Annotated in this window: 49 protein-coding genes, 1 tRNA gene and 1 riboswitch (1 of these 51 cut by a window edge); of the genes, 15 read left to right on the top strand and 35 right to left on the bottom strand. The window is 70.5% G+C overall.

Annotated elements, in window-relative coordinates; genetic code table 11:
- Positions 1-96, bottom strand: partial view of a hypothetical protein gene (locus tag ACFRFH_RS13900; RefSeq protein ID WP_382463593.1) — the beginning only. It extends 1,236 nt beyond the left edge of the window; 96 of the gene's 1,332 nt are visible here — the first part of the coding sequence; the start codon lies at positions 94-96; its stop codon lies beyond the left edge, outside the window.
- 152 nt (positions 97-248) lie between these two features.
- On the opposite strand from ACFRFH_RS13900, the gene ACFRFH_RS13895 reads away from it, so the two are divergent.
- Positions 249-1,493, top strand: coding sequence for a YihY/virulence factor BrkB family protein (locus tag ACFRFH_RS13895; RefSeq protein ID WP_382463592.1), 1,245 nt, complete (start codon positions 249-251; stop codon positions 1,491-1,493).
- Positions 1,494-1,530: 37 nt separating this feature from the next.
- Here ACFRFH_RS13895 and ACFRFH_RS13890 read toward each other — a convergent pair whose 3' ends face one another.
- Positions 1,531-3,138: an RCC1 domain-containing protein gene (locus ACFRFH_RS13890; RefSeq protein ID WP_382463591.1), complete on the bottom strand. Its 1,608-nt coding sequence runs from the start codon at positions 3,136-3,138 to the stop codon at positions 1,531-1,533.
- A gap of 138 nt (positions 3,139-3,276) precedes the next feature.
- Between ACFRFH_RS13890 and ACFRFH_RS13885 the strand changes: the two genes are divergently transcribed.
- Genes ACFRFH_RS13885 through ACFRFH_RS13870 form a run of 4 tightly spaced genes read left to right on the top strand, consistent with a single transcriptional unit; the run spans position 3,277 to position 6,499 of the window.
- Positions 3,277-4,116 carry an exodeoxyribonuclease III gene (locus ACFRFH_RS13885; RefSeq protein WP_382463590.1) on the top strand — a complete coding sequence of 280 codons (840 nt, stop codon included), beginning with the start codon at positions 3,277-3,279 and terminating at the stop codon, positions 4,114-4,116.
- Positions 4,117-4,149: 33 nt separating this feature from the next.
- A complete protein-coding gene (gene trpS / locus ACFRFH_RS13880) occupies positions 4,150-5,160 on the top strand; it encodes a tryptophan--tRNA ligase (RefSeq protein WP_382463589.1) in 1,011 nt (336 codons plus the stop codon).
- Positions 5,160-5,759, top strand: coding sequence for a GNAT family N-acetyltransferase (locus ACFRFH_RS13875; protein ID WP_382463588.1), 600 nt, complete (start codon positions 5,160-5,162; stop codon positions 5,757-5,759). Before trpS ends, ACFRFH_RS13875 begins: the two co-directional genes overlap by 1 nt.
- Complete coding sequence (locus tag ACFRFH_RS13870) at positions 5,756-6,499, top strand: HAD family hydrolase (protein WP_382463587.1); 744 nt, start codon at positions 5,756-5,758, stop codon at positions 6,497-6,499. Before ACFRFH_RS13875 ends, ACFRFH_RS13870 begins: the two co-directional genes overlap by 4 nt.
- A gap of 55 nt (positions 6,500-6,554) precedes the next feature.
- On the opposite strand, the gene ACFRFH_RS13865 is transcribed toward ACFRFH_RS13870, so the two are convergent.
- From ACFRFH_RS13865 to ACFRFH_RS13850, 4 genes are all read right to left on the bottom strand, one after another.
- Positions 6,555-7,766: an LCP family protein gene (locus tag ACFRFH_RS13865; RefSeq protein ID WP_382463586.1), complete on the bottom strand. Its 1,212-nt coding sequence runs from the start codon at positions 7,764-7,766 to the stop codon at positions 6,555-6,557.
- Positions 7,767-7,974: 208 nt separating this feature from the next.
- Complete coding sequence (glpK, locus tag ACFRFH_RS13860; RefSeq protein WP_382463585.1) at positions 7,975-9,489, bottom strand: glycerol kinase GlpK; 1,515 nt, start codon at positions 9,487-9,489, stop codon at positions 7,975-7,977.
- 74 nt (positions 9,490-9,563) lie between these two features.
- Positions 9,564-10,343, bottom strand: a complete 780-nt coding sequence (locus ACFRFH_RS13855; RefSeq protein ID WP_370056493.1) for an MIP/aquaporin family protein — start codon at positions 10,341-10,343, stop codon at positions 9,564-9,566.
- A 128-nt stretch (positions 10,344-10,471) separates the two neighbouring features.
- Positions 10,472-12,211, bottom strand: a complete 1,740-nt coding sequence (locus ACFRFH_RS13850; RefSeq protein WP_382463584.1) for a glycerol-3-phosphate dehydrogenase/oxidase — start codon at positions 12,209-12,211, stop codon at positions 10,472-10,474.
- A 138-nt stretch (positions 12,212-12,349) separates the two neighbouring features.
- Here ACFRFH_RS13850 and ACFRFH_RS13845 point away from each other — a divergent pair, with 138 nt between their 5' ends.
- The 5 genes from ACFRFH_RS13845 to ribH all read left to right on the top strand — a co-directional run bounded on the left by ACFRFH_RS13845 (position 12,350) and on the right by ribH (position 17,226).
- Positions 12,350-13,360, top strand: coding sequence for a sugar-binding transcriptional regulator (locus ACFRFH_RS13845; RefSeq protein WP_382463583.1), 1,011 nt, complete (start codon positions 12,350-12,352; stop codon positions 13,358-13,360).
- 139 nt (positions 13,361-13,499) lie between these two features.
- Positions 13,500-13,652: riboswitch (FMN riboswitch) on the top strand.
- 124 nt (positions 13,653-13,776) lie between these two features.
- A complete protein-coding gene (ribD, locus tag ACFRFH_RS13840; protein ID WP_382463582.1) occupies positions 13,777-14,784 on the top strand; it encodes a bifunctional diaminohydroxyphosphoribosylaminopyrimidine deaminase/5-amino-6-(5-phosphoribosylamino)uracil reductase RibD in 1,008 nt (335 codons plus the stop codon).
- Between the two features lie 2 nt (positions 14,785-14,786).
- Positions 14,787-15,461: a riboflavin synthase gene (locus ACFRFH_RS13835; RefSeq protein WP_382463581.1), complete on the top strand. Its 675-nt coding sequence runs from the start codon at positions 14,787-14,789 to the stop codon at positions 15,459-15,461.
- Positions 15,458-16,753 carry a GTP cyclohydrolase II gene (gene ribA, locus ACFRFH_RS13830; protein WP_382463580.1) on the top strand — a complete coding sequence of 432 codons (1,296 nt, stop codon included), beginning with the start codon at positions 15,458-15,460 and terminating at the stop codon, positions 16,751-16,753. The genes ACFRFH_RS13835 and ribA overlap by 4 nt, the downstream gene beginning before the upstream one ends.
- The gene (gene ribH / locus ACFRFH_RS13825) at positions 16,750-17,226 is read left to right on the top strand and encodes a 6,7-dimethyl-8-ribityllumazine synthase (protein WP_382463579.1); all 477 of its coding nucleotides are present in this window, start codon (positions 16,750-16,752) and stop codon (positions 17,224-17,226) included. Before ribA ends, ribH begins: the two co-directional genes overlap by 4 nt.
- Positions 17,227-17,241: 15 nt before the next feature.
- On the opposite strand, the gene ACFRFH_RS13820 is transcribed toward ribH, so the two are convergent.
- On the bottom strand, positions 17,242-17,685 hold the full coding sequence (locus ACFRFH_RS13820) for a DUF2269 family protein (protein ID WP_382463578.1): 444 nt from the start codon (positions 17,683-17,685) through the stop codon (positions 17,242-17,244).
- Between the two features lie 169 nt (positions 17,686-17,854).
- Between ACFRFH_RS13820 and ACFRFH_RS13815 the strand changes: the two genes are divergently transcribed.
- On the top strand, positions 17,855-19,249 hold the full coding sequence (locus tag ACFRFH_RS13815; protein ID WP_382463577.1) for an MFS transporter: 1,395 nt from the start codon (positions 17,855-17,857) through the stop codon (positions 19,247-19,249).
- 5 nt (positions 19,250-19,254) lie between these two features.
- Here ACFRFH_RS13815 and ACFRFH_RS13810 read toward each other — a convergent pair whose 3' ends face one another.
- The 5 genes from ACFRFH_RS13810 to ACFRFH_RS13790 all read right to left on the bottom strand — a co-directional run bounded on the left by ACFRFH_RS13810 (position 19,255) and on the right by ACFRFH_RS13790 (position 23,472).
- Positions 19,255-20,493 (bottom strand): type II toxin-antitoxin system HipA family toxin, encoded by a 1,239-nt coding sequence (locus ACFRFH_RS13810; RefSeq protein WP_382463576.1) that lies wholly within the window; start codon positions 20,491-20,493, stop codon positions 19,255-19,257.
- A gap of 14 nt (positions 20,494-20,507) precedes the next feature.
- Positions 20,508-20,747 carry a helix-turn-helix domain-containing protein gene (locus tag ACFRFH_RS13805; RefSeq protein WP_382463575.1) on the bottom strand — a complete coding sequence of 80 codons (240 nt, stop codon included), beginning with the start codon at positions 20,745-20,747 and terminating at the stop codon, positions 20,508-20,510.
- Positions 20,748-20,876: 129 nt separating this feature from the next.
- Complete coding sequence (locus tag ACFRFH_RS13800) at positions 20,877-21,707, bottom strand: ABC transporter permease (protein ID WP_382463574.1); 831 nt, start codon at positions 21,705-21,707, stop codon at positions 20,877-20,879.
- Complete coding sequence (locus ACFRFH_RS13795) at positions 21,704-22,549, bottom strand: ABC transporter permease (protein WP_382463573.1); 846 nt, start codon at positions 22,547-22,549, stop codon at positions 21,704-21,706. The genes ACFRFH_RS13800 and ACFRFH_RS13795 overlap by 4 nt, the downstream gene beginning before the upstream one ends.
- Positions 22,546-23,472 carry an ABC transporter ATP-binding protein gene (locus tag ACFRFH_RS13790; protein ID WP_382463572.1) on the bottom strand — a complete coding sequence of 309 codons (927 nt, stop codon included), beginning with the start codon at positions 23,470-23,472 and terminating at the stop codon, positions 22,546-22,548. Before ACFRFH_RS13790 ends, ACFRFH_RS13795 begins: the two co-directional genes overlap by 4 nt.
- 110 nt (positions 23,473-23,582) lie before the next feature.
- On the opposite strand from ACFRFH_RS13790, the gene ACFRFH_RS13785 reads away from it, so the two are divergent.
- Positions 23,583-25,544: an ABC transporter transmembrane domain-containing protein gene (locus tag ACFRFH_RS13785; protein ID WP_382463571.1), complete on the top strand. Its 1,962-nt coding sequence runs from the start codon at positions 23,583-23,585 to the stop codon at positions 25,542-25,544.
- 75 nt (positions 25,545-25,619) lie between these two features.
- On the opposite strand, the gene ACFRFH_RS13780 is transcribed toward ACFRFH_RS13785, so the two are convergent.
- Positions 25,620-27,548, bottom strand: a complete 1,929-nt coding sequence (locus ACFRFH_RS13780) for a phosphoenolpyruvate carboxykinase (GTP) (protein ID WP_382463570.1) — start codon at positions 27,546-27,548, stop codon at positions 25,620-25,622.
- Between the two features lie 116 nt (positions 27,549-27,664).
- Between ACFRFH_RS13780 and ACFRFH_RS13775 the strand changes: the two genes are divergently transcribed.
- The gene (locus tag ACFRFH_RS13775; protein WP_382463569.1) at positions 27,665-29,122 is read left to right on the top strand and encodes a helix-turn-helix domain-containing protein; all 1,458 of its coding nucleotides are present in this window, start codon (positions 27,665-27,667) and stop codon (positions 29,120-29,122) included.
- Between the two features lie 142 nt (positions 29,123-29,264).
- On the opposite strand, the gene ACFRFH_RS13770 is transcribed toward ACFRFH_RS13775, so the two are convergent.
- The 17 genes from ACFRFH_RS13770 to topA all read right to left on the bottom strand — a co-directional run bounded on the left by ACFRFH_RS13770 (position 29,265) and on the right by topA (position 50,498).
- Positions 29,265-30,044, bottom strand: a complete 780-nt coding sequence (locus ACFRFH_RS13770; protein ID WP_382463568.1) for a 3-hydroxyacyl-CoA dehydrogenase — start codon at positions 30,042-30,044, stop codon at positions 29,265-29,267.
- 23 nt (positions 30,045-30,067) lie between these two features.
- Positions 30,068-31,252, bottom strand: coding sequence for a thiolase family protein (locus tag ACFRFH_RS13765; protein ID WP_382463567.1), 1,185 nt, complete (start codon positions 31,250-31,252; stop codon positions 30,068-30,070).
- A 65-nt stretch (positions 31,253-31,317) separates the two neighbouring features.
- Entirely contained in the window at positions 31,318-32,781 is a 1,464-nt protein-coding gene (locus ACFRFH_RS13760; protein WP_382463566.1) for an NAD-dependent succinate-semialdehyde dehydrogenase, read from the bottom strand.
- Positions 32,782-32,830: 49 nt separating this feature from the next.
- On the bottom strand, positions 32,831-33,292 hold the full coding sequence (locus ACFRFH_RS13755) for an Lrp/AsnC family transcriptional regulator (RefSeq protein WP_382463565.1): 462 nt from the start codon (positions 33,290-33,292) through the stop codon (positions 32,831-32,833).
- Positions 33,293-33,343: 51 nt separating this feature from the next.
- Positions 33,344-34,069, bottom strand: a complete 726-nt coding sequence (locus tag ACFRFH_RS13750) for an alpha/beta fold hydrolase (protein ID WP_382463564.1) — start codon at positions 34,067-34,069, stop codon at positions 33,344-33,346.
- Positions 34,070-34,098: 29 nt separating this feature from the next.
- Positions 34,099-34,887 (bottom strand): thiamine pyrophosphate-dependent enzyme, encoded by a 789-nt coding sequence (locus tag ACFRFH_RS13745; protein WP_382463563.1) that lies wholly within the window; start codon positions 34,885-34,887, stop codon positions 34,099-34,101.
- 93 nt (positions 34,888-34,980) lie between these two features.
- Positions 34,981-37,164 (bottom strand): MMPL family transporter, encoded by a 2,184-nt coding sequence (locus ACFRFH_RS13740; protein ID WP_382463562.1) that lies wholly within the window; start codon positions 37,162-37,164, stop codon positions 34,981-34,983.
- A 64-nt stretch (positions 37,165-37,228) separates the two neighbouring features.
- Positions 37,229-38,155 carry a hypothetical protein gene (locus tag ACFRFH_RS13735; RefSeq protein WP_382463561.1) on the bottom strand — a complete coding sequence of 309 codons (927 nt, stop codon included), beginning with the start codon at positions 38,153-38,155 and terminating at the stop codon, positions 37,229-37,231.
- Between the two features lie 94 nt (positions 38,156-38,249).
- Positions 38,250-38,831 carry an isochorismatase family protein gene (locus tag ACFRFH_RS13730; RefSeq protein ID WP_382463842.1) on the bottom strand — a complete coding sequence of 194 codons (582 nt, stop codon included), beginning with the start codon at positions 38,829-38,831 and terminating at the stop codon, positions 38,250-38,252.
- A 31-nt stretch (positions 38,832-38,862) separates the two neighbouring features.
- The gene (locus ACFRFH_RS13725) at positions 38,863-40,323 is read right to left on the bottom strand and encodes a D-alanyl-D-alanine carboxypeptidase/D-alanyl-D-alanine-endopeptidase (protein ID WP_382463560.1); all 1,461 of its coding nucleotides are present in this window, start codon (positions 40,321-40,323) and stop codon (positions 38,863-38,865) included.
- A gap of 288 nt (positions 40,324-40,611) precedes the next feature.
- Positions 40,612-43,128 carry a PKD domain-containing protein gene (locus ACFRFH_RS13720; protein ID WP_382463559.1) on the bottom strand — a complete coding sequence of 839 codons (2,517 nt, stop codon included), beginning with the start codon at positions 43,126-43,128 and terminating at the stop codon, positions 40,612-40,614.
- A gap of 174 nt (positions 43,129-43,302) precedes the next feature.
- Positions 43,303-43,375: transfer RNA gene (locus ACFRFH_RS13715), tRNA-Thr, on the bottom strand.
- Positions 43,376-43,463: 88 nt separating this feature from the next.
- Positions 43,464-44,159, bottom strand: a complete 696-nt coding sequence (locus tag ACFRFH_RS13710; protein ID WP_382463558.1) for a TetR family transcriptional regulator — start codon at positions 44,157-44,159, stop codon at positions 43,464-43,466.
- 51 nt (positions 44,160-44,210) lie between these two features.
- A complete protein-coding gene (locus tag ACFRFH_RS13705) occupies positions 44,211-45,767 on the bottom strand; it encodes an alpha/beta hydrolase (protein WP_382463557.1) in 1,557 nt (518 codons plus the stop codon).
- Positions 45,764-46,954 (bottom strand): DNA polymerase III subunit delta', encoded by a 1,191-nt coding sequence (locus ACFRFH_RS13700; RefSeq protein WP_382463556.1) that lies wholly within the window; start codon positions 46,952-46,954, stop codon positions 45,764-45,766. The genes ACFRFH_RS13705 and ACFRFH_RS13700 overlap by 4 nt, the downstream gene beginning before the upstream one ends.
- Positions 46,955-47,028: 74 nt before the next feature.
- Positions 47,029-47,658, bottom strand: a complete 630-nt coding sequence (gene tmk, locus ACFRFH_RS13695) for a dTMP kinase (protein WP_382463555.1) — start codon at positions 47,656-47,658, stop codon at positions 47,029-47,031.
- Complete coding sequence (topA, locus tag ACFRFH_RS13690; RefSeq protein ID WP_382463554.1) at positions 47,655-50,498, bottom strand: type I DNA topoisomerase; 2,844 nt, start codon at positions 50,496-50,498, stop codon at positions 47,655-47,657. The genes tmk and topA overlap by 4 nt, the downstream gene beginning before the upstream one ends.
- A gap of 229 nt (positions 50,499-50,727) precedes the next feature.
- On the opposite strand from topA, the gene ACFRFH_RS13685 reads away from it, so the two are divergent.
- The gene (locus ACFRFH_RS13685; RefSeq protein ID WP_382457344.1) at positions 50,728-50,979 is read left to right on the top strand and encodes a hypothetical protein; all 252 of its coding nucleotides are present in this window, start codon (positions 50,728-50,730) and stop codon (positions 50,977-50,979) included.
- 42 nt (positions 50,980-51,021) lie between these two features.
- Here ACFRFH_RS13685 and ACFRFH_RS13680 read toward each other — a convergent pair whose 3' ends face one another.
- The 5 genes from ACFRFH_RS13680 to ACFRFH_RS13660 all read right to left on the bottom strand — a co-directional run bounded on the left by ACFRFH_RS13680 (position 51,022) and on the right by ACFRFH_RS13660 (position 54,163).
- On the bottom strand, positions 51,022-51,408 hold the full coding sequence (locus tag ACFRFH_RS13680) for an Rv3654c family TadE-like protein (protein ID WP_382463553.1): 387 nt from the start codon (positions 51,406-51,408) through the stop codon (positions 51,022-51,024).
- A complete protein-coding gene (locus tag ACFRFH_RS13675) occupies positions 51,405-51,707 on the bottom strand; it encodes a hypothetical protein (protein ID WP_382463552.1) in 303 nt (100 codons plus the stop codon). The genes ACFRFH_RS13680 and ACFRFH_RS13675 overlap by 4 nt, the downstream gene beginning before the upstream one ends.
- A 109-nt stretch (positions 51,708-51,816) precedes the next feature.
- Positions 51,817-51,996 (bottom strand): DUF4244 domain-containing protein, encoded by a 180-nt coding sequence (locus ACFRFH_RS13670; protein WP_382463551.1) that lies wholly within the window; start codon positions 51,994-51,996, stop codon positions 51,817-51,819.
- Between the two features lie 117 nt (positions 51,997-52,113).
- A complete protein-coding gene (locus ACFRFH_RS13665) occupies positions 52,114-53,133 on the bottom strand; it encodes a type II secretion system F family protein (RefSeq protein WP_382463550.1) in 1,020 nt (339 codons plus the stop codon).
- Positions 53,126-54,163 (bottom strand): TadA family conjugal transfer-associated ATPase, encoded by a 1,038-nt coding sequence (locus ACFRFH_RS13660; protein ID WP_382463549.1) that lies wholly within the window; start codon positions 54,161-54,163, stop codon positions 53,126-53,128. Before ACFRFH_RS13660 ends, ACFRFH_RS13665 begins: the two co-directional genes overlap by 8 nt.
- 359 nt (positions 54,164-54,522) lie before the next feature.
- Here ACFRFH_RS13660 and acs point away from each other — a divergent pair, with 359 nt between their 5' ends.
- Positions 54,523-56,472 carry an acetate--CoA ligase gene (gene acs / locus ACFRFH_RS13655; protein ID WP_382463548.1) on the top strand — a complete coding sequence of 650 codons (1,950 nt, stop codon included), beginning with the start codon at positions 54,523-54,525 and terminating at the stop codon, positions 56,470-56,472.
- The last annotated feature ends 70 nt before the right edge of the window (positions 56,473-56,542 follow it).

The raw sequence follows: 56,542 nt of genomic DNA, 5'->3' as shown, positions 1-56,542 counted from the left end.
GGCGGCCGAGAGGGCGATCGCGGGAGCAGCCCAGGCGGCCGTCTTTGCGACCGTCCGTCGGCTGACGGTCTTGGAGTTGGGTTTGGAGTCGAGCATTTCATTCATAGAAGAAGGGGCCTTTTCATGGAACAAGGTAAGATGTTTCACGCCAATCTTAGCTGATCGTTCCGCCAACGTCCAAACGGCGGCGTCAGGCCCCGCGGGACGGAGGGTCCCGGCGGTGCGGGCCGAGTCGATATCCTTGCCGCGTGGCCAGGAAGTCGCGAAGCGGGGAGGGCACGGTGACGGCGCAGCCCGATCCGGCGCTGCAGCGCGCCGAGGGCACCGTCGAACCGGAGGAGACGCTGAAGGAGCGCATCCTCGACGCGACCGAACCGCTCAAGGAGCGGCTCGAGAAACCCGTCGCCCGGGTCTCCCGCTGGGCCAAGTGGGTGCAGGCCCTGCGTCCGTACCGGGTCTACATCAACTTCTCGCACTCCGACGGCAACCTCCGCGCCGCCGGGATGGGCTTCCAGTCCCTCTTCGCCGTGTTCGCGGCCGTCTGGCTCGGCTTCTCGGCGGCGGGCGTCTGGCTCAGCGGCAACAACGACATCTACGAGTCACTGGTCGAGATCATCAACCGGGCGATCCCCGGGCTCATCTCGACCGCCACCACGCCGGGAGTCATCAACTCCGAGCAGCTCGAGTCGGCGACGGCCTTCGGCTGGTCGGGCATCGTCGCGGCGGTGAGCCTGCTCTGGACGGCGATCGGCTGGCTCTACTACACCCGCCAGGCGGTGCGCGCGGTCTTCGGGCTCAGTCGCGACACGACCAACTACGTGCTGCAGAAGATCCGCGACCTCTTCCTGGCCCTCGGGTTCGGGCTGGTGCTCGTGTTCTCGGCGCTGATCTCGATCGTCAGCACGCAGGCGCTGACGTTCTTCTTCCAACTCATCGGGCTCAGTTCCGACACATTCTGGACGGATGCGCTCACCCGCTTCTCCGGGCTGCTCATCTCGGTGATCCTCAACATCTTCACCCTCGGCGCGATGTTCCGCGTGATGGCGCGGGTCTCCATCCCCTGGCGGAACCTCTTCTTCGGCGTGCTGCTCGGCTCGTGCGTGCTCGCGGGGCTGAGCGCGCTCGGCGGCCTCCTGCTGACGGGCGCCTCGAAGAACCCGCTGCTGGCCACCTTCGCGGTGTTCGTCGGTCTGCTGATCTGGTTCAACCTGGTCTCGCGCGTCATCCTGCTGTCGGCCTCCTGGATCGCGGTCGGGATGTTCGACAGCGGGATCTCACCGCGGATGATCACGCCGGAGCAGGCCGCCGCGGAGCGCGCGGCCGCCGAATACGAGGCGCGGGTGCTGGTCGCGAAGGCCGAGCTCGAGACCGCGAGGGACGAGCTGGCGCACGCGCGGTTCCTCGCCCGGCTGGGCGCCCAGCGCCGGGTCGAGCGGGCCGAGCACCGGCTCAACGACCTCCTCGACGACAGCGGCGTCGGCGCACGGCAGTAGCGCGCCGACGCCGCTGTCGAGGAAGAGTCCTCGACAGCTACGCGGGCAGGAAGTACGTCGAGTACTGCGACTGGGCGATCTGCTTCACCGGACCGATACCGGGGACACGCAGCGGGGTCTTGATGGCCCCCCGCACGCCCGTACCGGTCTCGTAGTTGCCGTTGTAGCCCCAGCCGTACACGCTGCCATCGGTGAGGCGCGCGTGGCCGGTCTGGAGCCCCCAGGAGAGTTCGGTCACATCCGTCAGACCGGGATCGACGGGGACTTTGGGATTCGTGGTCGACCCGTTGCCGAGGTTGTAGTAGGCCGCGTAGCCCCAGAGCCGGCAGGTGGCGTCGGTGAGGACGACGCCGACGTTCCAGTAGTTGGAGTAGACCGCCGTCGCGCCGCTGAGCGAGGTGACCCGGGTCGGGACGTAGCGGTGCGAGGTCGTTCCGTCGCCGATCTGGGCCTCTCCGTTGCGGCCCCACGACCACACGGTGCCGTCGTCGAGGACGGCCGACGCGCCGTCGTTCCGGCCCGCGACATCGACCACGAGGCGATCGGCCGGGAATCCCGTCACCCGCGTCGGGGTGGTGGCGCGGTGGACGGTGGTGATGCCGTCCGCGAGGCTGCCATACCGGCCGTACCCCCAGTTCCAGAGCGTCCCGTCTTCGAGGAGGGCGTGCATGTTGTAATGGCCGCCTGCCAGCTTCTTCACCGGGCCGAGATTCGGAATGCGGACCGGAGCCTCCCGGAACGTGCCGTTGGTCGTCCCATCGGCGAACTGGCCCTCCAGGTTGTAGCCCCAGCCCCAGACCTCACCGCTCCTCGTCAGCGCGAACATCGCATAGTACGTGCCTTCGAGTTGGACGATGTCCTTCGGCATGCTCGCGAACGGCACCGGGATCGGCTGGGTCTTGCGCACCGCCTGGGTGCGGTAGTAGTCGGAGCCCCAGCTCCACACGGTCCCGGACGCGTCGAGAGCGAAGCCCGCACGGTACAGTCCGGCGCCGAGCAGGGTGACGTCGCTCGCAGACGACGGCATCGCGACAGCGGCCGGAACCGGATTGTTGGTCTTGCTGCCCGAGCCCAACGCGGACGTGCCGCGGTAACCGGCGGAGAAGGGCACCGTCGTGGTCATGAAGGCGAAGATCCGGATGTAGGTCTCCGCCGTCGCGGTCTCGACGGCGCCGTCGCGCGTGACCACGGCGGTCGCGGTGACACGGAGGACTCCGACACCCTCGCCCGCGTGGATGACCGCAGGGGTGGCCTGTCCCTCGGCCGACGACATGACGGTGTTCGCCGGCGGGCCGTCGAGACGGCCGAAAGCGGCGACGACATCCACGCCGTCGGACGTGTCGTCACCCTCGGTCTCCGACCCCTCGGTGTCTTCGATCGGCGCGATCTCGAAGGTGACGGCGGCGTTCGCCACGGGCCCGCTCGCGTCCCAGACCTTCGCAGCGACGACGGGGGAGCTGAACTGGCCGCCTGGCGTCGTGGTGTAGAACGGCTGGGTGAACTCGACCGTCAGGACGGTCACGGGGGTGGAGACGGCGAAGGCGGGAGAGGCGACCGTCAGCGCGATGGCGGGCGCCGCCCACGCGGCGCCCTTGACGATCGTGCGACGGGAGGGGGCCGCCGGGGGCTTCAAGGGTTCATTCATTCGTGTCACTCCTTTGTTTCGCTGAACGTTGTGCTGCTGCTTTCGCTCCGTTAATGTATCAATCTCAGATGTCACTGGCATCCCTCTGGAGTCTGATTCCCCGAAATCGCCGGGCGGTGCGCCCGGTAGGCTGGAGGCATGCCCTCGAAACCCCTGCGCATCGCGACGGTGAACGTCAACGGCATCCGTGCCGCCTTCCGCAAGGGCATGGGGGCGTGGCTCGACAGCCGGGAGGTCGACATCCTCGCGCTGCAGGAGGTGCGCGCGTCCTCCGAAGACCTCCAGGGGCTCCTCGGCGACGAGTGGGACATCGTGCACGACCCCGCCACCGCCAAGGGGCGCGCGGGCGTCGCGATCGCCAGCCGGCATCCGCGGGCGGAGATCCACCGGGTCGAGCTCGGCTCCCCCGACTTCGACAGCGCGGGCCGCTGGCTGGAGGCCGACTACGAAGTCGGTTCGACGGTGATCACTGTCGTGAGCGCCTACGTGCACTCGGGCGAGGCCGGCACCGAGAAGCAGGAGGCCAAGTACGCCTTCCTCGACGCGATGGAGGCCCGCCTCCCGAAGCTCGTGAAGCACAGCGAGCACGCCGTCGTGATGGGCGACCTCAACGTGGGCCACCGGAAACTCGACATCCGCAACTGGAAGGGCAACGTCAAGAAGGCGGGGTTCCTCCCCGAGGAGCGCGCGTACTTCGACCGCATCCTGGGCGCGGAGGACGACGCACGCTACAACGACGGCGCCGGGCTCGGCTGGGTCGACGTGGGCCGCAAGGCGGCGGGCGAGGTCGACGGCCCGTACACCTGGTGGTCGTGGCGCGGGCAGGCCTTCGACAACGACACCGGCTGGCGCATCGACTACCAGCTCGCCTCCCCCGCGCTGGCGGCGACGGTGGAGAACTACGCGGTGGACCGTGCGGCCGCCTACGACGAGCGATGGTCGGACCACACCCCCGTGGTCGTCGACTACGCCGTCTAGCATCCGCACCCCTCTCGACCCGAAAGCAGTGACATGAGCACACTCCCCCGCCTGTACTCCGGCATGCAGCCGTCGGCGGACTCCCTCCACCTCGGCAACTTCGTCGGCGCCCTCCTGCAGTGGAAGGAGCTGCAGAGCAACCACGACGCGTTCTTCTCGGTCGTCGACCTGCACGCGATCACCGTCGCGCAGGACCCGGTCGAGCTGCGCGAGAAGACCCGCCGCACGGCCGCGCAGTACATCGCCGCGGGCATCGACCCGTCGGCCTCCACCCTGTACGTGCAGTCGCACGTCCCCGCCCACGCGCAGCTCGCCTGGCTGCTGAACACGATCACCGGGTTCGGCGAGGCCTCCCGGATGACCCAGTTCAAGGACAAGTCGGCCAAGCAGGGCGCGGACGCGACCTCGGTCGGGCTGTTCGCGTACCCGGTGCTGATGGCCGCCGACATCCTGCTGTTCGACGCCGAGGTGGTGCCGGTCGGCGACGACCAGCGCCAGCACGTCGAGCTGACCCGCGACCTCGCCGAGCGCTTCAACAGCCGGTTCGGCGAGACGTTCGTCGTGCCGCAGGCGATGATCCTCAAGGACGGCGCGCGCATCTACGACCTCCAGAACCCGGAGTCGAAGATGTCGAAGTCCGCCGAGTCGGGCGCCGGCATCGTCTGGATGCTCGACGAGCCGGACGTGACACGCAAGAAGATCATGCGCGCGGTCACCGACACCGACGGCGTCGTGTCCTTCGACCGCGCGGGCAAGCCGGGCATCTCCAACCTGCTGAGCATCTACTCCGCCTTCACCGGCCGCGCTGTGGCCGACATCGAGCTGGAGTACGACGGCAAGGGCTACGGCGACTTCAAGAAGGGCCTCGTGGAGGTCGTTGTGGAGACGTTCGGCCCGATCCGGGAGCGCGCGCTCGACCTGCTCTCCGACCCGGCCGAGCTCGACCGCATCCTCGCGGGCAACGCCGAGCGCGCGAGCGAGGTGGCCGAGCGGACCCTGGCGAAGGCCTACAACGCGATCGGCCTGCTGCGACGGGCGCACTGATGCCTCCGGCCCCGGTGGAGCTGGCGGGCGGCCCTGTCGTCCTGTCGGCGCCGGTGGAGGCCGACGTCGACCGGATCGCGGAGTTCTGCTGCGATCCGGAGGTCGCCGCCTGGACCACCGTCCCCTCCCCGTACGACCGCGCCGACGCGGAGCGGTTCGTGACTGGGATCGTCCCGGACGGCTGGGCGAGCGGGCGGGAGTGCACCTGGGCGCTGCGCGACGCGGAGACGCGCCTCCTGCACGGGATGATCGGGCTGCACCACCTCGACGACGGCGAGGGCGAGATCGGCTACTGGCTGTCCGCGGGCGCGCGCGGGCACGGCTGGATGGCCGCCGCACTCGACCTGGTGCTCGACTACGCGTTCGACGCGTCGGCGGGGCTGGGACTCCAGCGCGTCGTCTGGCACGCGTTCGCGGGCAATGTCGCGAGCGCGGCTGTCGCCCAGCGGGCCGGCTTCCAGTGGGAGGGCGTCGCCCGGCTCGGCGTGACGCACCGGGGCGTCCGGCGCGACGACTGGCAGGCCGCGCTCCTGCCCGCCGACCCGCGGCGGCCGGCGGACGGATGGCCGGCGTTCACGTCCGTGCTGGCAGTGCGATGACCGGCCCGCGGGTCGTTCTCTTCGACCTCGACGACACCCTGTTCGCCCATCGCGCCGCGGTGTCGGCGGGCATCCAGCGCTATGCGGGCCTGCTCGGCGAGCCGTACGGCACGATGGAGGCCGCCGAGCTGACCACGCTCTGGCACGACCTGGAGGAGGAGCACTACCACTCCTACCTCGCGGGCCGGCTCGACTTCGAGGGTCAGCGGCGGGCGCGCGCCCGCGACTTCGCCGCCCGGCACGGCGTCGAGCTGAGCGACGCCGAGGCGAGCGCCTGGTTCGCGGACTACTTCGAGCACTACGTCGCGGCCTGGTCGCTGCACGACGACGCCCTCCCCTGCCTGGACGCGCTGGAGGCCGCGCTCCCGGGCGTGCGGTTCGGGCTCATCACCAACGGCGACCTCGCCTTCCAGCGCCGCAAGGTGGAGGCTGTCGGCCTCGACACCCGCATGGAGCACCTGATCGCATCCGGCGAGGTCGGCGTCGCGAAGCCGGCCCCGCGCATCTTCGAGCACGCCTGCTCCGTGTTCGGCGTCCGGCCGGCCGACGCGGCCTACGTCGGCGACCGCCTCCGCACCGACGCGATCGGCGCCGCCGCCGCCGGCCTGACCGGCGTATGGCTCAACCGCCGAGGCGACGTCCCCACGCCCGACGACGCGGCCGAGGCCGCCCGCGTCCACGTCATCGAGCTCCGCTCGCTGACAGCCGTCCCGAACGCGCTCACCGCCGGAACGAACTGACAGGACACGCCGCCTGGCGCGTGCGCCAGGCGGCGTGTCCTGTCAGTTAGATCGTCTAGTTGCCCTTGGTGCAGGTCTGCTGCGCGGCGGTCTGGCCGGTGACGTTCGACGGGAGGGCGACGGACGAGGAGGTCGGGGCCGGGGTGCTGCCGCTCGAGGTGCTCGGCGCGGCCGTCGCGCTCGGCGCGGGCGTCGCGGCCGTGCTCGGCGCGCTCGACGGCGACGCCGACGGGGTCGGGGTGGCCGACTCCGTCCCGTTGCCCGTCGTTCCGGTGAGCTGGACCGGGGTGTCGTTCGCGAGCGCCTGCTTGAGGGCGTCCACGCCCGTCGGCTCGGGGACGACGCGGTTGACGTTCGCGGGGTCCGTCATCGCCGGGTACTGGAGGAACACGAAGTCGCTCAGCGACACGCTCTTCAGCGCGAGACCGATGGAGACCAGCGTCGTCGGCGACGAGAGCGTGTCCGAGAGGGTGAGGTTGGAGGTCGCGGCCTTCGCCAGCGTGAAGAGCGTGAGCGGATTGCTCAGCACGCCCGCGCTCGTCACCGTGCGCAGCAGCGACGAGAGGAACAACTGCTGGTTGCTGATCCGGCCGAGGTCGCTGCCGTCGCCGACGCCGTGACGGCTGCGGACGAAGGCGAGGGCCTGGGAGCCGACCAGGGTCTGCTGGCCGGCCGGCAGGTTGAGGCCGACATACGGGTCCTTCAGCGGCGTCGCGAGGCAGACGGGGACGCCGCCGACGGCGTTGGACATCGCCGAGACGCCGTCGAAGCTGATCTCGGCCGCGTACGGGATGCTGAGGCCGGTGAGCGCCTCCGCCGTGAGGACGACGCAGGAGAGGCCTCCCGTCGACAGCGTGGTGTTGAACTGCGCGCTGTCCTGCGGCGACGTGGAGCCGCCACCCGAGGTCGGGCAGGAGGGGATCGGCACCATCAGGTCGCGCGGGATGCTGATGACCGTGGCGTGCTGGTGGTCCGCCGAGAGGTGCAGGATCATCGTGACGTCGTTGTTTCCTGCGCCCGAGCTGCCGGCGAGCTCCTGCGAGCTGGAGAACTGGCCGCCCTGGCCGGTGCGGGTGTCCGTGCCCGCGAGGAGGATGTTGACCGCGCCGGACTCCGCGCCGACACTGGGCACGGTGACGGCCTTGCCTGCCGCGGAGACGAGATGGATGGACGGCTTCAGCGACCGGACGGTGTCCTGCACCGCGTAGGCGCCGACGGCGCCGGCGGAGATGACGAACACAGCCACGGCGGCGGCCAGCAGGCGCATGACGGGTCCGCGCGCTCGGCGCCTCGGCAGACGGCCGTGGCGCACGGGAAGTGGCCTTTCGACCGAAGAATGCCTCATCCTTCCACGGTAGGGGTGCAGTCTGCGCGAAACCTTTCCCGCAGGTGAGGAATCTGCAAGGATCCACACGCACGACGCACGAGCGCCGCCCGGCGGGAGCCGGACGGCGCTCGGTGGCACTGCGCAGGGACTACTGCACGTCGTCGTCGACCCAGTCGAAGGTCTTCGTGACGGCCTTCTTCCAGAGGCGGAGCTGGCGGTCGCGCTCGGCGGCCTCCATCTTCGGCTCCCAGCGGCTGTCCTCCTGCCAGTTCTTGCGCAGGTCGTCCAGGTCGCTCCAGAAGCCGACCGCGAGGCCGGCGGCGTAGGCCGCGCCGAGGGCGGTGGTCTCCGCGACGACCGGGCGGACGACCGGCACGCCGAGGATGTCGGCCTGGAACTGCATGAGGGTGTTGTTGGCGATCATGCCGCCGTCCACCTTCAGCTCCGACAGCTCGACACCGGAGTCGGCGTTGACCGCGTCCAGCACCTCGCGGGTCTGGAAGGCCGTGGCCTCCAGGACGGCGCGGGCGATGTGACCCTTGTTGACGTAGCGCGTGAGGCCCACGAGGGCGCCGCGCGCGTCCGCCCGCCAGTACGGCGCGAACAGGCCGGAGAACGCCGGCACGAAGTACGCGCCGCCGTTGTCCTCCACGGTCTTCGCCAGGTCCTCGATCTCGGGGGCGCTGGAGATGATGCCGAGGTTGTCGCGCAGCCACTGCACCAGCGAACCGGTGACGGCGATCGAGCCCTCCAGGGCGTAGTGCGGCTTGTCGTCGCCCAGCTTGTAGCCGAGCGTCGTCAGGAGGCCGTTCTTGGAGTGGACGATCTCCTCACCCGTGTTGAAGATGAGGAAGTTGCCGGTGCCGTAGGTGTTCTTGGACTCGCCCGGATCGAACGCGGCCTGGCCGAACGTGGCCGCCTGCTGGTCGCCGAGGATGCCCGCGACGGGGACCTCGCGCAGCAGGCTGGACGCCTCCACGGTGCCGTAGACCTCGGAGGAGGCCTTGATCTCCGGGAGCATCGACTTCGGCACGCCGAACGCCGCGAGGATGTCGTCGCGCCAGGTGAGGGTCTCCAGGTCCATGAACATGGTGCGGGAGGCGTTGGTGACGTCGGTGGCGTGCACGCCGCCGTCGGGTCCGCCGGTCAGGTTCCAGAGCACCCAGGCGTCGGTGTTGCCGAACAGCAGGTCGCCCCGCTCGGCGCGCTCGCGCGCGCCCTCGACGTTCTCGAGGATCCAGGTGATCTTGGTGCCGGAGAAGTAGGTCGCCAGCGGGAGGCCGACATCCTGCTTGAAGCGCTCGACCCCGCCGTCCGCGGCGAGGCGGTCGACGATCGGCTGCGTGCGGGTGTCCTGCCAGACGATGGCGTTGTAGACGGGCTCGCCGGTGTTCTTGTCCCAGACCACCGCGGTCTCGCGCTGGTTGGTGATGCCCACCGCCGCGATGTCGTGACGGGTGAGGTCTGCCTTGGACAGCGCCTGGCCGATGACCTCGCGCGTGTTGTTCCAGATCTCGACCGGGTTGTGCTCGACCCATCCCGCCTTCGGGAAGATCTGCTCGTGCTCCAGCTGTCCGCTCGACACGATCGACCCGGACTTGTCGAAGATGATCGCTCGGGTGCTCGTGGTGCCCTGGTCGATAGCGACGACGTAGTCGGCCATACGTAACTCCTTTGTTTTTGGGGGGTGGGACTGAAGAGGGCCGGTCGGGGTCTCCCCCGGCCGGCCCCCGGGTGTTACTTGGTGAGGATGGGGAGCAGCAGCAGTGCGAGCCAGCCGGCCAGCAGACCGCCGACGATCGGCCCGACGACCGGGATCCAGGAGTAGGACCAGTCGCTCGGGCCCTTGTCCTTGATGGGCAGGACCGCGTGAGCGATGCGCGGGCCGAGGTCACGCGCCGGGTTGATGGCGTACCCCGTCGGACCACCGAGGCTGGCGCCGATGCCGGTCACCAGGAGGGCCACGGGCAAGGCGCCGAGGGCGGCGAGGCCCGCTGCGGTGCCGGGCTGGTGGCCGAAGGCGATCACGACGAACACCAGCACGAACGTGCCGACGACCTCGGTGACGAGGTTCCAGCCGTAGCTGCGGATCGCCGGGCCGGTGGAGAACACGCCGAGCTTGTTGCCCGGGTCCGGCTCCTCGTCGAAGTGCTTCTTGTACGCCAGGAACGTGATACACGCACCGATGAACGCTCCGATGAGCTGAGCGACGATGTACAGCAGCACTGTCACGAAGTTGACCGGCACCAGAGTGTGCGCGGCGGCGCTTCCGAACGCCTTGGCTCCGTTGGCGACCAGACCGAGCGTCACTGCGGGGTTCAGGTGCGCGCCCGAGTTGTAGGCGATGTTGACACCAGCGAAGACCGCAATGCCCCAGCCGAAGTTCACCATCAGGAACCCGCCGTTGAAGCCCTTGTTCCTGATCAGGGCGACGTTCGCGACGACACCGGTACCGAGAAGCACCAGCATTGCCGTTCCGCACAACTCTGACAGGAAATCAATACCGATATTGTCCACGTTGACCTTCCAGTTGTTCAGTTGACCCGCACCCTGTCGTGCGATGAGGTGGCTCTCGCCAGGGGGCGTTCGAACGCTATTGCGGTCGGGTCCGCCTGGGCAAGGACCGTTCTATGCACGTTCGTGCATTATCGGAGCGCTGCGGCTTCGCTCCCGTCCCCCGACGTCAGGTTCACCCGGTGGGCGGCTGCCAGTTCCGCTTGGAACGCATCTTCCTCCTCCGAACGCCGATTTGGCGACCATGCGAGCGCGTTTGCGACGATTTCGCCGATCTCGCGGACCAGCGGGATCGAGACCGATCCCGTGAACGCGAGGCTCGTGCGACGGAGGAACAGGTCGGAGAGGTGCGCGACCCGCTCGGTGCGCACGAGGTGGTCGAGCTCGGCGCGCGAATACTCCGGCGCTGCGGCGAGCGGCGCGTCCTCCCCCTCCCAGCCGGCGATCGCGTCGATGACGAAAGCGGCCTTGGTGCCGTAGCGGTGCAGCAGCGCGCTCGCGCGGGCGGCGCCCACGTCGGCGCCGTAGCGGGCCACCCAGTCGCGCTCGGCCTGCGGGGTGGTCGGGAAGCCGGCGCCGCCGCCGATCGGGAGGCCGAGGGTGGCGACCGTGCGGGACATGCCCAGGGCCGCCAGCGTCTCGTTCGCGAGGTGCTCGCTGAGCGCGCGGAACGTCGTCCACTTGCCTCCGACGAGACTGAGCACGGTGGTGTCTCCGAGGCCGGCGATCGTGCCGGGCACGATCCGGTAGTCGCGGGAGACGAAACCGGGCGCGGTGTCGTCGTGGCGCGGCAGCGGGCGCACCCCGGAGAAGCTGTAGACGATCTGCTCGCGGGTGACCGGGATCGTTGGGAAAACGTGCGAGACCAGCTCGATGAAGTAGTCGATCTCCTCCTCGGTGCACACCGCGGGGACCGCCAGGTCGGCCTCGAGGTCGGTAGTGCCGACCATGACCTTGCCCTTCAGCGGGTAGATGAGGACGATGCGGCCGTCGTTGTTCTCGAAGAAGATCTCGCGGCCGGTGCAGGCCTCCAGCAGCTCCAGGTTGTCGAGCACGATGTGCGAGCCCTTGGTGCCGCCCATGAACTGCGTCGGCCGGCCCAGGGCCGCGTTGGTGAGGTCGGTCCAGGGGCCGGAGGCGTTGACGACCACGTCGGCCGTGATGGTGAACTCGTCGCCGGTCTCCCGGTCGCGCACCAGCACGCCGCCGTCCTGCGCCCCGACGGCCTCCAGGTAGTTGGCCGCACGGGCGTGCGGGCCTGCGGCCAGTCCGTCGGCGAGGACGTCGAGCGCGAGCCGCTCGGGGTCGTGCACCGAGGCGTCGAAGTAGGTGGCGGTGTACTTCAGGCCCGGATTGAGCTTCGGGAGGGTCGCGAGCGACTTCCGGCGGCCGTGGAAGCTGTGCCGCGGCACACTGCCGCCCTCGCGCGAGAACGTGTCGTAGATCGTCAGGCCGGTCTTGATCAGGAACGCGCCGCGCTCCTTCGGCTTTCCTTGCTTGTGGGTGAGGAAGCGCAGCGGCGCGGCGAGGATGCCCGAGAAGGTGGAGTAGATCGGGATGGTCGTCTGCAGCGGCTTGACGTAGTGCGGCGCGATCCTCAGCAGGCCGTTGCGCTCGGTCACCGACTCCTTGACCAGCCGGAACTCGCCGTTCTCCAGGTAGCGGATGCCGCCGTGGATCATGTGGCTGGAGGCCGCGGAGGCGCCGGACACGAAGTCGTTGCGCTCCACGAGCACCACGTCGACGCCCTGCAGGGCGAGGTCGCGGAACGTGCCGAGCCCGTTGATGCCGCCGCCCACGACGACGACCTGCGCGCTCGGGCGCTCGCGCAGCTGCTGGATCTCGGGGCGGACATTCGACTTCGTCGTCACGGTGACTCCTGGAACTTCTACTGAACGGCGGTGGGTTTCGCTATAGTCTTCGATGCCGGCACAACTTCGATCAAGCCGGATGCACATACGTGCAGCGCCACCTCCAGCACTCACCCGAACCCGGAAGGCGGTCCCCGAATGTCCGCGCCCGACACCCAGAACCTCCCCGAGAAGGTCCGCGACGCCCTCAAGGCGGGCCACCTCTACTACATGCAGGACCTGACGATGGAGGCCATCGCCCACGAGATGCACACCTCGCGGTCCAGCGTCTCCCGGCTCCTCTCCTATGCGCGCGCGTCCGGGCTGGTCACCATCCAGATCGCCCAGCCGCACGAGGGCGCCACGCGCGTGCAGCAGGACCTGCACGCCCGCTACGGCATCGGAGCGCACATCGTCCCGATGCCGAGCGCGATCAGCGACGTCGACCGGCTGGAGCGCGTCGCCATCTCGGCTGCACGGATTCTCGACCGCTTCATCGACTCCAACACCACCGTCGGGGTCGCCTGGGGCTCGACGATGAGCGCGCTGAGCAGGCACCTGATCCCGAAGGATCTGCACAACGTGGAGTTTGTGCAGCTCAACGGGGCGGGCAACACGTACACGACGGGTGTGCTCTACGCGTCGGAGATCCTGCGCCGGTTCGGCGACACCTACTCCGGGACGATCCAGGAGTTCCCGGTGCCCGCCCTGTTCGACGACCCGCAGACGAAGCAGGCGATGTGGCGCGAGCGCAGCACCCGGCGCATCCTCGACATCCAGGAGCGGATGGACGTGGCGCTGTTCGGCCTGGGCTCGCCGTTCTCCGAGGTGCGCTCGCACGTCTACGCGGGCGGCTACCTCGACGCGGACGACTACGCGTCGCTGGACACGTCCCGGGTCGTCGGCGACGTGGCCACGGTGTTCTTCCGCGAGGACGGCAGCCACCACGGCATCCCGCTGAACGAGCGGGCCAGCGGGCCGGACATCGACCTCATCAAGCGCGTGCCGCGCCGGGTGTGCATCGTGTCGGGGCCGTCGAAGGTGCACAGCCTGCGCGGCGCCCTGGCCGCCGGGCTGATCACGGACCTCATCGTGGACGAGGGAACCGCCCGCGCGCTGGCTGACGTCGCCGAGCCCCCGGCCCCCGCCCCCGTCGAGCACGCAGCCTGACGTCGAGGGGCACGTTAACGCCCCAAAAACACGGTTTTAGGGGCGTTAACGTGCCCTTCGACGGTGGGGAGAGGTGTGTCGCAGTGCGACGGGGAATAGTTCGCGCGATGCGGCGTTGATCTAGACTCGACAACAGAAGAACGTGCTCCGGGGTCGGTGAGAGTCCGAACCGGCGGTGACAGTCCGCGAGCGGGAGGCGAGAGCCCCCTGCTGAACCGGTGGAATTCCGGTACCGACGGTAATGCGTGCAGGCGAGAGCCTGGGCGCTCAGTCCGGATGGGAGGCGCACGTCGGCGGTCGGTGACGACCGTCGCGAACGCGGGCTTTCCGCTTCAGTGACCCCGGCACCACGTCTCGACGGCAACGAGAGACAGGACGACGCCCGGATGACCCGGACTGGAGAATGGGAAGCCGCGATGCGCACCGCGCTGCGGCTCGCCGAGGGCGGCCCGGCCACCGGCGTGAACCCGCGCGTGGGCTGCGTGATCCTCGACGCCGAGGGCCGCACGATCGCGGAGGGCTTCCACCGGGGCGCAGGCACCGCGCACGCCGAGGTCGACGCGCTCAGCAGCCTCCCCGAAGGCGGCGCGAACGGAGCCACCGCCGTCGTCACGCTGGAGCCGTGCAACCACTGGGGCCTCACCGGGCCCTGCTCGGAGGCGCTGATCGCCGCCGGGGTCGCCCGCGTCGTGTACGCGGTCGCCGACCCGGGCCGCCACTCCAGCGGAGGCGCCGAGCGACTCAGGGAGGCCGGGGTCGAGGTGGTCGGCGGCGTTCTCGCCGACGAGGCGGAGCGCTTCCTGGGCGACTGGCTGACGGCCGCGCGCCTCGGCCGGCCGCATATCACGGTCAAGTGGGCCAGCACCCTCGACGGCCGCACCGCCGCCGCGGACGGCACCAGCCGGTGGATCACCGGCGCGGCGGCCCGGCAGCGCGTGCACGAGCAGCGGGAGGCCTCCGACGCGATCGTCGTCGGCACCGGCACCGTGCTCGCCGACGACCCCAGCCTGACCGCGCGCGGCGACGCCGGCGAGCTGCTCGCCACGCAGCCGACGCCCGTCGTCGTCGGGACGCGCGCCGTGCCGAAGGACGCCGCGGTGTTCCGGCACCCGCACCCCGTGATCTTCGAGGGCACCCACGACCTGCACGAGGTCGTCGCGGACCTCCACCAGCGCGGCTTCCGCCGGGTCTACGTGGAGGGCGGCCCCACCCTCGCGAGCGCGTTCGTCGCCGCGGGACTGGTGGACGAGTACGCCATCTACCTCGCGCCGTCGCTGCTCGGCGGCCCGAAGCTCGCGCTCGGCGACATCGGCGCGGAGACCATCGGCGACCAGCGCAAGCTGCGCATCCTCGACGTCGAACGGCTCGGCGTCGACCTGTACCTGCGGGCCGTGCCCGTCCCGACCACCCACCAGGAGGCGTGAGCGTGTTCACCGGAATCATCGAAGAGCTGGGCGAGGTCGTCGCCGTCGAGCGCGACGCCGACGCGATGCGGATCACCGTGCGCGGCCCGCTCGCCGTCAGCGACGCAGGGCACGGCGACTCCATCTCGGTCAGCGGCGTCTGCCTCACCGTGATCGGCCAGGACGCCGAGACGTTCACGGCCGACGTGATGGCCATGACGCTCGCGATGAGCACGCTCGACGACGTCGCGCCCGGCCGACGGGTGAACCTGGAGCGCGCCGCGCAGGTCGGCGACCGGCTCGGCGGCCACATCGTCCAGGGCCACATCGACGGCACCGCGACCGTGCTCTCCATCGAGGACGGCAGCGCCTGGCGGGTGGTCCGGCTCAGCCTCGACCCCGCTCACGCGCCGCTCGTCGCGCGCAAGGGCTCCATCGCCATCGACGGCGTCTCGCTCACGGTGAGCGACGTCGGCGGCGGCCGGGAGGACGGCTGGTTCGAGGTCTCGCTCATCCCGGAGACCCTCACGGCCACGACGCTCGGCGACCGCGTCGCAGGCGACCGCGTGAACATCGAGACCGACATCCTCGCCCGGCACGTCGAGCGGATGCTCGCGCTCGAGCCCGACTTCGCCGCCCGCTTCTCCCCCGACACCGAAGCAGCCACCCAGACGCTGACAGAACGGAGTGCGTCATGACGCTCGCCACCATCCCCGAGGCCCTCACCGAGCTGCGCGCCGGCCGGCCCGTCATCGTGGTCGACAACGAGAGCCGCGAGAACGAGGGCGACGTCGTCATCGCCGCCGAGCTCGCCAGCCAGGAGTGGATCGCCTGGACCGTGCGCAACTCCTCCGGCTTCATCTGCGCCCCGATGACGAACGAGATCGCCGACCGCCTCGAACTGCCGGTGATGGTCTTGAACAACGAGGACGCCCGCGGCACGAACTACACGGTGAGCGTCGACGCCGCCAACCGGCTGTCCACCGGCATCAGCGCCGCCGACCGCGCGCACACCCTGCGCGTGCTCGCCGACGCCGAGTCGACGCCCGCCAGCCTCCACCGCCCCGGCCACATCATGCCGCTGCGCGCGGTGGACGGCGGCGTGCGGGAGCGCGACGGCCACACCGAGGCCGCGGTCGACCTGCTGAAGCTCGCCGGCCTGAACCCGGTCGGCGCCATCTCCGAGATCGTCGCGGACGACGGCGAGATGATGCGCCTCCCCGGCCTCCTGGAGCTCGGCGAGCGCGAGGGCGTCCTGGTGATCACCATCGAGGCGCTGATCGCGTACCTGCAGGAGTTCCACTGCGACCAGCAGCTCGCCTCCCCCGCTCCCATCCCGGAGTCGTCGCGGGTGATCTTCGAGGTCGAGACGACCGTCCCCACCACGAACGGCACATTCCGGATGCGCGCCTACCGCGACCGGATGACCGGCGCCGACCACGTCGCCATCGTCTCGGGCACGTCCGCGGCCGAGGGCACGCTCGTGCGGGTGCACTCGGAGTGCCTGACCGGCGAGGCGTTCGGCTCGCTCAAGTGCGAGTGCGGTCCGCAGCTCGACGCGGCGCTCGGCACCATCCAGCGGGAGGGCGGCGTCGTCGTCTACCTGCGCGGGCACGAGGGCCGCGGCATCGGCCTGATCAACAAGCTGCGCGCCTACAAGCTCCAGGAGGACGGCCTCGACACGCTCGACGCCAACCTGGCGCTGGGCCTGCCGATCGACGCGCGCGACTACGGCGCGGCGACGGCCATCCTGCAGGACCTGGGCATCGAGTCGGTGCGACTGCTGACCAACAACCCCGAGAAGGTGCGCCAGCTCGAGGAGCACGGCATCACGGTCGAGGAGCGCGTGCCGCTCGTCGTCGGCGTCGGCGTGTTCAACGAGGGCTACCTGGAGACCAAGCGCGACCGCATGGGCCATGTGATCGCCGAGATCGACCCGGACGACGAGCCGGACGCAGCCGCCGTGGCGGCGGAGAGGACAGCACGATGAGCGGAGCAGGAGCGCCCCAGGCGACCGAGGCCGTCGACGGGAGCGGCCTGCGGGTCGTCATCGTCGCCGGCACCTGGCACGAGCAGATCACCGACGGCCTGATCGCGGGCGCGACCCGGACGCTGGAGGCCGCGGGAGCGGACTACACGCTCGTCCGCGTCCCCGGCAGCTTCGAGCTCCCCGTCGTCAGCAAGGCGGCGCTGGAGTCCGGCGCCGACGCGGTGGTCGCGCTCGGCGTGATCATCCGCGGCGGCACCCCGCACTTCGAGTACGTCTCGGCGGCGGCGACCGACGGTCTCACCCGGGTGGCGCTCGACACGGGCAAGCCGGTCGGCTTCGGCGTGCTCACGCTGGACGACGAGGCGCAGGGCATCGACCGCGCCGGCCTGCCCGGCTCCAAGGAGGACAAGGGCGAGGAGGCCGCGCACGCGGCGCTCGCCACGGCGATCGCGCTGCGGGAGCTGCGCGCGTAGGGGTCGGGCCGGAGGCTACGGCTTCCAGACCATGAGCACGACGACGGCGACCAGCAGCAGGCTGGCGACGCCGGAGCCGGCCGCGATGGCCGGGTACCTCGAGGACTCGCCCTGCGCGGTGTCGGCGGTCTGGAGGGACTCGGCAGCGCGGCGCATGGTCGGGACGACGAGGAACAGCGTCAGCCCGAGGGCGACCACGTAGAGGACGATCGACCACAGGATCCACGGCGTGACGATGCTGAGGTCGTACTTCTTGTCGGCCAGCCCCATGACGCCGAAGCCGAAGAAGACCACGAGCAGCGACAGCAGCGCGATCAGGTTGGTCGACTTGGCGAGCACCGCCACCTGGCCCCCGTTGCCCGCGCGCACGGCGCGCATCGCCGTCATCGGCAGGATGGCCATCGGCCCCACGATGAACACAGCGGACACGACGTGCAGGACGGCGAAGAGGGTTTCCATCCCTCCAGCCTATCGAGCGGTGCGGGCGCCCCGATTCGGCCGGGCCACGCGGGCGGCATAGGGTGAAAGGGACGCCACAAGCGTCCCATTCCTCAGCTCCGCCCGCGCGACGCCCGACCGACGAACACGCTCTGCGGCTCCCCGTCACGTCACCGGAAGTTCTTCACGCATGTCCACGACGGCCTCCGTCACCCCTCCCGTCCCCGCCAACACCCGCGGCCGCGTCATCCTCGCGAGCCTCATCGGCACCTCCATCGAGTTCTACGACTTCTACGTCTACGCCACCGCCGCGGTGCTCGTCTTCCCGTCGCTGTTCTTCACCAGCGAGGACCCGACGGCCGCGCTGCTGTCGTCGTTCGCCGTGTTCGGCGTCGCGTTCATCGCGCGCCCGGTCGGCTCCATCCTGTTCGGCCACTTCGGCGACCGGATCGGCCGCAAGGGCACGCTCGTCGGCTCGCTGCTGACGATGGGCATCGCGACCGTCCTGATCGGCTGCCTCCCGACCGCGCAGACGCCGGGCTGGGAATTCTGGGCGCCGTTCCTGCTCGTGGTGATGCGGTTCTGCCAGGGCCTCGGGCTCGGCGGCGAGTGGAGCGGCGCCGCGCTGCTCGCCACCGAGAACGCACCGGCGGGCAAGCGGGCGATCTACGGGACGTTCCCGCAGCTCGGCGCGCCGATCGGCTTCATCGTCGCCAACCTGCTGTTCCTGGCGCTCAGCCTCTCCATCGACGCCGAGCAGTTCGCCGCTTGGGGATGGCGCATCCCGTTCCTGCTGAGCGCCGTGCTCGTCATCGTCGGGCTGTACGTGCGGCTGAAGCTCGTGGAGACGCCCGCCTTCCAGAAGGTCGTCGACACCGGCGAGGTGGCGAAGCTCCCGCTGGCGCGGGTGTTCCGGACGAGCTGGCGGCAGATCGTGCTCGGCACGTTCATCATGCTGGCGACTTACGTGCTGTTCTACCTGATGACGGCGTTCACGCTGACGTACGGAACGACGGCGGCGACCCCGGAGGCCGCACAGGCCGCCGCGGAGAAGGCCGGCAAGACGTTCTCGGCCGCCGGGTTCGTGCCGGGACTCGGCTACGCGCGCAACGACTTCCTGGTCATGCTCATCATCGGTGTGGTGTTCTTCGGTGTCTTCACCCTCGTCGCGGGCCCGCTCGCCGAGCGCTTCGGCCGCCGGAAGACGCTGATCTGGGTGACGCTCGGGATCATCCTGTTCGGCCTGCTGTTCGTGCCGCTGTTCGCCGGCGGCACGGTCGGGACGATGGCCCTGCTCATCGTCGGCTTCACGCTCATGGGGCTCACCTTCGGGCCGATGGGCGCTGAGTTGCCGGAGCTGTTCCCGACGAACGTCCGGTACACGGGCTCCGCCATCGCGTACAACCTGGCCAGCGTGCTCGGCGCGGCCGTCGCGCCGACCGTCGCGGTCTGGCTGTGGACGGTCGGCGGCGGCAGCACGGTGTGGGTGGGCGTGTACCTCTCCGGTGCGGGCGTGCTGACGCTCATCGCGCTGCTGCTGTCCAAGGAGACGCGCGACATCGACTTCACCGACAACGTGAGCTGAGCTGCTCAGCGAGGCCGAGCGCCGGGCCGCCCGACTGGTTTGCCGAGTCGCAGGTTCCTCGTGAAGCGGATGACGTCGTCAGCGACCGTGGGGTGTGCCCGCGCATCGGGCTGCTGGTCGGAGGCCGCACCTTGGACCTCCTCCAGCGTCGAGTCGACGAGTGCGGCCGCATTCGCGAGCCCCCACGATTCGACCTCCGCGACAAGATCGGCCATCGTCAGCTCAGAGTGCAGGTAGCGGTCGTTGATCGCAAGCGCCACCTCACCGTCGTTACTCAGGTGCGCCTGCGGCACGACATCGTAGGCAGGAGCCAATGACACCCGACCGTCGGGGCGATGGATCATGCTGATGTTCTTGGCGTGAAGGTCGAGGTTCCCGGTCGCTACCGACAGGGTGACGAGCCGCGCGAGGCGGGTGAGTGAGTCGGCATCGCGTCGGGAGGCGAAGAGTCGCGCGATCCGATTGAGTGTGACTTTGCCGCCGAACCGCTGGTATTTCTCGTTGCCCTGAGCGCCCAGGGCCTGACTCATGTCCTCCTGGTGAAGTCGCCCATCGGGCGGCGAAGGACTCCGATCGTACCGCTCGATCACGAGCGCGCTCTCGCCGTGGAATTCGTGGAGGGCCACGTCGTACTCCAGAAGGCCGAGCGCGCGAGCCAACCGTGAGCCGAACTCCTCGTCGAAGATGGTCGTCGGGTGGCCGTCCGGCACGGGCTTGAGGATGTGGGTCGACGGGTACCCGTCCTCCACGCCGTTCCACCTTCCCTCCACGTACGCCAAGACAACCTTCGGCTGGACCCCTACGAGGCTCGACTTTCCCGCGCCCGGGATGTTACCCAGGGGAACGCGTCGTCGCTCGCGCAAGACCTCCGCGACACCGGCCGCATCGAGCGGCCTCAGGCGGGGCGTCCGCGGCTCTCCCGGATCGCCCAGGTCCCAGATCTGCGCAGCCCCCGCGACATCGCGGCCGAACCTGGCCAGTAATGACAGGTGCTCCCACGTCCGCAGACCCGCCTCCGCCGCGAGCCACTCGAGGATGTCACCCTCAGGGAGGAGCCCGACGAAGTAGTTCATGCGGCGTTGCCAACCGGTGGGTCGCGTCACAGCATTCAGTGGGACGGACTCGGACAGCACTGTGCTCCCGAGCCCGAACTTCTCGACGGCTCCGAGCTCGGGTTCGAAATCGAAGCGCCGATCGTCACCGACGAGCGTTCCGAGCCGCTCACCGTAGAGCTCGACCGCCAATCTCCGGGCACCGTTCATCGACTGTCGCCGCGTCCGTCGACTTCGGCGATGAGGGTGATGCCGAGAAGGTCGGCGGCTCGGAGGAGGCGCTCGATGGCGACAGTCGACTTGCCGTTCTCGAGCCCCCACACGTATTTCTGGTCGGTATCGAGACGCTGAGCAAGGTCGCGCTGCGAAAGACCGTGGAGCAGCCGGGCCTGTGCGATGACCCGCCCCAGCGATTCCGGTGAGTCGATCCGCGCAGTGAGCGCCATGGTTCTCCTCCTTGAAGGCGATATTCCCGTCAGAATAGCCGAAGGGAAAATCCCCGTCAAGATGAATGATGGGAATTTCACCGTCATGCGACTCGACGGGATTATTGCCGTCACACGCAACCGTCGGTGTCAGTCGAGGAAGAGGGTGCGCAGGCGGCGGGTCGTGAGGATGAGGCCGAGGGCGATCATCACGGCGAAGTACAGGACGTGCCACAGCATCCCCGGGCCGACCGCGCCGGTCGTGAGCCCGCGGACCAGCTCCACGCCGTGCCAGAGCGGGAGGGCCATGATGATCGACTGGATCCAGGCCGGGTAGACGGTGATCGGGTAGAAGGTCGCCGACAGCAGGAACATCGGCAGCAGGATGAAGTTGATCCAGTCCATCTGCTGGAACGTCTTCATGTAGCTGGTGATGCCCATCCCGAAGCTGGCGAAGCCGAACGCGATCAGCAGCACCGCCGGGAGGGCGAGCAGCGCCCACCAGGACAGGTTGAGTCCGAGCACCTGCATCACGATCTGGAAGCCGACCGCGTACAGCGCGCCGCGCAGCAGCGCGAGCAGGATCTCGCCGAGCGCCACATCCAGCGGGCCGAGGGAGGTCGACAGCATCCCCTCGTACAGCTTGGCGAACTGCATCTTGAAGAACACGTTCCAGGTGGAGTCGTAGACCGCGCCGTTCATCGCCGCCGTTGCCAGCAGGGCCGGCGCGATGAAGGCGGCGTACGGCACCTGCTGCCCGCCCGCTGTCGTGACCTCCCCGACCAGCTTGCCGAAGCCGATGCCGAGCGAGAGCAGGTAGAAGATCGGCTCGAAGAAGCCGGAGACGATGACCAGCCAGTTCGTGCTGCGCGTCGCGGACCAGCCGCGCTGCATCACCGAGCGGGCGTTGCCGGCGTAGAGCGCGCGCAGCGGACGCGACCGGGGGACGGTCTCGACGAGCGGGTCGCGGGTGGTGGTCACTTGTTCAGCCTCCGTCGCGCGATCCGGCGCGCCCACCGCCAGAACACGACGAACAGCGCCGCGAGGTAGAGGACGTGCACGACCGTGAGCCAGAGCGGCTCGGCGTAGCCGTAGGCGAAGACGCGGGCGAGCTCGGTGGAGTGCCAGAGCGGCGAGATCCAGCCGATCCACTGCAGGTAGACCGGCATGGCGGCCAGCGGGAAGAACGTGCCGGAGAACAGGGTCATCGGCAGCAGCACGAACCGCATCAGCATCGCGATCTGGCCGGTGTCCTGCTCGAGCGTCGAGACGTACGCCATCACCGGGGCGCCGAAGGCCAGGCCGCCGAGGGTCGCGACCAGGATGGCGAGCCAGCCCCACGGGCTCGGCACCGCCCCGAAGAGCAGCATGAAGAGGTAGTAGACGACGCTCGTGCCGAGCAGGCGCGCCACCACCGAGATGACGACGCCGTCGATGATCTGCCCCGGAGCGATCGGGGAGGCGCTGATACCGGTGAACGTCGGATTCCACTTGAACCCGAGGAAGATCGGGTACGTGAACTCCTCGCTCGCCACGGTGACCGCGGCGGTGCAGAGCAGTGCGGGGGCGACGAAGGCGAGGTAGCTCACGCCGTTCACCGCGGTCGGCCCCATGTGGGCGCTCACCAGGCTCCCGAGCCCGACGCCCATCGCGAAGAGGTAGAGGAACGGGTTGCCGAAGCCGGTGACGAGCAGCGTCTGGAGGTACGAGCGCATCACCCGGAAGCGGTGCTCGGCGACGTACCAGGCGCCGAACCGGCGCGGCCGACCGGAGGCGGCGAGCGCGGCCCGCGTGCCCTCGTCTGCGGACGTCGCTGTGCTCATTCGATCAGGCTCCGCCCGGTGAGCCGCAGGAAGACGTCCTCCAGGCTCGACCGGCGCACCAGGCTGGTGAGCGGGTGGAGGCCGCGCTCGGTCAGCCGGGCGAGCTCGGCCTCCCCGTCGTCGCTGTAGACCAGGATGCGGTCGGGCAGCACCTCGACGCGGTCGCCGATGCCGTCCAGCCGCGGCGCGACCTCGGCGTTGCGGTCGGAGCCGAAGCGGACCTCCAGCACCTCGCGCGTCGAGTACTTCCTGATGAGGGACGCCGGGGTGCCCTCGGCCATGATCGCGCCCTTGTCGACCACGACGAGGCGGTCGCAGAGCTGCTCGGCCTCGTCCATGTAGTGCGTGGTAAGCACCAAGGTCGTGCCCTGCTCCTTGAGCCGGAACAGCCGATCCCAGAGGATGTGCCTGGCCTGCGGGTCGAGGCCGGTGGTCGGCTCGTCCAGCAGCAGGATGCGCGGGTCGTTGATGAGCGCCCGGGCGATCGTGAGCCGGCGCTTCATGCCGCCGGAGAGGTCGTCCACCTTCGCCTTGGCCTTGTCCTCCAGCTGCGCGAACGCCAGCAGCTCGTCGGCGCGCTGCCGGACGCGTGCGGACGGGAGGCCGAAGTAGCGCCCGTAGACGATGAGGTTGTCGCGTACCCGCAGCTCGGTGTCGAGGTTGTCGGACTGCGGCACCACGCCGAGCTGCGACCGGATCTCCGGCCCGTACTTGTCGGGGTCGAGTCCGAGGATGCTCAGCTCGCCAGCCGTGCGGGTGGAGACCGCGCCGATCATCCGCATGGTGGTCGACTTGCCTGCGCCGTTCGGGCCGAGGAGACCGAACGACTCCCCCGCCTCGACCTCGAAGCTGATGCCGTCGACCGCGGGGAAGTCCTTGTACTTCTTGACCAGGTCGGCGGCGGTGATGACAGACGTCGGCATAGTTCAGCACTGTAGCCCGCACCACGGACATTCCCGCAGTGTCAGCAAACCGGCAGCCCGCAGGAAGTACGGTCGAAGCAGCATCCCGAACTCCTGTCGAAGGAACCCCCATGAGCACCGACATCACCGCCCCTCCGCGCCGCCGTTCCCCCTTCGCGCGGCGGGAGGCGGACAGCGGACCGCGCGCACGGTTCAGCCAGCTCCTCCCCTACCTGCTCGAGCACCGCGGCGTGCTCTCGTTCGTCGTCGTGCTGAGCGTGCTCGGCGCCGCCGCGAGCCTCGCCCAGCCGTTGCTGGTCAGCCAGGTGATCACGATCGTCGGCAAGGGCGAGCCGCTGGGCGGTATCGTTTGGGGGCTCGTTGCGCTCGTCGTCGTCTCCGCGCTCATCTCCGGCTACCAGCACTACCTCCTGCAGCGCACCGGCGAGGGCGTCGTGCTGTCGTCGCGCCGCAAGCTGGTGGCGCGGATGCTGCGCCTGCCGATCAGCGAGTTCGACACCCGCCGCACCGGCGATCTGGTGTCGCGCGTCGGCTCGGACACCACGCTGCTGCGGGCCGTGCTCACCCAGGGGCTCGTGGAGGCCATCGGCGGCGCGCTGACGTTCATCGGCGCGCTCATCGCGATGCTCATCATCGACCCGGTGCTGCTCGGGCTGACGGTGCTCGTGGTCGCCGTCTCCATCGTCGTGGTCACGCTGCTGTCCGGCCGCATCCGCGTCGCCAGCCAGAAGGCGCAGACCAAGGTCGGCGACCTCGCCGCGGCGGTGGAGCGCGCGATCAGCTCGGTGCGGACCATCCGCGCGGCGAACGCGACCGACCGGGAGATCGCGGCGGTCGACGCCGACGCGACGGGAGCCTGGAAGATGGGCATCCAGGTCGCCAAGATCTCCGCGCTCGTGGTGCCCGTCGCGGGCATCGCCATGCAGGTGTCGTTCCTGGTGGTGCTCGGCGTCGGCGGCTTCCGGGTCGCCAGCGGCGCGATCACGGTCGCGAACCTGGTGGCGTTCATCCTCTTCCTGTTCATGATGATCCTGCCGCTCGGTCAGGCGTTCGGCGCGATCACCGCCGTCAACTCGGCGCTCGGCGCGCTCGGCCGCATCCAGGAGATCCTCGACCTCCCCACCGAGGACCAGCATGACCGCGACATCGCGCCGCTCGGGATGACCGTCGGCGTCGCGAACGAGGGCCTCGCGCCGCACGCGCCGGCGATCGAGTTCGTGGACGTGGAGTTCGCCTACCCGTCCTCGCCGGAGCGCGACGAGCCGTCCGTCGTCGCTGCCGCGCCCGCCGACGCCGAGCGCGTCGCGCTTGCGGCGTTCGGCGGCGTCGACGTGGTCGCCGAGGCGGAGGCGGCGGCCGGACTCGGCGCCGACACCGCAGCCGCGACGCACGGCGGGGTGCTGCACGGCGTCAGCTTCGCGGTGCCGCGCGGCAAGCGCACGGCGCTGGTCGGGCCGTCCGGCGCGGGCAAGTCGACCATCCTCGCGCTGATCGAGCGGTTCTACGACCCGGAGGCCGGGCAGGTGCGCTTCGGCGGGATGGACATCCGCACGCTCGACCGCGTCGCCCTGCGCTCCAACATCGGCTACGTCGAGCAGGACGCCCCGGTGCTCGCCGGCTCGCTGGCCGACAACCTCAGGCTCGCGACTCCGGACGCGACGGACGAGCAGTGCATCGACGTCCTCCACGCCGTCAACCTCACCGAGGTGCTGGAGCGCAGCGACCTCGGCCTGGACGCGCCGGTCGGCGAGGACGGCATCATGCTGTCCGGCGGCGAGCGTCAGCGGCTCGCGATCGCCCGCGCGCTGCTCGCCGCTCCCCCCGTGCTGCTGCTGGACGAGTCGACCTCCAGCCTCGACGGCCGCAACGAGCAGCTCATGCGGGAGGCCATCGACGCCGTCGCCGAGGACCGCACCCTCCTGGTGATCGCGCACCGGCTCTCCACCGTCGTCGACAGCGACCAGATCGTGGTTCTCGACCACGGCCGCGTCGTGGGGGTGGGCACCCACTCCGAGCTCGTTGCGAGCACGCCGCTTTACCGCGACCTCGCGAAGCACCAACTCCTCGTGTGACCCTCCATCCCTTCCGGACTTATGTACGCGACACGCCGGTCGCGGGCGTACACAAGTCCGGAAGCGATTGTGGGGTTACGCGCGGAGCTGGTAGCGGAGGGAGGCGAGCTCGGCCCGGAGGGCGGCGGGGACGCGGGTGCCGAACTGCTCGAAGAACTCCTCGGTGAGGTCGCACTCGGCGAGCCAGCTCGCGGTGTCCACCTCGAAGAGCTCGGCGACGTCCTCGGCCGGGAGGTCCAGGCCGTCGAGGTCGAGCTCCTCCACCAGCGGGAGGCGGCCGATCGGCGTCGACGCGGCGCCGGCCGTACCCTCCACCCGGCGGGCGATCCACTCGATGACGCGCGAGTTCTCGCCGAACCCGGGCCACAGGAACCGGCCGTCGTCGCCCTTGCGGAACCAGTTCACCTGGAACACCGCCGGCGCCTTCGAGCCGAGCTTCTCGCCCACCTCGAGCCAGTGGCCCCAGTAGTCGGCCATGTTGTAGCCGCAGAACGGCAGCATGGCGAACGGGTCGCGGCGCAGCTCGCCGACCGTGCCCTCGGCCGCAGCCGTCTTCTCGGACGAGATGGTCGCGCCGATGAAGACGCCGTGCTTCCAGTCGCGGGCCTGCGCCACGAGCGGCACGTTGGTGGCGCGGCGGCCGCCGAACAGGATGGCGTCGATCGGCACGCCGTCGACCGCGTCCCAGTCGTCCGCGATGCTCGGGCACTGCTCGGCCGACACGCAGAACCGGGAGTTCGGGTGCGCAGCCGGGCGTCCGCTCTCGGGCGTCCAGTCGTTGCCCTGCCAGTCGATCAAGTGCGCGGGCGGGGTCTCGGTGAGGCCCTCCCACCACACGTCGCCGTCGTCGCGGAGCGCCACGTTCGTGAAGATCGTGTTGCCCCAGAGGGTCTCGACCGCCGTCTTGTTGGTCAACTCGCCTGTCCCCGGCGCCACGCCGAAGAAGCCCGCCTCGGGGTTGATGGCGCGCAGCCTCCCGTCAGCGCCCTGCCGGAGCCAGGCGATGTCGTCTCCGATGGTCTCGACCTTCCAGCCCGGGATGGTCGGCTGCAGCATGGCGAGGTTCGTCTTGCCGCACGCCGACGGGAACGCCGCAGCGAAGTGGAACGGGCGCCCCTCGGGCGAGGTGACCTTGACGAGCAGCATGTGCTCGGCCAGCCAGCCCTCGTCGCGCGCCATCGCCGAGGCGATCCGCAGAGCGAAGCACTTCTTGGCCAGGATGGCGTTGCCGCCGTAGCCGGAGCCGTAGGACCAGACCTCGCGCGTCTCCGGGAACTGGACGATGTACTTGGTGGTGTTGCACGGCCAGGACACGTCGTCGTGGCGCACACCGGCGTCGTCGATCAGCGGCGCGCCGACGCTGTGCACGGTCGGCACCCAGGGCTGCCCGGCGTCGATGAGGTCGAGCACCGCGCTGGTCACGCGGGTCATCAGCCCCATGCTGACGGCCACGTAGGCGGAGTCGGTCAGCTCGACGCCGACCTGCGAGATCGGGCCGCCGAGCGGACCCATCGAGAACGGGACGACGTACATCGTGCGACCGCGCATGCTGCCGGCGAAGACCCCGCGCAGCTCGGAGCGCATGGCCTCCGGCTCGCGCCAGTTGTTGGTGGGGCCGGCGTCCTCTTCTTTGAGGTAGCAGATGAAGGTGCGGTCCTCGACGCGGGCGACGTCGCCCGGGTCGGTGCGCGCCAGGAAGCTGTTCGGGCGCCACTCCGGGTTCAGCCGGATGAGCTTGCCCTCGGCGACGAGCTCCTTGGTCAGCCGGTCGGCCTCCCCCGGCGTGCCGTCGCACCAGACGATGCTCTCGGGCTCGGTGAGTTCGGCGATCTCGGCGACCCAGGCGCGGAGGCCGGCGAGGCCGGTCGGGCGGGTCGGTGCGGTCGATTCGGTGGCAGGCGTGTGGCGGGCGGCCGGGGTGGAGGCCGCGGGGTACGCGTGCGTCTCGTGGTCGGCGTCGGCGTCGTGTGCCTGGTCGGTCAGCGGGAGCTCGGCGATGGACATTCCGTCGTCCTCTCGGTTGGAAAGATCGGTGCGTGAATCCAGGATCGAGCAGGATTCATGGTCACGGGTGAGAATCTGCACGTAAAGAATCGCGATTCTTTCGCTATTGTGAAGGGATGGACTCCCTCGCCACCGAAGCGGCGACCGCCGACGTCGCCACCCTCGGGCACCGCATCCGGCACTTCCGCACCCAGCGCGGCCTGACCCTGGACGAGCTCGGCGCCGCCGCCGGGGTCGCCGCCAGCCAGCTCTCGCTGATCGAGAACGGCAAGCGCGAGCCGCGCGTCTCCCTGCTCGGCACGCTCGCCGCCGCGCTCGGCGTCCCGCTCGCCGAGCTGCTCTCCGCCGAGCCGCCGGACGCGCGGGCCGCGCTGGAGATCGAGCTCTCCCGCGCCCAGAAGGGCTCGCTGTACGGCTCGCTCGGCCTCCCCGCCGTCAAGCCGACCAAGGGCACACCGACCGAGACGCTGGAGGCCCTGGTGGGCCTGCACCGCGAGCTCGCCCGCCGCGCCAGCGAGGCGATCGCGACGCCCGAGGAGGCCAGGCGGGCGAACACCGAGCTGCGCGAGCGGATGCGCAGGCAGGACAACTACATCCCGGAGATCGAGCGGCTCGCGGAGGAGCAGGTGCGCGCCTCAGGACATGTCCGCGGCGCGCTCACGCACCGCGAGGTGAGCGTGATGGCCGAGAAGCTCGGCTTCGAGCTCATCTACGTGGACGACCTCCCGCGCTCCACCCGCTCGATCACCGACCTGGAGAACGGCCGCATCTACCTGCCGCCGGCGTCCATCCCGGGCGGCCACGGCCTCCGCTCGATGGCGCTGCAGGCGATGGCGCACCGGCTGCTCGGCCACGAGCGCCCGGCGAGCTACGCGGACTTCCTGCGGCAGCGGCTGGAGATCAACTACTTCGCGGCGTGCGCGCTGATGCCGGAGGCCGCGGCCGTGGCGTTCCTGCAGCAGGCCAAGAAGGAGAAGGACGTCGCCGTGGAGGACTTCCGCGACGCGTTCGGCGTCACCCATGAGGCGGCGGCGCTGCGCCTGACGAACCTGGCAACGCGGCACCTGGACATGCCCCTGCACTTCCTCCGCGTCGGCGACGACGGCACGCTCTACAAGGGCTACGAGAACGATGGCCTGCCCCTCCCGACCGACGTCACCGGCTCCATCGAGGGCCAGACGGTCTGCCGCAAGTGGGGAGCCCGCAACGCGTTCGCGCGCACCAACCGCACCACGGAGTTCTACCAGTACACCGACACCCCGGCCGGGACGTACTGGTGCTCGACGCAGACCGGGAGCACGGCCGACGGAGGCTACTCGATCAGCGTCGGCGTCCCGTTCGACCAGGCCAAGTGGTTCCGGGGCCGGGAGACGACGGCGCGCGCCGAGTCCCGCTGCCCGGACGAGTCGTGCTGCAAGCGGCCGGCGACCGAGCTGACCGGACACTGGTCGGGCAAGGCGTGGCCGAGCGCGCGCCTGCACGCGCACATCCTGTCGCCGCTGCCGTCGGGGTCGTTCCCCGGCGTGGACGACTCCGACGTGTACACGTTCCTGGAGGCGCACTCCGGGATCTAGCCGCCGGCACATTCGTGCCGAATGTCGCTTTTCGCGCTGGCAGAGCGACGATTCGTGCCGAATGTCGCCTCTCCTCGGAGCGACGATTCGTGCCGAATGTTGCTTTTCGCGGGGGCGGAGCGACGATTCGTGACGAAAGTGGTTACTTGGGCTGCATGCGGATGGCGCCGTCGAGGCGGATGGTCTCACCGTTGAGCATGGGATTCTCCACGATGGAGCGCACGAGGTGCGCGTACTCGGAAGGGCGCCCGAGCCGCGACGGGTGCGGCACCTGCGCCGCAAGGGAGTCCTGCGCGGCCTGCGGGAGGCCGGCCATCATCGGCGTCTCGAAGATGCCGGGCGCGATGGTGACGACGCGGATCAGGCTGCGGGCGAACTCGCGGGCGAGCGGCAGCGTCATCGCGGCGACGCCGCCCTTCGACGCCGAGTAGGCGGGCTGGCCGATCTGGCCGTCGAACGCGGCGACGGAGGCGGTGTTGACGATCACGCCGCGCTCCTGGCCGCCGGGGACCTCCTGGCCGAGCGGTTCGGTCTCCGCCATCGCGGCAGCGGCGAGGCGCACGACGTTGAACGTGCCGATCAGGTTGACCCGGATGACGCGCTCGAAGCTCTCCAGCGGGAGGACGCCGTCGCGGCCGAGCACCTTCTGGGCGGTGGCGATGCCTGCGCAGTTCACCACGACCCGCAGGGGGCCGAGGGAGCCTGCGGCGTCCACGGCGGCCTGCACCTGCTCCTCGTCCGTGACGTCCGCGGCGACGAACCGGGCGTGCGGGCCGAGCGCGACGGCGGCCTTCTCGCCCTCCGAGCTGGGCAGGTCCAGGATGACGACGCGCGCGCCGGCCTCCGTGAGCGCCCGGGCGGTGGCGTTGCCGAGGCCGCTGGCGCCGCCGGTGACGAGCGCCGAACATCCGTCGATCTGCATGGGTGATCCTTTCGAGAGGGTGGCTACAGGCGTTCGATGAGGGTGGCGTTGGCGGTGCCGCCGCCCTCGCACATGGTCTGGAGGCCGAAGCGGCCGCCGGAGGCCTCCAGCTCGTTGAGGAGGGTGCCGAGCAGGCGCGTCCCGGACGAGCCGAGTGCGTGGCCCAGCGCGATCGCGCCGCCGCGCGGGTTCATCCGCGCCGGGTCGGCGCCGAACTCGCGCAGCCACAGCAACGGCACCGGCGCGAACGCCTCGTTGACCTCGTACGCGGCGATGTCCTCCAGCTTCACACCGCTGCGGTCGAGGAGCTTGCGGGTCGCGGGGAGGATGCCGGTGAGCATGAACAGCGGGTCGCTGCCGGTCACGGCGAACGAGTGGAAGCGGGCGCGCGGCCGCAGTCCCAGCCGCGCCGCCGCCTCAGCGCTCATGATCAGCGCGGCCGAGGCGCCGTCGGTCAGGGGCGACGAGTTGCCCGGCGTGATCCGCCAGTCGAGCTGCGGGAAGCGCTGCGCGAGCCGGTCGGTGCGGAACGACGGCGACAGCGCCGCCAGCTTCTCGGCGGTCGTCCCCGGCCGGATGGTCTCGTCCGCCACGACACTCCCGCTGTCCGGCGTCGGCACGGGCACGAGCTCGCTCTCGAACGCGCCGGAGGCCGCCGCCTCGGCCGCGCGCCGGTGCGACTCGGCGGCGAACGTGTCGAGCTCCTCCCGCGGGAACCCCCAGCGCTCGGCGATCAGCTCCGCCGAGACGCCCTGATTCACCAGTCCCTCCGGGTAGCGCGCGTGCAGCAGCTCGCCGCCGAGCGACGCACCGCCGAGGTTGGAGCCCATCGGCGACCGGCTCATCGACTCCACCCCGCAGGCGATCGCGATGTCGTAGGCGCCCGCGATCACGCCCTGCGCGGCGAACGCGGCGGCCTGCTGGCTGGAGCCGCACTGCCGGTCGATCGTGACACCGGGCACGCTCTCCGGGAAGCCGGCGCTCAGGAGGGCCGTGCGCGCGATGTTGCCCGCCTGCTCCCCCGACTGCGTCACGCAGCCGGCGATCACATCGTCGACCAGCGCGGGGTCGAGGCCGTTGCGGTGCACCAGCTCGGCCAGCACACCGGCGAGCAGGTCGGCCGGGTGGAGGTCGGAGAGCTCTCCGCCCGGTTTGCCGCGCCCGGAGGGCGTGCGGACGACGTCGACGATGACGGCTTCGGTGGCCATGATGGTGCGCTCCTGGGCTCGGTGGTGGACTGGGCTCGATGGTGAACTGGGCTCGGCGGCGGGATTCAGACGCTGAACGGGTCCGGCGTCAGGGTGTACTTGGTGCTGAGGTACTCGTGGATGCCCTCGAGGCCTCCCTCGCGCCCCAGCCCCGACTGCTTCACACCGCCGAACGGCGCAGCGGCGTTGGAGACGACGCCCACGTTGAGTCCCATCATGCCGGTCTGCAGCCGGTCGATCATCCGCTGGCCGCGGGCGAGGTCCTTCGTGAACACGTACGACACGAGCCCGAACTCGGTGTCGTTCGCGATCCGCACCGCCTCGTCCTCGTCGCGGAAGCGCACGATCGACAGCACGGGTCCGAAGATCTCCTGCCGCAGGATCTCGCTGCCCGCCCGCACGTCGGTGACGACGGTGGGCTCGAAGAACGTGCCGGGCCCGGAGACCCGCGAGCCGCCCGCGAGCACCAGCGCACCGCGCGAGACCGCGTCTTCCAGGAGCTCCGCGGCCTTGTCGACGGCGTCCGCGTTGATGAGCGGGCCGATCGTGACGCCCGCCTCGGTGCCGCGGCCGATCTTCATCGTCTTCACCCGGTCGGCGACCCGGCGGGCGAACTCGTCGGCGACGTCCTCGTGCACGATGAACCGGTTGGCGGCCGTGCATGCCTCCCCGATGTTGCGGAACTTCGCGAGCATCGCGCCGTCCACCGCCCGGTCGAGGTCGGCGTCGTCGAACACCACGAACGGGGCGTTGCCGCCGAGCTCCATCGAGGTGCGCAGGACGTTCGCCGACGCCTGCTGCAAGAGCTTGCGGCCGACCTCGGTGGAGCCGGTGAACGACAGCTTCCGCAGCCGCGGGTCGGCGATGATCGGGGCGGAGACCTTGCCCGACGTGGAGGTCGTGATCACGTTGAGCACGCCGGCGGGGAGGCCGGCGTCCTCCAGCAGGCGCGCGAAGTAGAGCGTCGTGAGCGGGGTCAGCTCGGCCGGCTTCACGACGACGGTGCAGCCCGCGGCGAGCGCCGGCGCGATCTTCCTGGTCGCCATCGCGAGCGGGAAGTTCCACGGCGTGATCAGTAAGCACGGCCCCACCGGGTGCTGCGAGACGATCATGCGGCCGGTGCCCTCGGGGTTGGTTCCGTAGCGGCCGGCGATGCGCACGGCCTCCTCGGAGAACCAGCGCAGGAACTCGCCGCCGTAGGTGACCTCCCCGTTGGACTCCGCGAGCGGCTTGCCCATCTCCAGCGTCATCAGCAGCGCGAACTCCTCCCGGCGCTCCTGCAGCAGATCGAACGCGCGGCGCAGGATCTCGCCACGGGCGCGGGGCGGGGTCGCCGCCCAGGCGTCCTGAGCGGCCACCGCGGCGTCGAGCGCGCGCGTGCCGTCCTCCACCGACGCGTCCGCGATCTCGCGGATGAGGTCGCCGGTCGCGGGGTCGTAGACGTTCAGGGAGCCGTTCGATCCCGGCAGCCATTCGCCGCCGATGAACAGGCGGTCGGGCACACGCTCCAGCAGGGTCTTCTCGTCCATCGTCACTCCTCGTCTCGTGTCGTGCTGTCGGGTGTCCCCGCCGGTGCGCTCACTCCTCCACCGCGGACTCCACCAGCGGCACGCTGCGGTGCTCGATCGTGGTCTCCAGGGCGATCACCGTGGAGGTGCGGCTGATGCCCGGCTCGCTCAGGATGCCGCTGATCACCCGCTGCAGGTCGGCGTTCGAGCGCGCGACGACCCGGATCAGCAGGTCCCCGGCCCCGGTGACGGTGTGCACCTCCAGGACCTCGGGGATGCCCCGCAGGTGGTCGATGACGGAGAGGTCGCTCTGGGCGATCTCCGCGGTGATGAACGCCGTGACGGGGAAGCCGAGCCGGAGGCTGTCGATCGTCGGCGCGAAGTCCTTGATCACCCCCGTGCGCTGCAGCCGGTCGAGCCTGGCCTGCACGGTGCCGCGCGCGACGCCGAGCCTCCTCGAGGCCTCGAACACGCCGAGCCGTGGCTCCTCCGTGAGCAGCGCGATGAGGTCGGCATCCAGCTTGTCGATCATGCGGGCACTCCTTCGCTCCTCGCACATCGTACGACCCGCCGAGCGCGTCTCCTACAGGCTGACCGAAGCTCCCAGGAAGGGAAGAGCAGCCTGCTTGAAGGCGCGGGCACTGAGTGCCGTGATGTGGTTGCGGCGCGGCAGCAGCACCAGCTCGGCGCCGAGCAGCCGTGCGGCCTCGTCCGCGTCCGCCGCCACCGGGTCGGCGTCCCCGGCGACGACCAGGGTGGGCACCGTGGAGGCCAGCGGCAGCGGATGCTGCGCCATTCCGGCTGCGCAGGCCGCAAGGGCCTCGCGGTCGACCCCGGGGGCTTCGCGCAGAGAGTTGAGCAGGGGGGCCAGCGGGGCGTCGGCCGGAAGCGTGTCCGCGCCCTCCAGGATCGCCCGCCGCACGGCCTCCACGCCCCAGTGGGCGAACTGCTCGACCGTGCCGACGCCGCCGACGACCAGGCGGCGGACGCGCTCGGGCGCCATCCCGACGAGGGCCAGGGCCACCCAGCTCCCCATCGAGTACCCGATGACGTCGACGCCGTCGAGGTCCTGCTCGTCCAGCACGGTCAGCAGGTCCGCCGCGAGCAGGTCGGGCGAGTAGGCCGCCGGGTCGTGCGGCGCGTCGGACGCGCCGTGGCCGCGCAGGTCGGGGACGACAGCGCCGCGGCTCGCCTGGGCGAGCGCGGCGACCCAGCCGGTGGACTCCCAGGTGAGCGCGCCGGTGGTGGCGAAACCGTGGATCAGAAGGACGGGGTCGGCCCCGGGATGGCGTTCGACGTGGATGCGCATGGTCCCATCCTCGCCGATCGCGGCCGGGTTCAAGCGCGGACGGTGAGCCGGGCGCGCAGCCGGTCGGCGAGCGCGTCGGCGGTGTCGGCGACCTCGGCGAAGTAGCCGTCGTCCACCGTCCCGGTCAGGCGCAGGCGCTGCTCGCAGACCACGAGCGGGTCGCGTGCCGGCCAGGCGGTCGGACCGGGCAGCACGGCGTCGATCAGGACGGGCCCCGCGCCGGACCGGGCGAGGTTCAGCGCCTTCACGGTGGCGTCGTGGACGGCGAGCGCGTCGGCGCCGTCGACCAGCAGGACGGGCATCCCGGCCCCCTCGGTACGGCCGGAGCTGGACAGGAAGACCACCGGCAGGGCGGAGGTCCGAGCGGTCGTCAACGCCGTGCGCAGCTCCGCCGCCGATCCGGCTCCGGAGCCGAGCGGGGTGAGGGCGCACCCTCCTGTGCGGTCGAGCTTCGCGCAGAGCGCCCAGCCGACGGCGTGGACCACGGGCCCTTCGACGGCGTCGGCGCCGCGCGGGGACCGTAGCACGGCCGCGGGGTCGGCGCCGAGGGCGATCGACATCCCCGGCTCGTGGGCGGTCGGGAAGGCCCGGTCGCGGGAGGTCTGCAGCGCGAGCGCCGCGCCCACCTGCACCGCCTCCCGGCCGCGCGAGTCGACATAGCCGGGGAGGACGCCGTGGCCGCGCAGGGCGACCGCTTCGCGATCGAGGCGCCGGACGGTCGCCAGGGTCCGGTACAGCCGGCGGAGCAGTGCGGCGACGTCGGCGCCCGGTCCGCCGATCGACGCGCCGAGGGCCGGCTCGAGGATCGTGGGGGTCATGCAGGCCACTCTGACCGACCGTCGCGGGGGCGGCAATGCAACAGCGACGGGGCGTGCATCCTGCTCATCCGAGCAGCGGTCGGCCGCCTCCCGCTATACAGGCTGCCGAGGCGACCGCCACAGCGTCGACGGCCACCAGATCGCGCGCCCCACGTCGTACGACACCGCGGGCACGAGCAGCGAGCGCACCAGCACCGTGTCGAGCAGCACGCCGAACGCGACGATGAACGCGATCTGCACCAGGAACAGGATCGGGATGACCGCGAGGGCCGCGAATGTCGCCGCCAGCACTACCCCCGCCGACGTGATGACGCTGCCGGTCATGCCGAGCCCGCGTAGGATGCCGGGCCGGGTGCCGAGCCGCAGGGACTCCTCCCGCACCCGCGTCATCAGGAAGATGTTGTAGTCCACGCCGAGCGCGACCAGGAACACGAAGCCGAACAACGGGACGCTCGCGTCGGCCCCCGGGAAGCGGAACAGGTGGTCGAACACCAGCGCGGAGACGCCGAGCGCCGCGGCGTAAGACAGCACGACGCTGCCGATCAGCAGCACGGGAGCGAGGATCGACCGGAGCAGCAGCATCAGCACCAGCAGGATCACCAGCAGCACGATCGGGATGATCCGCAGTAGGTCCCGCTGCGCTGTGTCGTTGGTGTCGAGGGCGATCGCCGTGACGCCGCCGACGAGCACGCCGGACCCGGCCGCCGGGAGGTCGCGGCGCAGGTCGCGGACCACCTGCTCGGCCGCGGACGAGTCGGGCTGCGCTTTCAGGGTCGCCTGGATGAGGACGCGGCCGTCCTTCACGACCGGCGACTGGGCGCTCTGGCCCGGCTGGGCCGGCCGCACGTTCCCGGCGTACAGCGTCGCGGCCGAGATGCCGTCGTTCTGCTTCGCGGCGGCGAGCACGGCGTCCCCGTCGGCCTCCTTCGCCACGATCACCACCGGCGCGCCCGACCCGGCGTCGAAGTGCTTCGCGAGCACCTTCTGGCCGTCGACGGCGTCCGACTGGGTGAGCACCAGAGCGGTCTGCTCGACGCCGTTCGCCTTGAGCTGCGTCAGCCCGAACGCGCACGCGACGAGGACCACGAACGACACGATCCAGGTCACGCGCGGCCGGTGCGCGATGAGGAGGCCGACGCGCCGCCAGACGCCGCGGATGCCCTCCAGCCCGGCGACCCGCTCCGCCCCCTCGTGCTTGTGCTCGTGCGCGTGCTCGGCGCCCGCGTACTTCGGCCGGAACGGCCAGAACGCCGCCCGCCCGAACACCGCGAGCAGGGTCGGCAGCAGCGTCAGCGCCGACAACAGCGAGAACACGATCCCGATCGCGGCGATCGGGCCGAGGCTCTTGTTCGAGTTGAGGTCGGAGAACAGCAGGCAGAGCAGCGCGAGGATGACCGTGGCGCCGGAGGCCAGGATCGGCTCGAACGCCGCTCGCCACGCCGTCACGATCGCGGTCCAGCGCGACTCGTGCTGCTCCAGCGCCTCCCGGTAGCGGGCGACGAGCAGCAGCGAATAGTCGGTGGCCGCGCCGATCACCAGGATGGAGAGGATCCCCTGGCTCTGGCCGCTGAGCTTGATCCACCCCCAGAGCGCGAAGAGGTAGACGACGAGGATCGCTGCGCACAGCGCGAACACCGAGGTGAGCAGCACCAGGACCGGCAGCAGCAGCGCCCGGTACACCAGCAGCAGGATCACGAACACGGCTCCGACGGCGACCAGCAGCAGGATGCCGTCGATGCCGCCGAACGCGTTGACCAGGTCGGCGGTCAGCCCGGCCGGTCCGGTGACCCAGCCCTGCGTTCCGGAGGGCAGCTCGCTCTTCAGGACGCTGCGCAGGTCGGCGACGACCGTCTTCACGTTGTTGGTGTCCGCGACCGGGACGATGAACTCGACCGCCCTGCCGTCCTGCGAGGGGATCGGCCCCGCGACGCTCGTGCTCTGGCCGGACTCCGGAACCTGCACCCCCGTCACGTCGCCGAGCTTGGCGCCGAGGGCGGCGAACGAGGCGAGGTCGCTCGGCGGGATGGTCGACCCGGACTGGATGACGACGATCGCGGGGACCGCCTGCGAGTCGGTGAAGCGCTTCTGCCAGTCCTGCACCGCGGTCGACTCGGCGCTGGCCGGCAGGAACGCGGCCTGGTCGTTGCTGGACACCCCGGAGAGCTTGCCGAAGGTGGGGCCGCCGAGGCTTCCGGCGATGAACCAGATCACGATGACGACGGTGGGCAGCACGATGCGCAGCCAACGGGCCGGAGTCCAGTCGGATCGGGTCTTCATCTGCGCGCCTCCGGATTAGCTAGCCTGGTTAGTAATCAGCCTAGCGCGCATGAAAAGACTCGCGCTACCGCAGCGCGACCTTTCCATCCACGATCTCGGCGCTCACGCGCTTTCGCACATCGACCTCGACGCTTCCGGTCGCCGGCGCCCCCTGATAATCGATGCCGGTCGCTTGTGCGGTCATCGCGCCGCCTGCGACGGTGAAATCGCCGAATGATCCATCCTTCGCCGGCGTGACGGTCGGGTATTCCGTCACCGCGACGGCGTAGCTCGTGCCGGACAGGGTCATCCCCGACGGGTAGCCGACCATCAGACCGCACTCGCGCAGCTCGTCACGCTGGGTGTGCACGCGGCACTCATCGATGTTCTTCTTGATGAGGGCCGCGACGGCGTCGAGATACGCCTGCGACGGACTGGCCGTGACGCCCTTCGCCCTGTCCGCGTCCGGCCCGACGGTCATCGTGGCCCCGGACGATACGTCGGTGAACTTATTCGAGTTCGTCAGCTTGTACACGGCCGGATAGGCGACCTGGGTGTGACGCGTCTGATCCAGGGCCCCCTTGAGGCCGGGCACTCCGAACTCGACGTCCCAGATGGACGGCAACGAGCCACTCACCGAATAGGGCAGACCCCGGCTCACATACCAGCCGTCGTCATCCTTCTTGAGCTCGACATACCGTTCGTAGCCCCTGGACTCCAGCTTGTAGGCGACTTCGACACTGGCCGACGTGCGGGTGCCGTAGAAGCCCGAAACCGAGACGCCGGTGATCCGCTCCGCCTTCGACAGGACCGCATCGGTCAGCATGATGTTGTTCTCGTCGGACAAGTCGATCCGCGCGATCTCGTTCGCGCGCTTCGCGTTCCCGTCGGCGATCATCTGCACGTACTCGTTCGCGAGCGACTCCGCTTCGCCGGAGCCGGAGCCGGAGCCCGCACTTCGAGACGACGTCATCAACAGGATGACCGAGACGACCGCGCCGATCGCGAGCACGAGGAAGACGCCCGAGGCGACGATGATCCAGACGAGAACCTTCTTTGACATAGCCCCCAGACTACCCCAAAGGCATGAAGGATCTGAAATACAATTAATGAACGGAAACGAGCTCCGCCCCCGCGTGCGCCAGCTCCGCCAGAGCCGCCTCCGACGACTCCGCCGCGACCCCCGCCACCAGCTCGGTCAGCACGCGCACCCGCTGCCCGTGGCTCAGCGCGTCCAGCGCGGACGCCCGCACGCAGTAGTCGGTCGCGATCCCCACCAGGTCGACGGTGTCGATGCCGTGCTCGTCGAGGAGGTTGTGGACCGTCGAGCCGGCGTCGGTGCGCCCCTCGAAGATCGAGTACGCCGGGACGCCCTGCCCTTTGCGGATGTGGTAGCCGACGCGTGAGGTGTCGAACGCGGGATGGTACTCCGCGCCGTCCGTTCCCGCGACGCAGTGCACGGGCCAGGTGTTCACGAAGTCCGGCTCGGCGTCGGTCGCGAAGTGGCCGCCGTTGTCGTTGTCGCCGTCGTGCCAGTCGCGGCTCGCGAGGATGATCGCGTACTCGTCGGCGTGCGCGCGGAGGTGTTCGGTGATGGCCGCCGCCACCGCCGCTCCCCCGTCCACGCCGAGCGCTCCGCCCTCGGTGAAGTCGTTCTGCACGTCGATGATGAAGAGCGCCTTGCCCATCGCCGCCTCCCCTGCTCGGCCGACGCCCGGCTCAGCCGTTGGTGAGGTTGTCACCGCACTTGTAGAAGCCGGTCGTCAGCGTGTCGATCGCCTGCTTGGCATTGTCGCTCACCGGGCCGAGCGCGTACACAGCGAATGTGAGTTGCGATCCGTCCGCCGCGTCGATGGTGCCCGCGAGCGTGTAGCCGTTGTTGATCCAGCCGGTCTTGGCGTGCACGGAACCGTCCGCGACCGAGCTCGCCCCGGTGAACCGGCTGTAGCCCGGCCCGAGCGTCCCGGTGCGGCCGGCGACCGGGAGTCCGTCGTAGACCACGCCGAGCCCGTTCTGCCGGTTGAGCACCTTGACGAAGAGCTGCGTCAGGTACGACGGCGGCACGGCGTTGTCGGCGCTGAGCCCGGAGCCGTCGGCGATGTGGATGCCGGTGGTGTCGATGCCGTAGCCCTTCAGCCCGGCCAGCACGCCCGCGTTTTCGGCGGCGAACGTGTTGCCCGCGCCGGTCTTGATCGCGACGAGCCTGGCGAGCTCCTCCATGATCGTGTTGTCGGAGTACGTCATCGCCTGGTCGATCAGCGTGGTCACCGGCTGCGACTGCACCGCCGCGAGCTGGCGGGCGCCCGCCGGGGCGGTGCCGGAGGTCACCGGGACGTTCGTGCCGAGGTACTGCTGGAAGTACTGCACGGCGCGGCCGACCGGGTCGGTGCTGCGCGGCGACTCGACGGCACCGGGGTCGTTGCGGTCGCCGTCCACCATCAGCGACGACATGTACGGCGTCGACCCCTCGACGACGCGCTCCTCGTGCTCGTCCCAGCTGGGCTGCCACAGCGGGCCGCCGAACAGCGACGAGTCGACCACGATCGAGGTCACGGGGACGCCGCCGAGCGCCTGCTTGGTCTGGCTGGCGAGGTCCTGGATGGAGGGCGCGTTCGTGTAGAAGGCGCCGTGGCCTCCCGGGAGACGCGACAGGGTCACGTCGCCGCCGCCGACGATGACGACCTGGCCGGGCACACTGCCGGCGACGACCGTGGTCTGCACGCGGTAGTCCGGGCCGAGCGTCGCGAGGGCCGCCGCGGAGGTCAGCGTCTTGAGCACGGACGCGGTCGGGCCGGGCTTGCCGCCGTTCCGGTCGAACAGCACCTGGCCGGTCTTGGCGTTGACGACCTGGGCCTCCAGGTTGCCGAGCCGGCCGTCCTGGGCCAGGGAGGCCACCGAGCAGGTGCGGATGCGGCTCGCGGCCGGCTGCGCGGCGGGCACGGGACGCGCCGGGTCGGCGGTGGGAGTGGGGGTCGGGGTGGGCGTGCGGGTCGCGGAATGCGTCGGCGTCGGGGCGGTCGCGGCCCCGGCCGGCGCGGAGCCGACCGTCGCGCCGAGAGCCACGCTGCCCGCGCCGAGGAGCACGAACGCGACGGTGGCGCCGGCGGCGATCCACGCCTTCGGGTGCGTCCGGATGGCGGACATCACGCCCGCGACGGCTCCGGCGAGGGCGCCGGTCACCGCCGCTCCTGCACCCGCACCCCCGGCCGAGCGGCGGCCGGAAGGGGTCGCTCCCGCCCCGGGCTCACTCGTCGCAGAGGAGTCCCCGGTGGGGAGAACAGAGTTCGAGGGGTTCGTCGATTCAGACCCGGTGCCGTCGGTTGCACCGGAGTCGCGCTGGTCCGGTTCGCGCATCCGGGTATAGTACCGGCGTTCCCTGAGAGCGCCACTCGGCCCGGGCCATCACTCCCGCGCTCCCCCCGCTCGCACCCGGCGCGTCGCGGGAGGAGACGAGGAAGCGATGGCGGCTCAGGGCACGGCGACGACTCCGAAGTTCGCGAACTTCACCGTGACGGGCGAGACGGTCGCCGTGCCCGACAGATAGGCCTTCAGTCCGACGCTGCCCACGCCCTGCAGCGCGGCGGTCGAGTCGGTGGCGCTGACCTGCCAGTTGGCCGGCTCGGCCTGCGTGGCCGGCCAGAGCTTGGCCTGGATCGTCGTCGGGGAGGTGCCGACGACCTGCACGCGCAGGTTGAGCTGCATCCCCGGCGTGTAGGTCACCCCGCCGACCACGGCCGACTGGATGGTGGTCCCGCTCTGCAGGAGCTGCACCTGCACGGACCCGCTCGCGCTCAGCCATGCCCGCCCCTCATAGGCGACGGAGCCGACCTGCCGGCCGATCGCCGAGATGAAGGCCCCGCCGCCGGTCGGCGCGATGTCGGTCGTGAGGGTGACCGTCGTGTCCGTCCGGCTCGACGAGACCGACTTGAGCAACTCGGACGCGGTCGTTCCCGCGGCGTCGGCGATGTTGCCGGTCCCGTTGCTCACCGAGTACTGCGTCGCGCTCCCCGAGCCCGTCCAGGCGCCTCCGGTCTGCGCGTTGCCCCAGCCTCCGCTGACGGTGCGCTGGAACGTGTCCTGCGCGATGGTGCTGCCGGAGTTCGCCGCGACCGTCACCGATTGCGAGGTCGAGTTGGTCGCGCCCTGGTTGTCGGTGACCGTGAGCGTCACGGTGTAGGTGCCTGCCGCCGCATAGGCGTGGCTCGCCGTGGCTCCCGTCGCGGTCTTGCCGTCGCCGAAGTTCCAGGCGTACCCCGCGATCGTCCCGTTCGGGTCGGTGGAGGCCGTGCCGTCGACGCTGATCGTCAGCCCGTTCACTCCGACGCTGAACGACGCGACCGGCGGCGGGTTGGTGCCCCCGCCCGCGATCACCACCTGGTTGCCGGTCCGTGCGATCTGGTTGCCGTCCGGATCGGTGACCGTCAGCGTGTAGGTGTGGGAGCTCCCCGGCGCCAGCCCGGTGTCGGTGAAGCTCATCGCGGACGTGTTCCAGAAGTTGTTGCCCTTGCTCGTCGTGTAGATCGGGCTCGCCGTGTTGCCGTCACGCGACAGCGCGTAGCTGAGCTGGTAGTTGTCCATGTCGTACGTCGAGGTCCACGCGATCTTCGCCTGTCCCGACGTGCTCGAGGTCGCCGTCGGTGTGAGCGCCGTGTTGTTGTTCGGCGCCATCGTGCTGCGCGAGACGCTGTCCATCGCGAACCGGGTGAGCCCGTACTGCGCCTTGCCGTTCACGGTCGGGAACTCGCCTCCCGCGACCAGATAGCTGGCGTTGCCCGAGAGACTCCAGACGGCCTGGCCCATGCCGGTGTAGCTGCCGGTGCTGAAGTCGGGGTAGTAGGTCAGTGGGGACGGCGCGGGCTGGCCCCGGAAGTTCGCGTACGACCGGTTGCCGTCGTTGGTCAGCGTGCCCGTCTTGGCTTTCGAGAAGGCAATGAGGTGGTGGTAGCTGCGAGGGTTGGTCTCGGGGAATCCTCCGACATTGGCGCAGGTGTGCTGATGGCCGGTGGCGTAGAGGACGTTGCCCATCGGCATCACCGAGTACGTGTCGCCGTGGCAGTCCTCCATCCAGACCAGGGCGCCGGTGACCGCGTCGGAGGAGAAGGACCCTTCGAAGTTCCCGCCGGAGCCGAAGACGTAGCCGGAGCCGTAGACCCGGTCGGAGGTGGCGACGAGGTCGGTGATGCCCGCGTTGATCCCGGCGTCGCGGATGATGCTGTTCGTCGGGAACGGGAGCACGGCGCCCGTCGTGCCGTCGAGCATCGCGAGACCGTAGTTGGGCACGCCGTCCATGTTCTGGAAACGGCCTCCCGCGTACACCCGGCTGCCGTCCGGGCTGACCGCGAGCGCGTCGACGACATAGTCGGCCGAGCCCTTCCACGAGGTGATCAGAGAGCCGTTCGACGCGTCGATCTTCGCGATGTAACCGGTGGCCGTGCCGTTGACGCTGGTGAACGTGCCTCCGGCGAACACGGCGGTGTTCGTCGCGGCCAGAGCGCGCACCTGGCTCGCCATGGCCGGGCGGAACGAGTTGATGACCTGACCGGTGGCCGTGCTGATGGCGACGATCCGGTAGTAGGTGCCACCCGCGGCGGTTGTGAAGTCCCCGCCGAGGTAGATGCGCGACCCGTCAGGCGACGCCGCGACGGCGAGGGCCTGGGCGTTCAGCGAGACGTTGATGCTGGTGTTCAGCACGCCGGTGGTGATGTCGTAGGCGAGGAAGTTGCTCCGCGGGGTCGTGTTCGAGCCGGCGGGCGATCCCGACGGTCTCGCCGCCGTGAACTTCCCTCCGACGTACACGGTGTTCCCGACGACCGCCTGCGACCAGGCGACGCCGTCCATCTGCGCCGTGGGCAGGGAGCTGCCGTCGACGGTCGGAGGCGTCGCCGGATTGGTCGGATCGGGTGGCATGGTGTCGGCGGATGCGACGCCGCCGGTGGCCAGCCCTCCCCCGATCAGCAGCAGTGCGCTGGTCACTGCGGTGAACATGCCGAGCACGCGCGCCCGACGGGATCCCCTTGTCGCTTCCATGACATTCCCCAAGGCAAACTGACTAATTCTCAATTTGCCGGTGAGTCTACGCCGGATGAACCCCGCGCGCACAGAGGAACGACCCGTCTCCGCAGACTCGCAGAAACACGGAAGAAAGAAGGGCTGGAACGGAGCCGCCCAAGGGAATCGAACCCTTGACCTTCTCATTACGAGTGAGATGCTCTGCCGACTGAGCTAGGGCGGCGTGGCCGGACTCGCGCCCGGGCACAGTCAGATAGCTTACCCGATCCCGCGGGGTGCTTTCGACCACGGCCGAGGCCGCAGCGGACGGCTCAGTTGAGCTGCCCGCCGAGGGCCTGGAGCTGCGCGAACGAGGTGCGGAGGCGGTCGGCGAGGGGCTCGACGCCGCCGTGGTCGGCCCAGCAGGACCAGGCGTGCCGCATGCCGGCGAACGCCACGTAAGTGACCAGGCGCGCCTGCTGGTGGAGGCCCTCCTCGTCGGCGGCGAGCTCCGGGTCGTCGTGCGCGAGCCTGCGCTGCACGACGGCGCTCAGGGCGTCCTCGAACTTGTGCATGCTCGCCATCCGCTGGGCGAACAGCTCGGGGTTGCCCTTCAGGAGCGCGCGGCGGAGGGCGTGCAGCTCTTTCGCGCTGGCCGCGTTCTCGCCGTCCGGGGAGCCGCCGAGGTCGCCGTCCAGGTCGCCGGTCTCGATCGCGGCGATGAGGAGGGTGCCCATCCCGTCCAGGATCGGCTCGGCCGGGCCCGCCTCGATGAAGCGTTCGATGCTGGCCTCGTCCGGGAGCTCCGGCAGTTCGCCGATGATCGCGGACTCCTTCGACGGGAAGTAGTTGAAGAAGGTGCGCGGCGAGACGTTCGCCGCGTGGCTGATCTCGTCGACCGTGACATGGTCGAAGCCCCGCTCGCTGGCCAGCTCGAGCGCGGCGAGCTGGATGGCGCGCCTGGTCGCGATGCGCTTGCGCTCACGGAGGCCCAGCTCGCCCTCCGCGGTCCCGATCTCTAAAGTCACGAGTTTGATTATTTCACCGTCTGCAAAATTGCACCACTCACCACGGCGGGGTCAGCAGGTCTTGCCCTTGGGCGGCACGGTGCCGCCCACGAGGAAGTCGTCCACCGTGTTGTTCACGCACGAGTTGGACTTGTTGTACGCCGTGTGGCCTTCGCCCTTGTAGGTGAGCAGGTGGCCGTTCTGCAGCTCGCCCGCCATGTTCTTCGCCCACACGTACGGGGTGGCCGGGTCGTTCGTGGTGCCGACGACGAGGATGGGCGCTGAGCCCTTCGCCGCGATCGGGCCGCGCTGCACGGTGGACTTGTAGGGCCAGGAGGCGCAGCCGATGTCGCCGTACGCCATGTACGGGCCGATCACGGGCGCCGCGACCGCGAGCTGGGCGGCCTGCGCGCGCATCGCGGCGGGGTCGGCGTCGTAGCCGTAGTCGAGGCAGTTGATGGCCGTGAACGCCTCGGTGGAGTTGTCCGAGTAGCTGCCGTCGCTGTTGCGGCTGTTGTAGCCGTCGGCGAGGGTGAACGCGACCGAGGCGTTGCCCTTCATCACGCTCGTGAACATACTGCTCAGGTACGACCACGCGGTCGCGTCGTAGAGCGGGTAGATGATCGCCGTGACGAGCGTGTTGGCGCCGAGCTCGCGACCGTCCGAGTTGCGGATCGGACTGCGCTCCACAGCGGCCAGCAGTTCGGAGATGGTCTTCATCCCGTCGTCGACCGTGCCGGTGAACGGGCAGTTCTTCTGCGTGAGGCAGCTCTTCAGGTACGCGCGGAGGGCGCTCTCGAAGCCCACGGCCTGCACCTTCGTCACCTCGTCGTTGCTCGCCGCAGGGTCGAGCGCGCCGTCCAGGACCAGCCTCCCGGTCTTACCGGGGTAGAGGCCGGCGTACACCGCGCCCAGGTAAGTGCCGTACGAGTAGCCGAGGTAGTTGAGCTTCTTGTCGCCGAGCACCGCGCGCAGGAGGTCGAGGTCGCGTGCAGCGCTCACCGTGTCGACGTGGCCGAGCAGGGCGCCGGTGTTCTTGGCGCACGCGGCGCCGAACTGCTGGGAGACGGCCGTGTTCTCGGCGAGCCACTGGTCGGACCCGCGCTGCCCGGGCGTGATGCCGTAGAGGTAGTCGTCCATCTGTTTCGGGTCGAAGCACTTCACCGCGGACGAGTGGCCGACTCCGCGCGGGTCGAAGCCCACGATGTCGAAGTGGCTCTGCAGCGTCTTGTCGGTCGCGTAGTCGACCGAGTCCTTGACGAAGTCGTACCCGGAGCCGCCCGGGCCGCCGGGGTTGACCAGAAGGGAGCCCTGCTTGGTGCCCTTCGCCTGCTGGCGGATGAGCGCGAGGGAGACCTGGCCGGCGGAGGGGTCGCTCCAGGTCAGCGGCACCTTGGCGGTCGCGCACTGCTTGCCGCTGGAGCAGTCGGACCAGACCAGCTTCTGCCCGTAGAACGGCTGGAGAGCCGCGGACACCTTCTCGGGCGCGGGCGTGGAGATGGTGGACGACTTCGCAGGAATGAACCAGGTGACGCAGCCGGTCAGCGTCAGGGCGACGACGGCGGCGATCGCCACGAAGACGGTGCGAGCGGCCCGCCGGCGGGCCGGACGGCCCTCTCGGATGGTCACAGGTCTGTCCCCTTTCGCGCAGCTCCCCCGCGCAGGATCGTCGTGAGCATGGCCTCCAGCGCCAGGGCGGGAGCGACGTTGCCGTCGATCCGCTCGCGCGCGGTCGTGATGGCATCCATCGCGGCGAGCGTAGCCGCAGGACTCGTGTGCGCGCTGAGAGCGGTCAGGCGCTCGCGCAGCTCGACGTTCACGAGCTCGCTGCCGCTGCCGAGCTGCAGCATCATCACGTCGCGGTACAGCGAGAGCAGGTCGGTGAGGATGCGGTCGATGCCGTCGCGGAGGCTGCGGGTCGCGCGGCGCTTCTGGTCCTCCTCGAGCTGCCGGAGCTGGCCGCGCAGCGCAGGCGGGATGGCCCCGCCCGGCTCGATCCCGAGCGAACGGAGCGCGTGCTCCCGTTCCTCGGCGTCGCGCTCCTCGGTGATGGCCTTCGCGTCGGCGCCGGCCACCTCCAGCAGCGTGGCGGCGGCGAGCACGGCCCCGGAGACGGAGCGGATGCCGAGCGCGAGGTCCAGGGTCTGCGCGCGCCGGCGGCGGGCCTCCTCGTTGGTGGCGAGCCGGTGTGCCATCCCGATGTGGCTCTGCGCGTGCCGTGCCGCGCGCTCGGCGGCGGCGCTGTCCACGCCGTCGCGGCGCTCGATCAGGCGCGCGACGTCCGCGACGCCGGGGACTTTGAGGCGCACGGTGCGGACCCGCGAGCGGATCGTCGGCAGCAGGTCGGCGTCGCTCGGCGCGCAGAGGATCCAGACGGTCCGCTCCGGCGGCTCCTCCAGCGCCTTGAGCAGCACGTTGGAGGTGCGCTCGGTCATCCGGTCGGCGTCCTCGATGACCATCACCCGGAAGCGGCCGACCGACGGCGCGAACTGGGAGCTGGCGACCAGCGACCGCACCTCCTCGATGGCGATGATGACGCGCTCGGTGCTGAGGACGGCGAGGTCGGGATGCGTGCGGGCCTCCACCTGGCGCTGCGCCGCGAGGTCGCCCTCCGGATTCCCGGGGCTGAGCAGGGCGGTGGCGAACGCGTAGGCGAGGTTGGAGCGGCCGGACCCGGGAGGGCCGGTGATGAGCCACGAGTGCGTCATGCCGCGGGCGGCCTCGGCGGCGGGGCCGGAGGCGGTGGCCGCCTCGGCGGCGGAGCGGACGACGGCGATCGCCTCGTCCTGACCCGTCAGGTCGTCCCACACCGCCATGCCTTCCAGGCTAGTGGGAACGGAGGACAGCGCGGGCGCGGCGGCGGGCCCTGGAGCGGTGCCGGCTGCGGTGGTCAGACGCGGTCCTCGAGCCGGCGGCGGATGTCGGCGGCGATCTCGTCGACGGGGAGGGCGGCGTCCACCACGAGGAACCGGTTCGGCTCCGCCTCGGCGAGCCCGAGGTACGCCGCGCGGACGCGCGCGTGGAACTCGGAGCGCTCGGCCTCCAGCCGGTCGTAGCGCGTGCGGGACGTGTCCAGCCGCGCGCGGGCCGCGGTCTCGTCGAGGTCGAGGAGGATCGTCAGGTCCGGGAGCAGCCCTTCGGCCGCCCAGAGCGAGAGGTCGCGCACCTGGTCCGCGTCGAGCACGCGGCCGGCGCCCTGGTAGGCGACGGAGGAGTCGATGTAGCGGTCCTGCACGACGACCTCGCCGCGCTCCAGGGCCGGACGGACGACGGTCGCGATGTGGTGGGCGCGGTCGGCCGCGTAGAGCAGCGCCTCGGCGCGCGGCGCGATGTCGCCGCGGTGGTGGAGGACGATCTCGCGGATCTCCACCCCCGCCGCGGTGCCGCCGGGCTCCCTGGTGCGCACGACGGTGCGGCCGCGGTCGCGCAGCCACTCCTCCAGGAGGGCGGCCTGCGTCGACTTTCCGACGCCGTCGCCGCCCTCCAGAGTGATGAACAGGCCGGTCCGGGTCTCGCTCACTCGGCGGACTTCTTCGCCGCCGCGCGGGTCGACGTGCCGGTCTTGGGAGCGGCCTTCGTCTTCGCGGCGGTGGTCTTGGCTGCGGTCGTCTTGGCAGCGGTCGTCTTCGCCGTGGTCTTCTTGGCCGCCGTCGACTTCGTCGTGGTCTTCGCCGCGCTCGCCCGCGAGGTGGTGCGCTTCGCGGCCGGCTTGGCCGGTCCCTTCGCGCGCTTGTCCGCCAACAGCTGCACGGCGCGGGCGAAGTCGACCTCATCCACGGTCTCACCCCGCGGGATGGTCGCGTTCGTCTCGCCGTCGGTCACGTACGCGCCGAACCGGCCGTCCTTGATCTTGATCGCCTTGCCGCTGACCGGGTCGGCCTCGAACTCCTTGAGCGCACTGGAGGCCCGGCGGTTGCCGTACTTCGGCTGCGCGAACAGCTCGACGGCGCCGGCGAGGTCGATCCCGAAGATGTCGTCCTCGCTCGGGAGCGAACGGGTGTCCGTGCCCTTCTTCAGGTACGGGCCGTAGCGGCCGTTCGCCGCCTGGATCTCCGCGCCCGTCTCCGGGTCGGCTCCGACGGTGCGCGGCAGGTCGAGCAGCCGCAGTGCGGTGTCGAGGTCGATGGTGGACAGGTCCATCGACTTGAACAGGGAGGCCGTGCGCGGCTTGGCCGCCGCCTTCTTCGCGGTCTTCTTAGTCTCGACGACCTCGCCGGTCTGCGGGTCCACCTCGGGCTCCGGCTCCGGGTCGGCCTCGGTCACGTACGGGCCGAAGCGGCCGTCCTTGGCCAGGACGAGCTTGCCGCTCTCGGGGTTCGTGCCGAGCTCGCGGTCGGTCTGGACCGGCGCGTCGATGAGCTCCTTCGCCTTGGCGGGGGTGAGCTCGTCGGGGGCGAGGTCCGGCGGGAGGTTGACCCGGCGGGGCGTCGCGTCCTCGGCGGCGCCGGGCTCCTGCACCTCCAGATACGGGCCGTACTTGCCGATGCGCAGCGTCACGTCGTCGTCGATCGCGATCGAGTTGATGCTGCGCGCGTCGATCTCGCCGAGGTTGTCGATCACCCGGCGCAGGCCCTTGTGCTTGTCGCTGCCGAAGTAGAAGCTGTTCAGCCAGTCGACACGCTCGGCCTCGCCATCCGCGATGCGGTCGAGGTCGTCCTCCATCTCGGCCGTGAAGTCGTACTGCACGAGGTCGCCGAAGTAATCCTCCAGCAGGCGCACCACGGAGAAGGCGACCCAGCTCGGCACGAGCGCCTGCCCGCGCTGGGTGACGTAGCCGCGGTCCATGATCGTGGAGATGATGCTCGCGAACGTCGACGGACGCCCGATGCCGAGCTCCTCCAGCGCCTTCACGAGGCTCGCCTCGGTGTAGCGCGGCGGCGGGGTGGTCTCGTGGCCGTCCGCCGCGACGTCCTGGACGCCGAGCGCCTGGCCCTGCGTGAGCGGCGGCAGCTTGGCGTCGCCGCTCGCGTCGGCGTTGCGCTCCTCGTCGCGGCCCTCCTCGTACGCGTTGAGGAACCCGCGGAAGGTGATGACCGTGCCGCTCGCGGTGAACTCGGCGGTCGTGCCGTCGAGCGGCCCTTCGCCGATCCGCGCCTCGACCGTGATGGAGGCGGTTTGGCCCTTCGCGTCGGCCATTTGGGAGGCGACGGTCCGCTTCCAGATCAGGTCGTAGAGCCGCAGCTCGGGACCGCGGAGGGACTTCTCGAGCTCGGCGGGCGTGCGGAAGACCTCGCCGGCCGGGCGGATCGCCTCGTGCGCCTCCTGCGCGTTCTTGCTCTTGGAGGCGTAGGTGCGCGGCTTGTCCGGGACCGTCTCGGCCCCGTACAGCTTCGCCGCCTGGGTGCGCGCCGCGTTGGTCGCCTGCTGCGACAGCGACGCGGAGTCGGTGCGCATATAGGTGATGTACCCGTTCTCGTAGAGCGTCTGGGCGACGCTCATCGTCTGGCGGGCGGAGAAGCGCAGCTTGCGGGCGGCCTCCTGCTGCATCGTGGACGTCGTGAACGGCGCTGCCGGACGGCGCGAGTACGGCTTGGAGTCGACCTTCGAGACGGTGACAGCCGTGCTCTGCTGCCGCACGGCGTCGGCGAGCGCCTGCGCGGACGTCTCGTCGAGGATCGTGGCGCCGGAGGTCAGCCGGCCGTGGTCGTCGAAGTCGCGTCCGGTCGCGACGCGCTCGCCGTTCAGGCGGGCGAGCCGCGCCTCGAACGCTTGGGCGTCCTCCGGGAGGAGCTGGGCGGTGAGCCCCCAGTAGGAGGCCGCGACGAACGCGAGCCGCTCGCGCTCGCGGTCGACCACGAGCCGGGTCGCCGCGGACTGAACGCGACCGGCCGAGAGTCCCGGACCGACCTTGCGCCACAGCACGGGCGACACCTCGTAGCCGTACAGCCGGTCGAGGATGCGCCGGGTCTCCTGCGCGTCCACCAGGGCGGTGTCGATGTCGCGGGTGTTGTCCCGCGCCTTCTCGATGGCCTCACGGGTGATCTCGTGGAACACCATGCGCTTGACCGGCACCTTGGGCTTGAGGACCTCGACCAGGTGCCACGCGATGGCCTCGCCTTCGCGGTCCTCATCAGTGGCGAGCAGGAGCTCGTCGGCGTCCTTGAGGGCGCGCTTGAGGTCGGCGACCGTCTTCTTCTTCTGGTCGGACACCACGTAGTAGGGGGCGAACTCGTTCTCGACGTCGACGGAGAACTTGCCGAGCGACCCCTTCTTCAGCTCCGGAGGGAGGTTCTTGGGCTCGATCAGGTCGCGGATGTGTCCGACGGATGCCATCACCTCGTAGCCCTCGCCCAGATACTGGGCGATGGACTTCACCTTGTTCGGAGACTCGACGATGACGAGCTTCTTGGTGCCAGGCACTTGACTCCTCTTATATAGCAACTGTGTTCGTGGGGACCGCACTGGTCCGAAGCGCGCTCCCCCGAGCGCCGCGCAGAGGGCGGCGAGCGTGGGCCGCACGGCCCAACAGGCAAACCATACACACCTAGGCCGTTCGTGTGCCTAATCGCCGGCCGCCCCGTTCGCCGCGGGCGGACGGCTCGTACGGCCGGGCCTGTTGCTCGCCGAGCCCCGGGAGGACAATGTGAGCATGGCAACGACCTCAATGACGACGTACACCGCCAAGCTCATCGACGGCCCCCTGGAAGGCAAGACGATCTCGACCTCCTTCCTCGACTCGGGCGACCCGCGACCCCGCCTCGAACTCCGCGCGGCGGCGGGCGGAAAGCACTACCTGTATGTCCGCGGCTCCGCGTCGGAGACGGAGTACGCCTCCGACGACCCGAGCGGCTCGCTCCCGAGCGCGGTGGCGTACCGGTACGTGGAGACGGTGTTCGACTGAGGCGGAGGCCTCGCGCCGCTGACAGCACCGACGCCGAGCGCATCACCGTGATCCCGGCGGACCCGCGCGGGCGGCCGCGGAGGCCTCCCACCCGAGGTACGGGACGGAGACCTCGACGCTGACGACGACCGCCTCGACGAGGCATCCCGTCACGGACGCGCCGTTCGCCCGTGCCACGGCCTCGGCCCGGACGCACGGCTCGCCGCTCGTCCGGCCCGAGGCCACGTCGGCCGCGGCGAGCGCCGTGGCGTCGGCGGCGACCGCTGCCCGCTGACGCGCGCCCCAGGCGCCCGCCACGCCGATCGCGGCGGTCGTGAGGGTGACCGTGACCGCAACGACGGCGAGCGCGAGGACCGTCCCCGCCCCGCGCTCGTGTCGCGGAAGCACGGACTCATCGCGCGTGACGCCGGAGCGCTCACCCCTGTTCATCCCTCCTCCGTGTCGTCGAGCACGCACGAGCGTGCCGACACCGTGAGCCCGAGAGCGCCGAGGCCGCCCGCACGGCTGGGCGCGGTGACGGTCACGCACAGCAACCCGTCGCCGGACCCGACACGACGGGACGCACCCTCCGGCGGTGGGGGCGCCGCGTCCCCCCGGCCGATGAGCCGCGCCGCAGCCGCCGCATGATCGAGCAGCCGCGCCTGCTGGGCGCCCGCCTGAACCGCCCCGACGCAGATCGCCATACACACGAGCACTGCCGGGAGGGCCGCCGCGAACTCGGCCGTCACGCTCCCCCGCTCGCCGGCCCAACCCAGTCGGTCGCCCGGCCGGCTTCTCGCCATCCCGACGACCGCAGCCCGCGAGCAGCCCTCGCGGGTTCGGTGCCCTGCCGCATCGTCAGCCATCGACCGTCAATGCCCGTCTGACGAGGTCGGTCAGGATGGATTTCACCTCGTCGCCGCGCAACAGCATCAGCAGCGCGCCGGCGAATCCCACCGCGGCCATCGTCGTGACGGCGTACTCCGCCGTGCTCGCTCCCCGTTCCTCCCAGCGCAGCCGGTGAATGATCTCCCGCATGTGTGGTCCCTTCTCTTTCGTTCGTTCTCTGTTGTTGTTCCCGCTCTCCGGCGGCATGAATCGATCGTCTCGTCCGGCGTCTCCGTGATGGGCGGCGGTCCCGAATCTGTGGACAACTCAGGTGAGGCCGGCGAAGGTGGAGGACATCATCCCGAGGATGACGGGCACCACGCCCAGGAGCACGAACGCGGGAAGCACACACACGCCCAGCGGAAGCAGCAGCCGCACGGCGAGCAGTTCCGCCCGGCGCCGGCCCTCCGCGCGAGCGGTCCGCCGCCGCTGCCTGGCTTCGGCGGACAGGAGCTCGATCGCAGGCGCTCCTGCCCGCTCCGCGATGCGGAGCACCCTGTCGACGGACGCGTCACTGTCCACCACCGCGTCGAGGCCGCTGCGACGCACGACCTGAGCGATCGTCTCCCGAGCGGCCGGCACCGACATGCCGCCGGCGAGCGCGATCGCCGTCAGGTCGTGCTCGATCCCCGAGACCGGCCCCGCCCGTGCAGCCGACCGCACCAGCGTGCGCGTCCAGGACCGCCCCGCGATGAGCAGACCGCACCCGGACCCGGCCGCCATCCAGCCGAGCGGACCGGTGACCAGCGTGCCGATCACGTCGACGCCGATCGCGTACGCCATCACGACCCCGACCAGCGGCAGCCAGGACATCAGCCGTGCCGTCGCGCGCGGGCCGGCGAGCGCGGTGGCGATGTCGCGCTCCGCTCCGGCCCGATCGCGCAAGGCCTCGGCCGCGCCGCGCAACGCCGGCGCGAGCGAGGCGCCCGCGTGGTCCGCGACGGCCCACGCCGCGGCGACGGCAGCTACGCCGGCATCGCCTCCGCCGTCGCCCCCGTCCGTCACCCGGCCACGCCACGCACGCACCGCCATCCCGTCGCTCCCAGCTCCCACCCGCCCACGCCGGGCCGCCGCGGCCAGTGCCTCGGACGGCGGGACGCCCGCCGCGACGAGCGTCGCCGCCCGGACGACAGCGGGGTGCGTCGCCTCCGCGGCCACGTATTCCCAGGCCGACCGGGGCGAGATGCCCGCGTCGAGGAGCACGGCGAGCGCCTCCACCGAGCCCGACAGCAGGTCGTCCGCGGGGCGGCCCGATCGATCGTGGCCAGTCTTGCGTCGCTCACTCATGCGGCACCACCGCGAGTCGTCCGTCCGCTGTCGTCGTGAACCGGCCGAAGCCGGCGACACGGCGGCGGTTTCCCGAGCGCTCGAGGTGGACGATCAGTCCGATCGCGCTGATCGTCTGCCGCGCTGTGGCGATGTCGTCCATCCCGGCCAGGGCGCCCAGGGCCTCCATCCGGGCGGGGACGTCGCCCAGCGAGTTGGCGTGGAGGGTGCCGGCGCCGCCGTCGTGTCCGGTGTTCAGGGCGGAGAGCAGGTCGGCGACCTCCTCGCCGCGGCACTCGCCGAGGACGAGCCGGTCCGGCCGCATCCGCAGCGCCTCCCGCACCAGTCTGCGCAGTCCGACGCCGCCCGCGCCTTCGAGGTTCGGCTGGCGGGTCTGCAGGCCGACGACGTGCGGGTGCGGGATGCGGAGCTCGGCGACGTCCTCGATGAGCACGATGCGCTCGGCGGGCGGCGCGTGCGCCAGGACGGCGGCCAGTAGCGTCGTCTTGCCCGCGCCGCCGGCGCCGGTCACGAGGATGTTCGTCCGGGCGGCCACCGCCGCGCGAAGCAAGGCCGCATCATCGGAGGTCAACGAGCCGGCCTCGACCAGGTCGTCCATCGTGAGGGCGGCAGGCGCGGGGACGCGGATCGACAGCAGGGCTCCTCCGGTCGAGATGGGCGGGAGCACAGCGTGGACGCGGACCCCGCCGGGGAGCCTCACGTCGACGAACGGCGTGGCCTCGTCGATATGCCTGCCGCCGGTGGCGATCAGCCGCGTGGCGAGCCGGCGGGCTGCGTGCGCGTCGGCCGTCCAGCCGTCGACCCGGTGGAGGCCGCGCGGGCCGCCGTCGGACCAGAGGACGCCGTCGCCGGTGACGAAGAGGTCCGTGACGCCCTCGCGCATCAGGTACGGAGCGAGAGGACCGAACGTGTCCCAGACGTCCGGAACGCGCGTCGCTCTCATGGGAGGCGACGACGTCATCGGCAGGGGCCGGGCGGTCTGGGCGGGCGGGGCGATCGACGGTGTGATCCACTGGCTTGAATTCCTCATGACCTCGACGCTACGAAGCCCGAAGAACACTCGGGGCCGGCACCGGAGATCAGTGGAGAACCCGCGTCATCCACAGCCGGTCGTGGACAAGTCCACGAGGACGAACCCCGCGTGAGCCGCCGGGTTAAAAAAAGGGGGGCCGCACCTATTGGGGGGAACAGGTGCGGCCACTGCGGCGCATGATTGGGGGGAATCGATTGCGCCGCACGCCAGAATTTGTCATTCGGCCGCTGCCTAGTTTACGCAGAATCAATGCAAACGCAAGTCTGCTCGGAGGCCGTCACCCGCTGGTTGTAGAGTCAGGGATTGTCGCGCCACGACTCGAACACCAGCATCGCGAAGGAGCGAAACGACTCCCCATGAGCAACACAATCGACAATCTGCTGCACGAAGCCCGGCGGTTCGCGCCCAGCGAGGAGTTCGCCGCGAACGCGGTCGCGACGGCCGAACTCTACGAACGCGCATCGGACGACAGGCTCGGATTCTGGGCCGACCAGTCGCGCGACCTCCTGCACTGGCACACCCCGTTCACGCGCACTCTCGACTGGACGAACCCTCCCTTCGCGAAGTGGTTCGACGACGGCGAGCTCAATGTGGCCTACAACTGCCTCGACCGCCACGTCCTCGCCGGCAACGGCGACCGCGTCGCCATCCACTGGGAGGGCGAGCCGGGCGACACCCGCTCGATCACGTACGCCGAGCTGACCGCGGAGGTCAAGAAGGCCGCCAACCTGCTGACGAGCCTGGGCATCCGGGCCGGGGACCGCGTGGCGATCTACCTGCCGATGATCCCGGAGGCCGTCATCGCGATGCTGGCCGTCGCGCGCATCGGCGCGGTCCACTCCGTCGTCTTCGGCGGCTTCAGCGCCGAGTCCCTCCGGTCGCGCATCGACGACGCGTCGGCCAAGCTCGTCATCACGGCCGACGGCGGCTGGCGCAAGGGCCGGGTCTTCCCGCTCAAGGACGCCGTCGACGCCGCGCTCGAGAACGGCGAGTCCACGGTCGAGCACGTCCTCGTGGTCAAGCGCGGCGAGAACGAGGTCGCGTGGACCGAGGGCCGCGATCTGTGGTGGCAGGACGAGATCGCGCTGGTCGACGCCGACCACGTCGCCAAGGCCTTCCCCGCCGAGAACCCGCTGTTCATCCTCTACACGTCCGGCACGACCGGGAAGCCGAAGGGCATCCTGCACACCTCGGGCGGCTACCTGACCCAGGCGGCGTTCACGCACAAGAACGTCTTCGACCTCCACCCGGAGTCCGACGTGTACTGGTGCAGCGCGGACGTCGGCTGGATCACCGGCCACAGCTACGTCGTCTACGGCCCGCTCGCCAACGGAGCCACCCAGGTGCTGTACGAGGGCACCCCGGAGACGCCGCACCCCGGCCGCTGGTGGGAGATCATCGAGAAGTACAAGGTCTCGATCTTCTACACGGCGCCGACCGCCATCCGCTCGTTCATGAAGATCGGACGCCAGCACCCGCAGAAGTTCGACCTGTCGAGCCTGCGCGTGCTCGGCTCGGTGGGCGAGCCGATCAACCCCGAGGCGTGGATGTGGTACCGCGACGTCATCGGCGGTGGCTCCACCCCGATCGTGGACACCTGGTGGCAGACCGAGACGGGCGCGATCATGGTCTCCGCTCTCCCCGGCGTGACCACGCTCAAGCCGGGCAGCGCGCAGGTTCCCCTGCCGGGCATCTCGATCGACATCCTCGACGAGGCGGGCGTGCCGGTCGGCAAGGATCAGGGCGGCCTCCTGGTCGTCACCGAGCCGTGGCCGAGCATGCTGCGCGGCATCTGGGGCGACCCGGACCGCTTCGTGGAGACGTACTGGTCGAAGTTCGGCGACAAGTACTTCGCCGGCGACGGCGCCCGCTACGACATGGACGGCGAGATCTGGCTGATGGGCCGCGTGGACGACGTGATGAACGTCTCGGGCCACCGCCTCTCGACGGCCGAGATCGAGTCGGCGCTGGTCGCGCACCCGCTCACGGCGGAGGCCGCGGTGGTCGGAGCGGCGGACGAGACGACCGGCCAGGCCGTGGTCGCGTTCGTCATCATCAAGCAGAACCAGCTCGAGACCGCCGAGTCGATCGACGTCGCGGCCGAACTGCGCAAGCACGTCTCCGAGCAGATCGGCGCGATCGCCCGCCCGCGCGACATCTTCATCGTGACGGAGCTGCCGAAAACCCGCTCGGGCAAGATCATGCGCCGCCTGCTGAAGGACGTCGCGGAGGGCCGGGAGGTCGGCGACACGACCACGCTCGCCGACACGGCCGTGATGAGCTCCATCCAGGCGAAGCTCACCTAGCCGCCACCGACGACGGACAGACGAAGAACCGCCGCGGATCAGTGCGATCCGCGGCGGTTCCCGTTTGAGC

The organism is Leifsonia sp. NPDC056824, assembly GCF_042789575.1.
Lineage (GTDB): Bacteria > Actinomycetota > Actinomycetes > Actinomycetales > Microbacteriaceae > Leifsonia.
The sequence above is the reverse complement of the archived record's forward strand: the minus strand, read 5'-3'. Positions and strand labels throughout refer to the sequence as shown.

What these genes read in the sequence shown, in the direction of transcription:
- ACFRFH_RS13700 (WP_382463556.1), bottom strand. Translation starts at nt 46,954, where the DNA reads ATGGCGGTGTGGGACGACCTGACGGGTCAGGACGAGGCGATCGCCGTC.
- ACFRFH_RS13745 (WP_382463563.1), bottom strand. Translation starts at nt 34,887, where the DNA reads ATGACCCCCACGATCCTCGAGCCGGCCCTCGGCGCGTCGATCGGCGGA.
- ACFRFH_RS13790 (WP_382463572.1), bottom strand. Translation starts at nt 23,472, where the DNA reads ATGCCGACGTCTGTCATCACCGCCGCCGACCTGGTCAAGAAGTACAAG.
- ACFRFH_RS13805 (WP_382463575.1), bottom strand. Translation starts at nt 20,747, where the DNA reads ATGGCGCTCACTGCGCGGATCGACTCACCGGAATCGCTGGGGCGGGTC.
- ACFRFH_RS13865 (WP_382463586.1), bottom strand. Translation starts at nt 7,766, where the DNA reads ATGCGCCTGCTGGCCGCCGCCGTGGCTGTGTTCGTCATCTCCGCCGGC.
- ACFRFH_RS13770 (WP_382463568.1), bottom strand. Translation starts at nt 30,044, where the DNA reads ATGCAGATCGACGGATGTTCGGCGCTCGTCACCGGCGGCGCCAGCGGC.
- ACFRFH_RS13685 (WP_382457344.1), top strand. Translation starts at nt 50,728, where the DNA reads ATGGCAACGACCTCAATGACGACGTACACCGCCAAGCTCATCGACGGC.
- ACFRFH_RS13760 (WP_382463566.1), bottom strand. Translation starts at nt 32,781, where the DNA reads ATGGACGAGAAGACCCTGCTGGAGCGTGTGCCCGACCGCCTGTTCATC.
- ACFRFH_RS13730 (WP_382463842.1), bottom strand. Translation starts at nt 38,831, where the DNA reads ATGGGCAAGGCGCTCTTCATCATCGACGTGCAGAACGACTTCACCGAG.
- ACFRFH_RS13750 (WP_382463564.1), bottom strand. Translation starts at nt 34,069, where the DNA reads ATGCGCATCCACGTCGAACGCCATCCCGGGGCCGACCCCGTCCTTCTG.
- ribH (WP_382463579.1), top strand. Translation starts at nt 16,750, where the DNA reads ATGAGCGGAGCAGGAGCGCCCCAGGCGACCGAGGCCGTCGACGGGAGC.
- ACFRFH_RS13720 (WP_382463559.1), bottom strand. Translation starts at nt 43,128, where the DNA reads ATGTTCACCGCAGTGACCAGCGCACTGCTGCTGATCGGGGGAGGGCTG.
- ACFRFH_RS13870 (WP_382463587.1), top strand. Translation starts at nt 5,756, where the DNA reads ATGACCGGCCCGCGGGTCGTTCTCTTCGACCTCGACGACACCCTGTTC.
- ACFRFH_RS13845 (WP_382463583.1), top strand. Translation starts at nt 12,350, where the DNA reads ATGTCCGCGCCCGACACCCAGAACCTCCCCGAGAAGGTCCGCGACGCC.
- ACFRFH_RS13660 (WP_382463549.1), bottom strand. Translation starts at nt 54,163, where the DNA reads ATGAGGAATTCAAGCCAGTGGATCACACCGTCGATCGCCCCGCCCGCC.
- ACFRFH_RS13890 (WP_382463591.1), bottom strand. Translation starts at nt 3,138, where the DNA reads ATGAATGAACCCTTGAAGCCCCCGGCGGCCCCCTCCCGTCGCACGATC.
- acs (WP_382463548.1), top strand. Translation starts at nt 54,523, where the DNA reads ATGAGCAACACAATCGACAATCTGCTGCACGAAGCCCGGCGGTTCGCG.
- ACFRFH_RS13670 (WP_382463551.1), bottom strand. Translation starts at nt 51,996, where the DNA reads ATGCGGGAGATCATTCACCGGCTGCGCTGGGAGGAACGGGGAGCGAGC.
- ACFRFH_RS13740 (WP_382463562.1), bottom strand. Translation starts at nt 37,164, where the DNA reads ATGAAGACCCGATCCGACTGGACTCCGGCCCGTTGGCTGCGCATCGTG.
- ribD (WP_382463582.1), top strand. Translation starts at nt 13,777, where the DNA reads ATGCGCACCGCGCTGCGGCTCGCCGAGGGCGGCCCGGCCACCGGCGTG.
- ACFRFH_RS13665 (WP_382463550.1), bottom strand. Translation starts at nt 53,133, where the DNA reads ATGAGTGAGCGACGCAAGACTGGCCACGATCGATCGGGCCGCCCCGCG.
- ACFRFH_RS13795 (WP_382463573.1), bottom strand. Translation starts at nt 22,549, where the DNA reads ATGAGCACAGCGACGTCCGCAGACGAGGGCACGCGGGCCGCGCTCGCC.
- ACFRFH_RS13785 (WP_382463571.1), top strand. Translation starts at nt 23,583, where the DNA reads ATGAGCACCGACATCACCGCCCCTCCGCGCCGCCGTTCCCCCTTCGCG.
- ACFRFH_RS13680 (WP_382463553.1), bottom strand. Translation starts at nt 51,408, where the DNA reads ATGAACAGGGGTGAGCGCTCCGGCGTCACGCGCGATGAGTCCGTGCTT.
- ACFRFH_RS13875 (WP_382463588.1), top strand. Translation starts at nt 5,160, where the DNA reads ATGCCTCCGGCCCCGGTGGAGCTGGCGGGCGGCCCTGTCGTCCTGTCG.
- ACFRFH_RS13765 (WP_382463567.1), bottom strand. Translation starts at nt 31,252, where the DNA reads ATGGCCACCGAAGCCGTCATCGTCGACGTCGTCCGCACGCCCTCCGGG.
- ACFRFH_RS13885 (WP_382463590.1), top strand. Translation starts at nt 3,277, where the DNA reads ATGCCCTCGAAACCCCTGCGCATCGCGACGGTGAACGTCAACGGCATC.
- trpS (WP_382463589.1), top strand. Translation starts at nt 4,150, where the DNA reads ATGAGCACACTCCCCCGCCTGTACTCCGGCATGCAGCCGTCGGCGGAC.
- ACFRFH_RS13815 (WP_382463577.1), top strand. Translation starts at nt 17,855, where the DNA reads ATGTCCACGACGGCCTCCGTCACCCCTCCCGTCCCCGCCAACACCCGC.
- ACFRFH_RS13780 (WP_382463570.1), bottom strand. Translation starts at nt 27,548, where the DNA reads ATGTCCATCGCCGAGCTCCCGCTGACCGACCAGGCACACGACGCCGAC.
- ACFRFH_RS13820 (WP_382463578.1), bottom strand. Translation starts at nt 17,685, where the DNA reads ATGGAAACCCTCTTCGCCGTCCTGCACGTCGTGTCCGCTGTGTTCATC.
- glpK (WP_382463585.1), bottom strand. Translation starts at nt 9,489, where the DNA reads ATGGCCGACTACGTCGTCGCTATCGACCAGGGCACCACGAGCACCCGA.
- ACFRFH_RS13755 (WP_382463565.1), bottom strand. Translation starts at nt 33,292, where the DNA reads ATGATCGACAAGCTGGATGCCGACCTCATCGCGCTGCTCACGGAGGAG.
- ribA (WP_382463580.1), top strand. Translation starts at nt 15,458, where the DNA reads ATGACGCTCGCCACCATCCCCGAGGCCCTCACCGAGCTGCGCGCCGGC.
- ACFRFH_RS13775 (WP_382463569.1), top strand. Translation starts at nt 27,665, where the DNA reads ATGGACTCCCTCGCCACCGAAGCGGCGACCGCCGACGTCGCCACCCTC.